Below are 57,671 nucleotides of genomic sequence, written 5' to 3' on the forward strand. Positions count from 1 at the left end.
GTTTTCTTGTCTTGAATCAGGATAACCAGGATTTGAGGATTTACAGGATGTGATTTTTAAGTTTTCGGTTTTGGTTTGGGTTTTCTTGTCTTGAATCAGGATAACCAGGATTTAAGGATTTACAGGATGTGATTTTTAAGTTTTCGGTTTTGGTTTGGGTTTTCTTGTCTTGAATCAGGATAACCAGGATTTGAGGATTTACAGGATGAAACTCAACCCAACAACTACGACTAAATCATTATTTGTCACGGGAAAATCAGGATCAGCTAGTTTATTCGCCAATGATATGCAATAATTAATATTATTCCCTATTCCCTATTCCCTATTCCCCTATGTCAATTATTGTTGCAGAAAATCTGAATAAATCCTATCCAGTAGCAATTAAAAATCCAGGAATAAGAGGAACAATTACCCACTTTTTTCGTCGTAATTATCGTTTAATTAAAGCCGTTCAAGATGTTTCCTTTACTATTGAACCTGGGGAAATTGTCGGTTTTTTAGGTTCCAATGGTGCGGGGAAAACTACGACTTTAAAAATGCTAACAGGATTAATTCATCCTTCTAGTGGTCTAGTTAAGGTCGGTGGTTTTGTTCCCTTTCGTCGTCAGGAAACATTTCTCCAAAAAATCACCTTAGTCATGGGACAAAAACAGCAATTAATCTGGGATTTACCCGCTTTAGATTCTCTGAAAATTAACGCCGCAGTTTATAATATTTCTGATAAAGAATTTCAGCGTCGCGTTGGGGAATTAACAGAAATGTTGGGTTTAGAAGGTAAACTAACTCAACCAGTGCGAAAATTATCATTAGGGGAAAGAATGAAAGCCGAAATATTAGCCGCACTTTTACACCGTCCCCAAATCTTATTTTTAGACGAACCCACTTTAGGGTTAGATGTTAATGCTCAGGTAGGAGTCCGTCACTTTTTAAAGGAATATAATCAACTTTATCAAGCAACTGTATTATTAACCAGTCATTATATGGCTGATATTACAGCTTTGTGTCCACGAGTATTATTAATTCACGAAGGAAAATTAATGTATGATGGTAGTTTAGAGGGATTATTAGAAAGTTTTGCTCCTTATCGAGAAATTTATGTCGAATTAGCTCAAGTATTACCATTAGCACAACTTATGTCCTATGGTGATGTACAAATGGTCGAAGAAAGAGCAGTAAGATTTATTGTTCAACAAGAAGCATTAACTCAGACTGTATCCCGGATTTTAGCTGATTTAGCAGTGGTAGATTTAACAGTTACAGAACCACCAGTAGAAGAGGTAATTGGCCGAGTTTTTCAAAAAGGATTTATTTGATAAAACCCCACCCTAACCCTCCCCTTACCAAAGGGAGGGAACTGTAACCTGTCCCCTCTCCCCTCTCTCCTGTCACCTGTCCCCTGTCCTCTGTCACCTGTCCCCTGTCACCTGTCCCCTATCACCTGTCCCCTGTCACCTGTCCCCTGTTCCCTGTTCCCTGTTCCCTGTTCCCTGTAACCTATCACCTGTCCCCTGTCCCCTGTCACCTGTTCTCTGTCCCCTGTCCCCTGTCACCTATGAAAAAAGCGATTAAAAAAGCCTTAACTTTACTGTCAGTTTACTATGCTTATATGCTGGAATATCGCTCAGAATTAATCCTATGGGTTCTAGCAGGTTCTCTACCAATGATTATGATGGGTGTTTGGGTACAAGCAGCCGAAAGTGGTAAATTTGGTTTTCAACCTGTGGATTTTGCTCGGTATTTCTTCGCTGTTTTCCTGACTAAACAAATTAGTGTAGTTTGGGTAATTTATGACTTTGAAAAAGAAATATTAGAAGGTAAACTTTCTCTAAGATTATTACAGCCTTTAGATCCAATTTGGCATCATATTAGTAATCATTTAGGTGAAAGAGTCGCTCGTATGCCTTTTGTATTACTTTTATCCACATTCTTTTTTGTTCTCTATCCCCAAGCCTTTTGGTTTCCTGATATAGGTAATTTATGCTTATTTATCTTAGCAGCAATTATGGCTTTTGCTTTAAGATTTATCATTCAATATACCGTTGCTATGGTTGCATTTTGGACCGAAAGAGCAGCAGCTTTAGAAAATTTATGGATGTTGTTTTTTCTATTTTTATCGGGTTTAATAGCACCTTTAGATGTCTTTCCCGAAAATATCAGAAACATAGTTATGTTAACACCTTTTCCCTACATGATTAATTTCCCAGCCAGTATTTTGGTGGGACTACCTGTAAATTTAACCAGGGGATTTTTGTCAATTATTGGTTGGTTTCTTGTATTTTTGGGTGCTAATCGTTTTTTATGGCGTAAGGGTTTAAAACGCTATTCTGGTATGGGGGCTTAATACGGTCTTGGTTTATCAAGGTTTGAGGTTTATTGGTTCATATTTATGTTAGTATATATTTAATTATATATAATATATAAGATGGTGCGTTACGAATAAAGCTAACACACCCTACCTGGCTTTTGGTTGATCAGGGTTTGAGGTTTATTCGTTCATATTTCGTTATTATATCTATACTATACAATTAAATATATTATGGTGCGTTACGCTGTCGCTAACACACCCTACTCACTATACAATTAAATATATTATGGTGCGTTACGCTGTCGCTAACACACCCTACTCACCTATCAACTATCACCTATCACCTATCACCTATCACCTATCATCTGTCACCTAAATTACTGGGTATGGTTTTAAATTTATCTGGTGAACCTAGAGAATAATCTTCTAATTTAAAATCAGCAAATGGTTTTTTCTCTAATCTATCTCTTAAGGCTTCATCTAATATTACACCTTCCGCTTGTTTTTTCACCCCAATAATAATAATACTGCGTTGATAGGCTGTTGAGTCTTGGTTAGCTTGACAGTCTTTTCTCTGAAATTGTCCCAAATTTAATAAGCGATAACCTTTAATACTGGGTATATTACTAAATATCTTTTTTACTAATAATTGAATTTGTTGAGAACGTTCTAAGGCGCGACTTTGTTCTGCGATAATATTACCTTCACAGGAGGCTGTTCCCACGGAAATAATCTCGCTGGGATTTTCCATAATTGTCTGGATTCCTTCCTGTTCTAAATTAGATTTTAAGGAATCAATTGTCATAGTTTGATTATTATATTTAATTTGGTAGGTGCTGCCTAATTGCCATTTATATTCTACTGATAAAACCGCAATATTAAACTCGGCAACTCTCCCTTGACTATCTTTCCCTTCTTCATAGGGAAAATAATCAACTTTGCCTTTTTTAACTGGTGCTTGTCCATAGTCAGCAGGTAAGGCTACAAATTTATTGTCTTTAAATCCTAAGGCTACCCACCACAGTAGTAATAAGGAAACTACTAAAGCTGTAAACCAGGACAATAATGGTAATTTTTCCGGTGGTTCTTGTGGGGGAATAAGAGTATTATTAGTAGTTGTTTGATTAATTATGGCTGTTTTTTCTGTTCGGCTAATATTCACGGTTGCAGATGTATTTTGTGAGAGTTGATCCTCAATTTCTGCTAATCTTTGATAAATTTCTTGAGTATTCCTAGGGCGTTGATTTACTTGGGTGGACATTAACCAATCAATCAAATCTAATAATAATGGAGAAATGTGATTTGCATGATGTCGCCATTTTAAAATATCTAAGTTAGGATCATATAATTCTCCAGGTTGATATCCCGTTAATAAAAATACAAATGTCCGTCCTAATGCAAAAAAATCTGATGGGGGTATGGCTTGTCCACGCATTTGTTCTAAAGGGCTATAACCTGATGATGAAATTGCTGTCATTCCCCCACTAGCTAAATAGGTTTTGGTAATTTCTCTAGCTGTACCAAAGTCAATTAATACTAATTGTCCATCAGGACGAATCATGATATTTGATGGTTTAATATCTCTATGGAGATATTGTTGATTATGTACTAACGCTATTATTTCTAATAATTGTTTTAACCAGGCTATGGCTTGAACTTGAGAAATGGGGCGGTTTTGTTGTTGCTTTAACCACTCTTCTAAATTAGGTCCGGCAATTTTTTCCATAATCAGACAATGGAGTATAAGATTATTTCTGGTTTGATAGGGAAAGTAATCTTCTGCTGCGGGAATACCAGGATGATTTAATTGTTTTAATACATTAAATTCTTGTTGAAATAATGAGACTGCTTTAGGATCATTAGTTAATTCTTGTTTGAGGACTTTGAGAATTTTTGGCCTATCTTGTTGATAAGCTTCGTAAATTTTACCAAATCCAGTTTGGTCACTTAATAAACGTAAAACTCGATAACGTCCGATTAATTCTAATTGAGAACCACAACTTTGACAAAAGCGGTTTTCGTCATTATCTGGGTGGTTGGGTTGAGGACAAACTGGATTAATACAAAGACTCATAATAAGTAATTGGTAATTGGTAATTGGTAATGGGTAATGGGTAATTGGTAATGGGTAATGAGACATTGCGAATTATCTGTAATTATCTCATTTTTGTGCTGCTAAAAAACTGGCAACTGTTTGATTAAATTCTGTTGGGTTAGTTAAGAATGGCCAATGATTTCCGGGGACTTGACGAATAAGTAAATTTTTGAGGTTGGTTTTGTAAGGTTGAATTTGCCAATTTTGGCGGTTGACACCTTTTTCTGGTTGTATAAAGAGGGCAGGTGTGTCAACTGGGTGAATAAAACCTGGTACTTCCATGACTGCATCAAAAATGCCATCACGGGCTGCTATAGTAAATTTACTACCCCAAGTACCGTCGGGTTTTTGTGTAATTGCAGATTGAAAAACTTGCTGTTGCAAAGAACTCCAATTTTGATATTGACTGAGTTGTTTAATTGTTTGTTCGGCTGCTTCGTAACTGGTAAAGGGGCCCATGCTTTTGAGGAAGGGTAAAACACGGTATAAAAGGGGAAATATGATTTTCAGAAAACTGGGCATTTTCCAAATAAAAATGGGGTCTACTAATGTGATACTTTTTAATCTGGCTGGGTTTTCTCTAGCCCAAATGGCGGCTAATTTTCCTGTCCAGGAATGGCTGACAATATGAGCCGCAGGCCACCCCAGTTTATCCATTAATGCCTCTAAATCGGAAATTGCACTTTTAAAGGTGTAATCTTTTTCTGGCTTGCTGCTCTCACCATGACCACGCATATCCGGCGCGACTATATGGTAATCTGATTTTAAATAGTCTCCCAAACTTGACCAAACTAAAGCATGATCAGCCATACCATGTAACAATATTAATGGTTCTTGACCTTGATTCCATTCTAGGTAAGAAAGTTGAATATCAGATGTTGAGAGAGTTTTACGTATAGGTATCATTTGCTCAATGTTCTCCAGGACTGGTGGTTAGAAATTTTAGCAGAAAAAATCAATTTTCAGGTTTGAATTTTTAATTGATTTACGGGAAATCATGGAGCTAATAAATGTCAACGTCAATGGTAGGAATACAAGGATATTAAATTACAATTATTTATTATGCCAGAAATACATCAATCCATAGCCCAACATTATCACGAACGGACTAAGTATGATCCCCAAACTCTAGCTGCTAAAAATTATAATTTAGACTGGGCTAAACAACCAGTACCTTTCAAAGAGTACAAAATCGGTGCTGATATTGACCTAAAACCCTATTTACAAGAAAATACAGAAATATTCGCCCATGATCAAGATGCTCAATGGTGGTACAGGCTCTCTCACCTATTATTTCACAGTTATGGACTGACGGCAAAAATGCCTTCTATGGGTAGTGCAGTATATTTACGTGCTGCTCCCAGTGCGGGGGGTTTATATCCGGCTGAAGTATATTTAGTTTCTCGCGGTACACCTTTGTTACCACCAGGACTTTATAATTATCAATGTCGAACTCATTCTTTAATGCACTTCTGGGAAAGTGATGTTTGGCAAAATTTACAAGAGGCTTGTTTTTGGCATTCTTCCCTAGAAACCACTCAATTAGCTATTATTACTACTGCGGTTTTTTATCGTTCTGTTTGGCGTTATGAAGATAGAGCCTACCGCCGAATTTGTCTCGATACTGGGCATCTTTTAGGTAATATTCAATTAGCTTGTAATCTGGCAAATTATCGCTCTTATTTAATAGGCGGTTTTGTGGATAAAGCGGTTAATGATCTACTTTATATTGATCATGAACAAGAAGGAACGACCGCTGTTTTAGCTTTGGCAGATTTGTTAGATATTCGCCAAAATTTACCTAAAGCCAGCACTGCTTTACCTTCTACCACTGAAACTAATTATCCATCTATTCCTGACGGTGAACTACTAAAATATTTTCATTTACGGACAGAAATCACACAGACTACTAGCAGTAATTTAAAGTTATCAACTCTCAAAGAAGAAAGGTCTTTAGAGGATAAATATAATTTTCCTTTCTGTGATAAAATTCCTACTAGGACTGCGCCAATTTTTTGGGGGGAAAATTTATCAGAATTAGCAAATACTATCTATAAACGACGTTCTACTCGTGCTTATACTGGCGATAATTTAAGTTTTGATCAACTAAAAGCTTTACTTGATTTCACTTATCAACCACAAAATTATGTTGACCAAAATTTAGATCCTGACCCTGATTATTTTGACTTGAATTTAATAGAAACTTTTGTGGTGGTTTCTGGAGTTCAAGGCTTAGATCCAGGTTGTTATTATTATGCACCTAAAGCCCAAGAATTACGGCAAATTCGCTTTAAAAATTTCCGTCGGGAGTTACATTTTCTCTGCTTGGGACAGGAATTAGGTAGAGATGCAGGAGCAGTATTATTTCATACTGCCGACCTCAAAAGTGCGATCGCTCAGTATGGTGATCGAGTTTACCGTTATTTACACACAGATGCAGGTATTTTAGGACAAAGATTGAATTTAGCAGCAGTCCGCTTAAACTTAGGTGTCAGTGGTATCGCTGGCTTTTTTGATGACCAGGTTAACGATGTCTTGGGTATTCCTGCTGACGAAGCAGTCATTTACATTACTACACTAGGAAAACCCAGGTAATCAGGTCCTCATGTCCTAAAGTCATAATGTCCTAAGGTCATAGTCATGGAGTATCTAGAGTTTATTTTATTTTGATTATGCCATGGAGCTAAGCGGATTCGAACCGCTGACCCCCTCAATGCCATTGAGGTGCGCTACCAACTGCGCTATAACCCCGAAATCCCAACTTAGTCAGCTTTTGAGCTTTCTAAGCTTTCTATTAGGTGAGTTTTCTTATCATCTCTGTTGAGATTATATCTCACTTGATGTCAATTTTGTCAAGATATTTATGTTAAGAAATATTAAGCAGTGAATGAACATGAAAACTCTAGAACCCCTGTTCCCTGTTACCTGTTCCCTGTTACCTGTTACCTGTAACCTGTTCCCTGTAACCTGTTCCCTGTTCCCTGTTCCCTGTTCCCTGTAACCTGTTCCCTGTTACCTGTTCCCTGTTACCTGTTCCCTGTTACCTGTAACCTGTTACCTGTTCCCTGTTCCCTGTTCCCTGTAACCTGTTCCCTGTTACCTGTTACTTGTTCCCTCCTACTTAATGCTGACAATTATTTATAGAAATCCAAGATGAATCTACTACTCTTGAACCATCTTCTCCAATCTTGTAATAATGTTCCTTTTTCCAAATAGGTGCGTTGTGTTTTAACGTATCAATAGCATATTCACAAGCCGCAAAAGCTTGTCCACGGTGGGGACAACCTATAGCTACAAGTACACTAATTTCCCCAATTGACAATCTGCCAATGCGATGATATATTGCCACCCGACCGATATCAGGCCATTGATGGCGAATATGATCAGCAATTTGATAGAATACCTGTAAAGCCATTGGTTCATAAGCTTGATATTCCAAAGCCACCACAGACTTACCGTCAGTTTGATTACGAACCATACCACTCATGATTACCACTGCACCATGAGCAGGACTATCCACCTGACTATAGATTTCCTCTACAGACAATGGTGCTAGTGTAATTCCAAAACTATCTTCAACCCTGGGTTTAATTGTGATCATTTATCTTATACTCCTAATATCTAACCGCGAAATATCCAGGCAATTCAAAAAACCCCAAAATCAGGTAAAGTAAAGCTAAAGTAGTATATTCATCTATTTACTAAAAACCACGATCATCTCATGCAAGTGCAACTCAGTGGATTTAAAAATCCCCTAACGTATCTACTATTAATCGCTCCTTTTTTCCTTTGGGGTACAGCCATGGTGGCCATGAAAGGTGTAATTCCCCACACTACACCCTTATTTATGGCTGGAGTCAGGTTAATACCTGCGGGGGTACTAATTCTCATGGTAGCAGCATTCATGGGTAAACCTGTACCTAAAAGTTGGTTAGCATGGTTATGGATTATTATATTTGCTTTAGTTGATGGTACTTTATTTCAAGGATTTTTAGCAGAGGGTTTAGTCAGAACCAATGCTGGTTTAGGTTCGGTCATGATAGACTCCCAACCTCTAGCAGTAGCTTTACTGTCCCTCTGGTTATTTCAAGAACATATTGGTTTATGGGGATGGTTGGGGTTAGGTTTGGGAATCACAGGAATTAGTCTCATTGGTTTACCAGAAGAATGGATTTTTCATCTTCTTGATTCAGGAGTGACAATTAACCCAGCTAATTGGCAAGATTTATTTAATAGTGGTGAGTTATTAATGTTACTGGCTGCTTTATCAATGGCTGTGGGAACGGTGTTGATTCGGTTTGTGTGCCGATATGCAGATCCAGTCATGGCTACAGGATGGCACATGATTATCGGAGGCTGGCCCTTGTGGGGAATTTCTTCGGTATTAGAAGCTCAACAATGGCAAAATCTTGTACTATCAGATTGGATAGCCTTAAGTTATGCTACTGTATTTGGTAGTGCGATCGCTTATGGTTTATTTTTCTATTTTGCTTCCAGTGGAAATCTCACCAGTTTAAGTTCTCTGACCTTTTTGACACCGATTTTTGCCTTAATATTCGGTTATATTTTCCTCTCAGAGGTCTTGACAATTATCCAATGGTTAGGTGTTTTTCTCACCTTAATCAGTATTTATTTAATCAACCAACGGGAGAATATTGGAGTCAAAAATCAGACAATTACTATCACAGAAACAAATACCCCAGAGGAATCATTAGTTTTAGAACTATCCTCGAAAAAAGTCCCTTAAACAGAGGTAAATCACCGATAACTACCAAAAATATAACAAAAATATAACTATTACTTACATTTTCTACCGATGTCACTCCTTATCTTACCTCCATATCTCAAACCAGGTGATTTGCTGCGCGTGATTGCTCCTAGTGGTGCATTACGAGAAATGGAAGCGTTTCATCAAAGTGTGGAAATTTGGAAAGCGCGTGGTTATCGGGTTGAAATTTCAGCCAACATAGATAATAAACATGGTTATCTCGCTGGTACAGATATCCACCGTCGTCAGCAACTAGCCACAGCATGGGAAGATCCAGAATGTCGGGGTATCCTCTGCGCGAGAGGTGGTTTTGGCTGTACCCGGATTTTAGAAGATTGGAATTGGCCAGAAAAAAATATCATTCCCCCTAAATGGTTAATCGGCTTTTCTGACATCACAGCCTTGCTGTGGAGTCTCTACAACGCCGATATTGTCAGTGTCCATGGTCCCGTCCTCACCACCCTAGCTAATGAGCCAGAATGGTCAATACAGAGGCTAATGGACATAGTAGAAGGTCGTCCCCTCGTACCTTTAAAGGGTAAAGGTTGGGGTGGTGGTACAAGTACGGGAATCTTGCTTCCTGGTAATTTGACAGTAGCAACCCATCTTTTAGCAACACCGATTTTACCAGACCTTGAGGGTGTAATCTTAGCCTTAGAAGATGTAACAGAAGCACCCTATCGCATAGATAGAATGTTGACTCAATGGCGATTAAGTGGTATTCTGTCTAAAGTTCGCGGTATTGCCTTGGGAGGATTTACAAAGTGTGAAGCCGCAGCCAATGTACCTAGTTTTACTATAGAGGAAGTATTGCGGGATTGTTTGGGTGATTTGGGTATCCCCATAGTTTCTCATCTCCCCTTTGGTCATGATAGCCCCAATGCTGCTTTACCTGTGGGAATGATGGTGACATTAGACGCTGAACAAGGGATACTGTATTTTTTCCCATAGATACAGCAAGTAGTTTTGAGTGAGGTACAATTTATGCGGGCAAGATGCCCGCACCACAAGAGTTTTATCATTAATATCTGTACTTTATAATACCGGGAACTGCTGTAAATTAACTATGAGGTAATCAACTGTATCAAAACTGTCTCATAAAACGGCGATCAATCCAGTCTTTCCAGTACCATAATAATTGATGAGGGGGTAAGGTGAAACTGCCTCTAGTAGCTAATGCCTTTCCGTCTCCCGTACTAATTAAACTCAAATAAGTTTTTTGTGGTTGATAGGGTTTAAGTGACTTTCCCAAAATCATCCTTTTTAAATTCTCATATAAAGGTTTACCTTGACGCACCGCAAACACACCCGCTTTGGGGAGATGATGATTGATCATGGTCGCAATATCACCCGCTGCAAAAATATGGGCATGAGTAACAGATTGCAAATTATTATTCACCAAAATAAAACCTTTTTCATCTGTACCAATTCCCGAATCCTTTACCCACTCTGCTGCTGATGCTTGTGTCACCCAAAAAACTTGATCACATTCAAATTCTAACCCAGATTGACATTTAATCTTTAGCTTTTCCTTCCCTGGAGCAACTTGATTTACCGTTTCTCCCAAATGCAATTTCACACCTTTATTAATTAAAACTTTCTCCATAATTAACCGCACAGATAAATGATAATTTGGCATTATTTCATGACTTTTCTGCCATAAATGTACCTGTAAATCATCTATTCCCAAATTTTGCAACCCTGCTGGCATTGATAAAGCTAATTCCACACCACCAGCACCACCTCCCACAATACCAATATTGAGAGTTTTTTGCGAATTTATAACCACATTTTCCCGTAATTTATGCCAATGTTCTAAAAATTGTGCCACTGGTTTAGCTGCAATTGCATATTCTACTGCACCTGATACAGACAATTTTCCAGGAGTGCTACCAATATCAATAGAAAGAAGATCAAAATCTATCACAGATTGCTGATCACAAAGCAGTTGATTATTTTTTAAATCTAGCCCAATGACTTGCTCAAGATACAATTGTGCGCCAGCAAATCTACATAACTTTTCCCAATCGATATGACATTGAGTATAATTGTAAAATCCGGCAATATATCCCGGTAACATTCCCGAATATGGTGTATATTTATCTGGGGTAATTAAGATTAAGTTTACTCCTAATAGTGGATAAATGGCAAAAAGTTTTAAGACAATAGCATGACTATGACCACCACCAACCAAAACTATATTTTTATTTTTATTTTTATTTTTGATCATAATTTTTTTCACAACCTCAGTTAAAACTTACTATTAATTTACTAACCAACTTATAAATATGAAAAAAGCATAATTTTGTCATGAAATCATCGCTTTTACATTATTTTCATGTCATCAAATATTAATTTATTTTTGTTGTTAAAATTATTCATTAAATATTAGTTTATTCGTAATAAAAACATCTTTTTAGATCACTAACTCATAGTATTAATTAAATAAGGGTAATAACTGACAAGTTTAAATTATTGTATTTGCAGATTTTGACAAAATTACCTTGTCAAATAAAATATTGCTATTCTCAGGGATTAAACACTTATGCCATTTGATATTTTTCAAAAGTTTCTATCTGCAAAAGAAATCCAATATACAGCTATTTCCCAAACTAATGCCTTTGAAAATCCCACTGATAATATTAATAATATTACGGGTTGGGGTAATCATAGTTCTTCTTCCCCAGATCAGTTAAAAACAAATTCCCCTGTTGTCACCAATAGTAATTATAACTCAAACAATGGCTATGGACTAGTAAATGCAGGATTAGCAGTGAGTAAAGCCGCTGGTGTTAGTCCCTATGAAGATGTTCCTAACTTGGGTGGTAATAACTGGGGAGCGGATCTGATCAAAGCTCCCACGGTCTGGAATAATGGACATACAGGACAAGGGATTATTGTAGCGGTTATAGACACTGGCGTAGACTACAACCATGAAGACTTAAAAAATAATATTTGGATCAATACCAAAGAAATAGCAGGTAATGGGATAGATGATGATGGCAACGGCTATATTGACGATGTTCGAGGTTGGAATTTTGATAATAAAAATAACAATGTTTTAGATAATAATGGCCATGGAACTCATGTTTCTGGAACTATAGCCGCAGAAAACAACGGTATTGGCGTTACTGGTATTGCCTATAATTCCCAAATTATGCCCGTCAAAGTTCTAGATGCCAATGGCTCAGGTTCTTACTCAAACATCACCAAAGGCATTTATTATGCAGTTGATAATGGCGCGAAAGTGATTAATCTCAGTCTAGGGGGTGACTCTGCTAATGATACCCTGAAATCAGCCATTGAATATGCCAGCAGCAAAGGTGTAATTGTGGTTATGGCAGCGGGCAATAATGGCGACTCAATACCATCCTATCCTGCCCGCTATGCCTATAATTCAGGAATTGCTGTCGGTGCGGTAGATCAAAATAATAACTTTGCGAACTTTTCTAACCGTTCTGGTTCTCAAGAAATTGCATACGTTACCGCCCCAGGAGTTGATATTTACTCCACAGTACCTAATAATCAATATGACACTTACTCTGGTACTTCTATGGCTGCTCCTCACATTGCCGGTGTTGTTGCCCTCATGCTTAGTGCTAACCCTAACCTAACGGAGAGTCAAGTTCGGCAAATTATTATTAGTACATCTGCAAATAGTACCAGTCCGACTGAGCCAACAACGCCTACACAACCGGGCTTAGAATTCCCATCTTTCTTTCCCCCACTAGACTCTTTTTTTCCTCTGGAATTAACTGATATAGTATCACAATTGCCTTTGAGCTTCCAATCCCCAACCCTAACCTCTATTACCCTTCCTCCCATTTTTCCGTCTCTGGAAACACCACCCGTACAGCCGTCTGATTATTCTCAAGAGAAACAAGCAAATCCCTTCCTGGTGCAAGTGACACTGCACTATTATGAAAGCGAAAGCAATGCAATGGCCAGGTGTAATTCACTAGAGCAGCCAGGGATGCCCCACACCCCCCAATAATTAGACTGATTTAGATTATACAATCTAAATGCTATACAGATGAGATGATGATTTTCTCACAGCGACTTGAGGTAAGACCTGATTTAGTTTACCACTACGATAACCTTCTAAATCCAAGGTTACATAGATAAATCCCCAGTTTTGAAATACAGATACTAGACTTGGTAAATCTGTCGTTGTCACAAAATCTTGAATTTTATCCGGCGATAATTCAATTCTAGCTGTATCACCCTCCGAACGTACCCGTAAATTTTGCCACCCCAGGTTTCGTAAATAAATTTCCGCCCTACCTACCCGCTGCAATTTGGCTATAGTAATTTCTTCACCGTAGGGAAAGCGGGAACTTAAACAAGGTTGAGCGGGTTTATCCCACCAAGGTAAACCTAGTTGTTGGGAAATTTGTCTAACTTCGGCTTTAGTCACTCCAATTTCTGCTAAAGGTGATCTTACACCTCTTTCTTTTGCAGCTTGGATTCCTGGACGATAATCATGTAAATCGTCTGCATTGACCCCATCTACTACATAAGGATAACCTAATTCTAAAGCCAAGGGTTTTAGTGTATCGTGTAATTCACTTTTACAAAAATAACAACGATTTACCGGGTTAGATGTATAATTGGGATTGTCCATTTCTTGAGTTTGGACAATTTTGTGAGCTATGCCGATAGTTGCGGCTTGAATTTTCGCGTCTTCTAATTCTTCTGGTAATAGAGAAGCAGAAACCGCAGTTACAGCCAATGCGCGATCGCCTAAAACATCATAAGCGATCTTAGCCACTAATGTACTATCAACTCCCCCAGAATAGGCTATCAAAGCCTGGTCAATTTCCTGAAATAAAGCTTGTAATTGTTCTAGTTTTTCTGTCCAACTCATCCCCATCAAACCCCATAACGCCTCTATTATTTATATTATCTATTTTCAGGAAAATGCCGAAAACTCTTGAAGGTGCGTCCGGGGAGGACACACCTATACTTTTGAACTTTTAACAGGGAACTCTTAACAGGGAATGGGGAAGAGGAATAATTACCAATCACCCATTATACTTAAACCAAGCTACGTAGGCGAGATCTACAAAAACGTCTTCAGACGTATGCGTAAAATTTCTGCTTGTTTTTCGGCTTCTACTAAAGTAGCCCTAGTGCTTTCTACCACATCTGCGGGGGCTTTATCCACAAATTTAGAATTGCTTAATCTAGCAGTCAAAGATTGGGCTTCGGCTTGGGCTTTTTGCAAAGCTTTCTCCAATTTAGCCCGCACAACTTCAATATCTACAACTCCTTTTAAGGGAATTACTACCTGTACAGTGCCGACAACACCCGCAATGGAATTTTCTTTTTCATTTTCGGTTACTGTTGTTAGAACTTGTGGTTCAGTTGGTGTTTGACTAGCTGGAAAATATTTTGCAAATAACTCTTTTCTTGTTTCAGCATTGAGTAAATAGCGGAAAGCAAACCAACCGGTATAACCCAAACCAATTAGTTCAAAACTAGTGCCAAAAATGGGAATATCTAACGCAGTATTTGCCACAAATAAAGCTACTCGCAAAGCGATAAACCCAAGAATACTTACAGCAACGGTCGTGATTCCACTCCAATATTTACTATCTTCAACTGGTGGAGTTTCTGCGGGAATCACAATAGGATTATTATCAACAATTGTCAATGTTTCAACTTTGGCTAAATCTTGAATATAGGCCTGTCCCGCAGTGAGAATAAACCTTTCATTTTCGCTTTCACTTTGCAAATTTGCAGTAATTTTTACCCCTGGTTTAATATCTGCTTCTGCTCGTAAATTGCGAATTGTGCGAATTGTGTCAATTAATAAATCAAACTGGGTTTCCAATACTGAATCAATCAGTTTATAATCGGGTTCAGGATAGGATTGTAAAGGTAACAGTTGGGGATTTTCCGCTGGTTGTTGGGTGAGAGTTTGCCAGATTTCTTCAGTAATATGAGGCATAAAGGGATGTAATAATTTTAAAATCCCTTCTAAAACATAAGCGATGATTTGTTGGGCAATTTTGCGAGATATAGGGTCTGCATCTTTCTGTAATCTGGATTTTACTAACTCAATATACCAATCACAGAAATCACCCCAAATAAATTCATAAAGTCCTTTTGCTGCTTCTCCTAAACCATAATTATCAATGTCATGATTTGTTTGTTTAACAACTTGGTTAAAACGGGAAAGAATCCACCTATCACTTAATTCTGTGGGAACTGGTTGACCTAATTGGGCTGGAGTTTGTCCGTCCAAATTCATCATCACAAATCGGGCTGCATTCCACAATTTATTGGCAAAATTGCGAGAGGCTTCTACTGAAATCGATTCATCTTTTTTCCGGTCATATTCTAAACGAATATCTTGACCAGCGCCAGCAACTTCCTTAATTAAGGTGTACCGTAAAGCGTCCGTTCCATATTTGGAAATCAACAATAATGGGTCAATGCCATTATTTGCAGATTTTGACATTTTCTTATTATTTTCATCCCGAACTAAACCATGAATATACACAGTTTTAAAGGGCATTTTCCCAGTAAAATGTGTACCCATCATTGTCATTCTTGCTACCCAGAAAAAGATAATATCAAAACCAGTCACTAGGGTAGTAGTCGGGTAATATGTGGCTAGGTCTTCCGTTTCTTCCGGCCAACCTAAAGTTGAAAATGGCCACAGTCCCGAAGAAAACCAAGTGTCTAAAACATCGGGGTCTTGTATTAATTGGACATCTTCCCCAAATTGGATTTTAGCTTTTTCTAAGGCTTCTGCTTGATTGCGGGCGACAAAATAAGGAGTTGTATCCGTAATTTCCCCTTGAGTTTCGCTAATAGCATACCAAGCGGGGATTTGATGCCCCCACCACAATTGGCGAGAAATACACCAATCACGTAGATTTACTAACCAATCACGATAAACTTTAGTCCAACGTTGGGGGACAATTTCCGGGGAATCTTGGGTATCGAGTAAATCTAAGGTTTTATCAGCCAGAGGGCGGATTTTGACAAACCACTGGGTAGAAAGGAGCGGTTCAACAGGGACTTTACCGCGATCGCTATAAGGTACTGTATGTTTATATTCTTCAACTTTGACTAAAACACCTTCAATTTCTAACCTAGCGACCAAGTTTTTACGAGCAACAAAGCGGTCTTGACCTTGAAAATCCCCCGCATTTTCATTCAGTGTACCGTCCTTATTCATAATATTAATGAACGGTAAATCATGACGTTTACCCATTTCAAAATCATTGGGGTCATGGGCTGGAGTCACTTTCACACAACCCGTCCCAAAGGTCGCGTCCACCAATTCATCACCAATAATAGGGATTTCTCGGTTCATAATCGGTAAAGTTACGGTCTTACCAATCAGATGTTTATACCTATCATCATTGGGGTTAACTGCCACTCCTGTATCACCTAACATTGTTTCTGGGCGAGTTGTCGCCACTTCCAGAAAACCAGAACCATCACTGAGGGGATAACGGAAGTACCATAAATTACCATTTACCTCTTTAGGTTCTACTTCCAAATCAGATACAGCCGAACCCGAAGCAGGACACCAATTGACTAAATAGTTACTACGGTGAATTAAACCCTCTTCATGGAGACGAATAAACGCTTCTAAAACAGCCTTTGATAAACCCGCATCTAAAGTAAAGCGTTCCCTAGTCCAGTCTACAGATACCCCTAACCGTTTTAACTGATTAATAATTGTACTACCAGATTCCGCTTTCCATTGCCAAGCCCGTTCTAGGAACTTTTCCCGTCCCAAATCATGACGAGTTTTCCCCTCGGCCTTGAGTTGTTTTTCTAGAATCGTTTGCACTGCTATACTAGCGTGGTCAGTTCCCGGCAACCAGAGGGTATTGCGTCCTTTCATGCGGTGGTAACGCACCAGGGTGTCAATGATAGCCCCTTCAAAGGCGTGACCCATGTGCAAACTACCAGTAACATTAGGTGGGGGGATAACGACACAGTAGGGTTCACCTTTGTGGTTAGGGTCGGCCTTGTAAACCTGGTGATCTTCCCAGAATTTTTGCCATTTGGCTTCTGTGGAGAAGGCTTCGTAAAGACTAGGGAGATTAGGAATAGTTACAGTCATGTTGAGAATAATAGAAGAATAATTGTATGACAACTTTACTAAATTTTGCCACAGGCTTGGAAAACCGTAAGGATTCAGTGTTGATCATCTTGTGTGTAGATGCTTGTATTAAAAGTATAATTGTATATAAATTAATTAGTATATAGCAGTTATCGGTTTAATGAAATACAATAACCCCACTGCCCCCAACCCCCTCACCGTAAGCGAGGAGGGGGCTATAATTTATTTCTAAGAAAGGTTTAAAGTTTAAAATCCTGGTAAGTCTGGTATTATACCGTTAACCGCGTCTAATCTGCCACCTTACCCCAATTATGCTCACAAGTCTCCGCCATAATAGCAAGCCTTCTCGCTTTCTCCTTTATCCTTTGGCATTCATTTTTTCATTTCTTCTCTGCCTACCTTGGGTTAGCGCCAAAGAAACCCCTAAACCTAAACCCCAAGATTGGCAGATTAACGGTATCGTAGCCGCCCTTGATGATGGAAATGACGGAGTTAAGAAACTTGCTTTTGACAAACTCAATGAATATGATCTAAAAAATTGGCCATCAGTAGTTGAGAAACCAGAAAATATTGCTCAAAAAGCTGCCAAAATCCTCAAAGATAAATCCGTTGACTCCGATGTTCGTGGAAGTGCAGCAAAGGCATTGGGGAATCTAGGGGAGGCTGCCAAACCCTACGTTAAAGACATTCTCGACATCTTCAAAGATAAATCCGTTGACTCCGATGTTCGTTATGGTGCAGCTTATGCCTTGGGGAATCTAGGGGAGGCTGCCAAACCCTACGTTAAAGACATTCTCGACATCCTCAAAGATAAATCCGTTGACTACAATGTTCGTGGAAGTGCAGCAAAGGCATTGGGGAATCTAGGGGAGGCTGCCAAACCCTACGTTAAAGACATTCTCGACATCCTCAAAGATAAATCCGTTGACAAATATGTTCGTCAAGGTGCAGCAGAGGCATTGGGGAAGATAGGAAAACTTAGGTTAGATCAAGTTGTGGTAATTCTGGATAGCGTCTATTACGAAGGCCAATCAGAAATTGCCAAATGGCGATTTTTAACCTATTTCCTTGGTGGTGGCACTGATGACGTGAAAACCTTGCTGACATGGGTAGGCGAACCCGAACCAAAAGCAATTCCTGAAAAGCTGACACATGATGAAGGTGAAAAAACACTAAAAGTCCTTCAGGAAGTCTGGAAAGACAGCCAAGATTTAACTAAATTAAAGGCAGATTTAGCAAAGCAAATTGCTGTAGTTGCCAGAAAAGTCTCTTGGCAACCACAAGATATTGTTCTTTTACAAACTCACTACAACAACCTGAAAAATGCTGGATTCAACGAAGCTGATTCCTTACAATCAGTCATAGTTAACCTGCAAAGTGGGCAGTGGTTTTTTAACGCTAGAATTACTATCATTTCTCACGCAGCCTTTTGGTTAGCACTCATCTTTGCCTATCCCAAATTTCCCCAAATCCAGGCCATCTTCTTTTGGAATCCTTGGGTACGTCGCATTCTCGGTGTCGGTTATGTCGGCTTTCTCCTCACCTGGTGTCCTCTCTTTCGCCGCAAATTATTTGAACCATTCCAGCCTTCCCTATTAGCTGATGTAGGCTTAGATAAATTTGATGACCAATCATACTTCCCAGAGTCGAGAGTCAAAATTCCTGGTGCTGAAGAAATTGTCCCTGTCACCGCAGCCCTCCCCAGTATCAAAGGGCAAATTGTCTTAGAAGGCGATTCTGGTTTGGGTAAATCAATGTTTCTGCGTCATCTGGTCAAAAACTCCCAACGCATTCTAGTTTATCTCCCCGCCCAAAAGTGTCATAAAGGCGTAATTGAGGCAATTCAAGACAAATTACACGGACAGGCACAAGATGCCGGCTTCCTCAAAAATCTGATTTACAGTGGTGCAATAGATATTTACATTGATGGACTTAATGAAGTCACTGCGGAAACACGGGCAAAAATCGTCCAGTTTGTAGAAAGCTATTTCCGGGGCAATATTATTATGACCACCCAGCCCTTAGAGTGGACACCACCTTCAACAGCAAAGATATATAAATTGCAGCCCCTTGAACCACAACAAATTCAAGAATTTTTGCTTTCTCGTCAACCGCGACTACCTAAAAATGCCCAAGTTCAAGGCGTTGATTATGACCAAGCTTGCACTAATTATTTAACAGAAGTTCTCAAACCACAACAAGCTAAGGAAGAGTTAGATGCTGCCCAACGCATTCTCTCAAATCCGATGGATTTAACTGTGGTGGCTCTCATGTTATCACAAGGCAAATATCCGAATTTATTTCGCTTGCAAGAACAGCAATACAATTCAATGGCAACAGAATATTTACAAGAGTGGAAACAAGAATTTCCGTTAAAAAAATTCTCAGCTGCTGTTTATGAAATGCGAGTTGAAGACAAACAAGCTTTACCAGCAGATGAATTTGATCAAGTTATCAAGTCTTTGTCCGATGAAAAATACAAAATGGTAGTCAGCCGTCAGTGGCAAGATGAAAAAGGCGAAGCTAAGAAAGAATGGTACTTCCGTCACGACAAAATCATGGATTTCTTTTTGGTGCAAAACTTTATCGGCGAAAATGATGCAGCCGAAAGATTATTAATTGATAGAATGGGCGACCCGCGTTTTCGTGGTGTATATTTTTTGTTAGCAACCCTACTGCCTTTAGATGCAGCTAAAGAACTACGGGAAAAATTGATTCAATATGCTGCTGATACTAAAGACAATACAGTTAGTAATACTTTTGTGCAGTTGTTACGAACTAGGTAAGAAATTTTCACTTAACAATACCTTATATTTTTCATCCTCGCTTGTGATACGTGATATTCTGTCAAAGTATCTGCAAGGATTCAGCCTTTCCATAAAGTATTGTATCCCTAAATCAGCAAAAACCCATGTATCAATTCCAGGTTACTGCATATACACAAGCTGGTGAATCCATTGGTATCGTCGGTTCTACTCCCGAATTGGGATTGTGGGACATTACCAAATGTGTTCATCTGCGTACCAGTGGCGATCGCTATCCTTTATGGTGGACAGATCAAGAAATTGATTTTCAGCCGTCTTTGGCCTTGAATAATTACCAAAGAGTCGAATATAAGTATGTACGCATTGATGCTAAAGGACATGGACAATGGGAAGCTATGGGTACAAACCGCTGGCTACCAATTAACCCTGAAGAAGAGTCCGGTACTATTGTTGTGGATGATGGTGCTTATGGTTATTTACAACCTTATGCCTTTGGCTATTTCAATAATTCTACTGATAATAAAGCCCTAAAAAAAGAGTCGGGCGGTCTGGACAGTTTGAAAATTGTGGTGATTGGCAGTTCTGTGGCTTTGGGACATAAAGCTTGGTTATTCAAAGGCTGGGCTTGGCTGTTGGCACAGGATTTACAGCAAAAATATGGGCATCAAGTCATAAATTTATCAGAGTCAGGCGCAAATGTCAGTAGAACCATCGCCAGATTTGCCTCAGTAGTCACCCCGGAAAAACCAGATGTAGTAATTATTGCCTTATCTTTGGGTAACGAAGGGTTAGCCTATTGTTCTCCTCACGAAAGAAGGGCAGTACAGCGACGGTTTGAAAGTGGTTTGCAGCAGTTGGTAAAAATGACCCGGACACTGGGCGCACGTCCAATTTTAGGGGGAGTCTATCCCCATGGTGATTTTTCCCCGGAACATGATTGGCTGTTGAAGGATACACACAACCGAATGTTAAATTGGGATGTACCGATTTTGGATTGGTTAGCAGCAGTAGATAACGGTCATGGACGTTGGCAAGAGGGGACATCTTTTGACCCGTCTCATCCTAATACCATCGGTCATCGGCTGATGTATGAGGCAATAGACCTGCGCCTGTTCCAAATTGACAAAGACGAATTAACAAAAGAAAAACAACGCTTTTGGCAACCGAACGAAGTCCCTATCTACCTTGACAGTGCAGGTTTCTATGTTTGTGCCTCTCTCGAAGAGAAGAGTCTGCGGATTAGAAATCCATCAAAATATAATTATACTATCGCTCCTTATTGGCAAGAATTACAAACTGGTCTGCAAAATCAGGCGGGATTAATCCCAGGTATCTACATTGCTAAGTTGTTATCCCTAAATGCTGAGAAAGGAATACTGCCTTTCTTTGCTGTGCAAGAGAATGGAACTATTTCCACAACTGTTAATATTCCCCCTGGTGCTGACTTGGAATATCACGCCGCTTTCCATCTCTTTGCTCCGAATAACTCCCAAGTTTTGTTTTATGATGGGCATCTGGGAATTTTACAACAAGATGAATATCACATCTGGATTATCAACGAATCGGATAATGAATACAATATCCAGCCGATGTGGCCGGAGATACGCAAGGCATTAAAAGCTATGCCGTCAGGTGTATACGAAGATCCTTTTTATCCCGATGCACCTTTTCGGACAATGATGATTGGTCAGGATGGCTTGGAAAGTCGGGTAAAAGCACCACCCAAATCAGCGGTATTTTTGCAATATAAATGCAAATTAGCAGAAATTAGTCGGGTGGCGATTCTGCCTTTGGGCGATCGCTGTGCGGTGCGAATGTTATTGTATAAGATGGAATACGACGGTCCGGCTTTTCCTTTTGATTTGACTCGCACTACCAAAATTGCAGATATTGCAGATATCATCGAAAATGGTTTTTATGATATGTGGAATCCTCATTTGCTACATTACAATTCCGAGGAACGCAGAATTTACCACAGTAAGTGGGGGGGATTATCTTTTGCCCATGAAGTCGAAGATACGGAAGACCCTGTTAACGATATGTCTCCTATCCATGAACGGATGCGGGTTCGTTATACGGCACGTTCTGAAAGATTTTGGTACGCACTCCAGCACTGTGACGAGGTGCTTTTTGTCCGTACGGGTATTGCTGACCGAGGTGGAGTAATTGATTTACTTAATAAACTGAAAAAACAATGTCAAAGTAAGCCGTTTCAATTGTTGATTCTTTCTCCGCAATCTTCTGATGAGTTCTCAAATTTGCCTCATGTATTGCATTACAATTTTGAGTTTAATCCTGATCGGATGTATGATGATTTGGGGCATTGGATGTACTGTACAGATGTGATGAAAGGGATTTTAGAATCTTTGGGTGTGTCCAGTAAAAACCTGTTTTGGTGTCCACCAAATCCGCCGAAGAACTAACTAAATATTTGATAAATATTTGATAAATATTTGGCGTTGTATTTTGAAATTTGAGGTGGTGAGTTTTCCCATTCCATATTTGAATGCAGCAACGCCAAATCTATGTTATAATGGCGATTGTATGTGTAACTTGTAAATAACAAAAGGTGAAGTTATGACAGTTATTACTAATTTGCAGCAACTCTATGAAACTGATGATCATTTATGGTTATTAGAAACTATCCAATTATTAAAACAAGGTCGTTTTGATGAGTTAGATTTAGAAAATTTAATTGAGGAGTTAGAATCATTGGCAAAAAGAGATAAGCATCAAGTTAAAATTTTACTAGAACAAATAATTAGACATCTTTTATTGTTGCAGTTTTGGACACAAGAATATGACAGAAATAAAAATCATTGGCGCTCGGAAATTAGAAGTTTTCGAGTTCAGTTGAAAGATAGATTAACATCTAATTTATATAATTATTTGAGTTCTATTTTTATAACCATTTATGAGGATGCTTTAGGTTATGTTCAAGAAAAAACAGGTTTTACTGTAAATTTTCCCAGAGAATGTCCTTATTCTTTTGATGAAGTTCTGGATATTCATTATTTACCTAAGTAGGTTGGCGTTAAAAATTGTCGTTATGACAAGGGAACTCTTAACAGGGAAGAGGTTTTGGGCAACTTTACTTTTCGTTACTTTTGACATCTTTAAACCCATGGTTCATTGTAACACTTTTTGCGGGGATAGCGAAGCACTGCTACAAGCCGATAGCTGACCTTGTAGGGTGCGTTAATTATCGGCTCGTTATTTTACGTTAAATAGTTCAACCACCTGCGGCTTAGTTACTTTCCCCATGGCATTACGTGGTAATTCCTCAACTATGATCATTCGAGTTGGGATTTTATAAACTGCCAATTGCTCCTTTGCCCAAATCCTCAAAGATTCTAATGTTAACTGACGTTGTGGTAATAATACTAAAGCCGCACAAACTCGCTGCCCCCATTCTAAATCAACCACCCCAACCACTGCACATTCTTGAATATCTGGATGATTTCTTAACACTTCTTCAATTTCTAACGCGGAAACTTTATACCCCCCTGTTTTGATGATATCTACGCTCATTCGCCCTAAAATGCGGTAGTTGCCATTCTCAACTATTGCGGTATCTCCAGTACAAAACCAGCCGTCTCTAAATGCCTTTTCCGTTGCTTGGGGGTTTTGCCAATATTCTAAAAACACTCCAGGGCTTTTGACTTGGATTTCCCCTGGTGTTCCTGATGACACTAATTCTCCACTCTCATCTACTAATCTCACCTCCACTTGCGGTAAAGGTTGACCAACGTATCCTGGGTATCTTTGATCATGTAAAGAATTGGATAGTGCCATACCAATTTCCGTCATTCCATAGCGTTCTAGGAGGAAATGACCGCTAATGCTTTGCCATTTTTCTAACACCTGCACTGGTAAAGCCGCTGAACCAGAAACCATCAAACGCATTTTTTTACACCCTGCTCCCATGCTTGTTTGACGTTCTTGAGTAGCATTTTCCCAAGCAGTAATCAATTTTACATAAATTGTCGGTACTGCCATAAATAGGGTTAAGTCCCCGTCACAAATACGATCCCAAACGATTTGGGCATCAAATTTACTGAATATGTGACACTCAGCCCCAGCCCATAAAGCACAGGTGAGGACGTTGATAATACCGTGAATATGATGTAAAGGCAGTATATTTAAAATGCGGTCATTCGATGTCCATTCCCAAGCAGTAATTAGACTGGTAACTTGAGATTGAATATGCTCATGGGTTGTCACTACACCTTTTGGTTTACCCGTTGTCCCACTGGTATAGAGAATTAATGCCCGTCTTTTAATATCTACATTTGGTAAGGTGGTAACATGATTTGGCAGTGTTTGTGAGGTGAGAATCAAGGGTAAATTTTTCTCAGTAGCGATCGCTCGTAGCGTATCCTCAAATTGGGGATGAGCAACAATAATTGATACTCCTGAATTTGTAATCACATACTCCAATTCTGGACGAGGGTGAGAAACACAAAGCGGTACAGCTATTCCTCCAGCCCGCCAAATTCCCCACTGAGTGGCCACATACTCAAACCCTGGGGGGATGAGAAAAGCAACTCTCTGTTCTTGTAAGTCTTCTATCTCCTTCAGCAGACCTGTGGCAATTAGACTAGAAATATCCAGTAAATTACGATAGCTAAATGCTTCTTTATCTGTAACAATTGCTATCTGATTGTTATGTCGTTCAGCACGAGTAATCAAAGGTAGATTCACTTTTATTTACCAATTTTTTACAATTTTCAAATTAGACAGAACTTTCCTGTCAAACAGGAATTCACAAAAGTAATTTCTTACTTAAATTCAAGTATGTTAAAGATTTTAACGTTTTATTGATCACAAAATATTATCAATATTATCAAATAATACAGCCTATTTTAGGTTTATGATGTACACTCCCAAGTGAGGGGCGCGGGATGGGGTATTTTTGTTCCTTACGAAGTTGAAATCTGCTGTAATAAATCGCCAAAGGCTTTAACAATTTGCTAAGATCAAACCCTACTAACATAGAAATAGTATTTAATAGCACTACACTTAATCCAACTTGGACAATAAAACTAGGCAAATTATTCCATCTCACTCCCCAAACCCCCCAAACAGCGATTCCTAGGGAGCGCAACGCTTACGCACCTCCTCAACTTCCCAACATCTTTTTTAACGAACCACGAAGACACAAAGAACACGAAGGAAGAACAGAAGAAAGAGCGATTGCGGGTATTTGACTGTACGCTTCATCTAAAACAGACTTAATAATTTGAAAACAGTTCATAATAATATTCTCACTGTATCTACAGTGAGGATATTATACAATAGAGTTTCAGGAAATTCAATATATAGCAACATTATGAATAATTGACTATGATATCATTGATCATAGATTGACTAAAAAGTTGTAGATAGGAGTTGAAATTATTTCATGTTTAATCAACTTTCGATATGGGATCATGGAAATGAGAAAAGTAAGCATCAGTGCGAAAAGCTACTCATGCCTGATGCTGAAGTAATATTTTATCAAAGTTTCTTTGATATTAACGAAAGTAATCAATTATTTTTTGAATTACATGAAACTACTTCTTGGAGTCAAGAATCAACAATACTTTTCGGTAAGCAAGTAAACTTACCAAGGCTTACAGCTTGGTATGGAGATATAGGTAAATCTTATTGTTACTCAAAAATCACAATGCAACCTCTTTTATGGAATCCTACATTAATTAACATTAAATCTAAAATTGAATCTTTATCTGAAATTAAATTCAATAGTGTGTTAATAAATCTATATCGTAATGGCAAAGATAGCGTAGCTTGGCATAGTGATGATGAACCAGAACTTGGAAAAAATCCTGTAATTGCTTCTGTAAGTTTTGGTGCTAATCGTCGTTTTACGTTTAGACATAAAATACAAAAAGAATTAAAATACGAACTTGAGCTAACTCATGGAAGTTTATTAATAATGAAAGGAACTACACAGCATTTTTGGCAACATCAAATACCTAAAGTAAACAAACTTACACAGCCAAGAATAAATCTTACTTTTAGACAAATTATCTAATTGTTATTTATGTTTGATTAGTATTAATCTCAATTGAGAGTAAATATACCAATAAATTAATACATCAAGAATTAGACAAAGAATTACACAGTAGAAATAACTCAACTCTTTTAATTATCTCGTTTCTCTGCGCCTCTGCGTGAGAAAAAAGGGTATAGTAACAAACTACACCCCTACAATTAACTTAAAGTTGCTTCACCTCACTAACCAACTTAGCCACCATATCCTTAGCGCTACCAAACAACATAGTCGTCTTATCCTTATAAAACAACTCATTATCCACACCAGCAAAACCCGCACTCATACCGCGCTTAATCACAATAGTTTGCTTTGCGCGATCAACCTCCAAAATCGGCATCCCATAAATAGGACTATTCTTATCACTACGCGCCGCTGGATTGACCACATCATTAGCACCAATTACTAACGCTACATCAGCCTGTTCAAACTGGGGATTAATATCCTCCATATCATACAACTGCGTATAAGCCACATTAGCTTCCGCCAATAATACATTCATGTGTCCCGGCATTCTCCCCGCCACCGGATGTATCGCATATTTCACATCCACACCCATGCGCTCTAATTGGTCAGCCAACTCCCGGACGCTATGCTGTGCTTGAGCAACCGCCATACCGTATCCTGGGACAATCACCACAGAACGCGCATAACCCAACATCATCGCCCCTTCTTCAGGATCAATACTGCGGACAGTTTGATTACTAGCACCAGCAGCCGCACCACCAGTAGCAGTAGAGACAGAACCAAAAGCACTAAATAAGACACTGAACAAAGAACGGTTCATGGCCTTACACATAATTTCGGTAAGGATTAAACCAGAAGCTCCTACCAAAGCACCAGCGATGATTAACATATTGTTCATCACCACAAAACCCGCAGCAGCAGCCGCTACACCTGATAAAGAGTTTAACAGCGAAATGACAACGGGCATATCACCGCCACCAATAGGCAGTACAAACATCACACCCAAGACCAAGGAAACAGCCACCACCCCTAAAAATACGGGGAGGCTATCGGGTGTTATGATTAAATAGGCACTTCCCGCCAGATAAGAACCTAAAAGCAACAGGTTAAAAGGTTGCTGTAACGGGAAAGTAATCGGTGTACCGCTAATTAAACCTTGCAATTTCGCAAAAGCGAGAAAACTACCTGTTAATGTCACACCACCGATTAACACATCTAACAACATAGAAATGTTGACATCGAGGGGGATAGGCTGTGAACTATCTAATAACCGCCAAAATTCAGCAACGGCAATTAATGCCGAAGATGCTCCACCTAAACCATTTAGTAAACCCACCATTTGCGGCATTTCCGTCATTTGCACCTTGTAAGCAATAACAGCGCCAATTACCGAACCAATAGCCAAGCCTACCAAAATCATCTCGTAATTTAATACGTGCTGATCTAGTAAAGTGGCGATTATTGCCAATAACATCCCCACCGCAGCGACAAGATTACCGTTTCTAGCAGTTGCAGGAGAACCCAGCTTTTTTAAACCCAGGATAAATAATGATGCAGCGACTAAATAAGTTAGCTGAATACCAGTTGGTATAAAACCGTTCATGCTTTAACTTCCTTCTTTTTAAACATTTGCAACATTCTGTCAGTCACCAAAAAACCGCCGACAACGTTCACCATTGCCAAAATTACGGCAATTAAACCGAGAATTACCGATAAATTGGTGTTTCTCTCCCCCGCAGCCAAAATTGCACCAATTACCGAAATACCAGAAATGGCATTTGAACCGGACATTAAAGGAGTGTGCAGTGTGGGAGGAACTTTGTTAATTACTTCAAAGCCTATAAAAGAGGCTAAAACAAGAACAAATAAAGCCGCTAGTAAAGTTTCTGTCATGTGATTTTTGGAGTTAAGAGGTTTCGCGCAATCTCTCTTAGAGATCCCGCAGGGTAGACGCAAAGGAGCAAAGACGCAAAGAGAAGATTTATAAAACCGCATTTCTCTGCGAACTCTGCGCCTCTGCGGTTAGTTATTCCGTGAATTTTTTAGAAGGGTTTATTGTTCCAAATTTGACGGTCAATTTTCCAAATTCCTGCCTCTTTTTTCATCAACCATAAAGCTCGAAATTTTATCTGTTTGACAGGACTACCATCATGAGGATAAATAGTTGCGATAGAGACACCAACGACATAACCAAAATCACCCATTACTTGAATTTCATCCGCAGTAAAAACCGGATCAATATCTTTGGTATTAATGGTTTGGGCAAATCCTTCTACAATATCTTCAATACCATAGCGATCATCTACATCTGGTGACATCCAAAGTGCTTCTTCGGTATACATCTCACCATAACCAATAAGATTTCTACTTCTCACATTATCGGCATAGGTTTCTTCAAATACTTTTCTAATTTCTTCTTGATCGTCAAAATACATATCTAAACTCCTGAGAATTGTTGTTGAGTTGTGTATAAATGGTTTTAGTGGTTATAAAACCTTAGAGAACTTTACCAAAAAATTATCCAGTAGTAAATGTGAAAATTTCCACAAACCATTTTCAACATCATTCCCGCAAAAGCGGCGATCCAAATTGTCTTATGGAACATAAATAATTTCTGGATTTCCCTGTTCAGGGGAATGACATTAAAATAGGATTAATCATTCTATGGAGTTATTTAAACCACTACCGCTTGCAAAGCATCCTTTACTCGTTGGTTTCTAATTTCTCCACCATGAGTAACACAAGCTGCGTCAACGATATCGTCACCAAAGTTGATTTCTAAGGCTTTGTCTTTAATTAACAATTGCATTAATGAGGTAACGTTCTTTGCGTACAGTTGACTGGCGTGTACTGGCATTGATGAAGGTAAATTAATTGGTCCGATAATTGTTACCCCGTTCCAAATTATATCTTTACCCGCTTCTGTACAGGCACAGTTACCACCCTGTTCTGCGGCTAAGTCTACTATGACTGAACCGGGTTTCATTTGCGCTACCATTTCTTCTGTTACCAGTCTGGGGGCTTGTCTTCCTGGTACTTGGGCGGTGGTAATGACAATATCGGCGTTTTTGACGTGGCTGGCTACTAGTTCTTGGGTGCGCTTTTTGCTGTCCTCTGAAATTTCTTTGGCGTAACCACCTGCTGCAACGGTTTCCTCTTCTAGTTTGACTTCGACGAATTTCGCCCCTAAGCTTTGTACTTCTTCTTTGACTGCTGGACGAATATCAAAGGCTTCTACTACCGCTCCTAGTCTTCTGGCCGTCGCTATGGCTTGCAGTCCTGCCACTCCTGCCCCCATAATAAATACTTTGGCGGGGGCTATTGTCCCCGCAGCGGTGGTTAACATGGGGAAATATTTCGGTAATGCCGCCGCTGCAATCAGTACCGCTTTATACCCTGCTAGGGAAGCTTGGGAAGATAGGGCATCCATGCTTTGCGCTCTGGTGCTACGAGGGATCAATTCCATGCTCAAAGCGGTAATTTGCCGATTTGCTAATTGTTGCGCTATGACCGGATTTCCCAGGGGATTGAGGAAGCTAATTAATACGGATTCTGGTTTGAGTAACTCAATTTCTGTCCGACCATCTTCTCTGGTTTGCGGTGGGCTAACTTTGAGTAATATGTCCGCTTCACTCCATAATTGGGCAGAATCGCTGATAATTTTAGCCCCTGCTGTTTCATAGTCGGCATCACTGAAAAATGCTTTCTCTCCCGCTCCCGCTTCTACAAAAACCTCTAACCCTTGTTTGACTAATTTGGCTACGGTTTCGGGAATTAATGCTACACGACGTTCACAAATTTCTATTTCTTTGGCAACTGCTATTTTCATGAAATCTCCTGGATATAAATACTTAACATCATCGTTAACTATTATTACTTTCTATCTCAATTTAGTATCATCAAGCTGGTGGGGATGATCAACTATGAGTTACCCTTGTCTGTAGATAGAATTTTCAACTTCTGCGATCTTCTTTCTCTAGTCACAACCTCAATTTGATAGGATACAGATATCAGCCTTGCAAAATAGCTATAAGTAAAATTAGATATTGCACATCCTATACCGATCCCCATATTTTGGATATTATTCTTTAGATTATTTTATATTCTCAAACCCTCGCTCTTAATTTTTTCTTAACTATTTACCTGTTATTGACTTTTACCAGTGGCACTTTTGCTTCTCAATTCCGTCTATTTTCTAGCATCTAGTAGTAAAGTTTAATTACAAATACTAACGGTTACACACACTTCCCTAAGGAAATCTGATTTATGAAGCGTCTACTTTCTGCTTTGGCTATTACTAGCTGTTTATTTACAGGTTTACCAGTTCTAACTTGGGCCCAAAGCTTACCTGGGTTGACACTTTTTAGCGGCGTTGAAAACAAAAATCAATTACCCTACCGCTTAGATTTTGGTGGACAAACTAATAACACAGATCGTTATATACTCAGATTACCTGCTAAAAAAATGAAGTTAGCAGTGGCTCAGTTCGCCATTAGCTATCCTGATTATTATCAAGGAACTTTTGATACCAAAAATATTGAAGTCAGAGTTAAGGACAAAAGTGTTCCTCTGTCTGAAGTAAAATGGGACGAGAAAGGTGGGGTGATTCAAATATTTCCTAAAGACCCAGTTCCAGCCGGTCAAAAAGTAGAGTTAGTATTATCCAATGTTCAAAATCCCTCTTTTGGCGGGGTTTACTATTTCAACTGTCGAGTTCTTTCTCCGGGTGATGTGCCATTGTTGCGTTATATTGGCACATGGATTATCAGTATTAATTAACAAGGGAACAGGGAACAGGTTACAGGTTACAGGTTACAGGTTACAGGTTACAGGTTACAGGTTACAGGGAACAGGTTACAGGTTACAGGTTACAGGTTACAGGTTACAGGGAACAGGTTACAGGTTACAGGTTACAGGGAACAGGGAACAGGTTACAGGGAACAGGTTACAGGGAACAGGGAACAGGGAACAGGTTACAGGGAACAGGTTACAGGGAACAGGTTACAGGGAACAGGTTACAGGGAACAGGTTACAGGGAACAGGTTACAGGGAACAGGTTACAGGGAACAGGTTACAGGGAACAGGTTACAGGGAACAGGTTACAGGGAACAGGTTACAGGGAACAGGTTACAGGGAACAGGGAACAGGGAACGGGAAAGATTAATCAACCTTTGCCTTTTCCCACTGACAACTAACAACTGATAACCGACAACTCCATCCAGAAATATATTTTTATTGCCTGTAAAGTGGTAAAATACCAGATTGTGACTTTTTATGAAAATCCGGTAAAAGGAGAAAGATATGCAAAGGACATTGGGAGGCACTTGCCGCAAGAGAAAAAGAACCTCTGGGTTTAGGGCAAGAATGCGGACACCAGACGGCAGAAATGTGATTAGTGCCAGAAGAAGAAAAGGAAGGCACCGGTTGAGCGTGTAAGGTAAATTCAGCAATAATAACCGCTGTGGCTTTACCTAAAGCATATCGTCTCAAATCCCGTCAGGATTTTCAGGCGGTTTTCCGGGAAGGAATTCGGCGACATAGTTCTCATTTTACACTGAGGGCTCTAAAACCTTCTTGGGATACTGCCCCTCCTGCCACGAAAATTGGTATTGCCATTAGTACAAAAGTTAGTAAACGCGCCGTTGTTCGCAACAAAATCAAAAGACAAATTACAGCAGCATTATATGAATTGTTGCCGAAATTAGTCCCAGGATGGCGGTTAGTATTAATTGTCAAACCAATAACAGCAGAATCTGAGCACCAAACCCATAAATTTCTGCGAGAATTAGAAGAGTTATTGGCACAAACTGAGGTACTAAATGGGCATTCGTGAAGAAGTTTATTATGAAGGTGGTCCCCACATTGGGGATTTGATTCTTAACCTACTCATTGGGCTGACAGTGGTGGGTATTCCTTTGGCTGTGGGGGCAATAGTCAGGGCTATATGGTTACGGTTTCGCATTACAGACCGTAGGATTTGTGTAACTGGTGGTTGGATGGGACGCGATCGCTCTGATGTTATTTACTCAGAAATTGTTAAAGTTGTCAAAGTTCCCCGTGCTATCGGCCTATGGGGAGATATGGCAATTACCCTCAAGAATGGTACTCTAATCGAAATGCGGGCTATTCCTAACTTCCGGGAAGTATATGACTACGTTAACGAAAAAGTTGCAGCTAAAAATCCCCAATATAGCAGCGGTAAATAAGTCATTCGTGCTAAGTTTCACCTCTTTGTATACTTAGCACGACTTCTACAAAATGATTTTATAATGTACGGCTATCCCTAGCTTTTCCAGAGCGGAATAGTCGCAGCAATGCTTAACAAAAACCTCTACAATATAGAGCAAAAGCTTGGGAGAAAACCGCCTCCATTTAACTCTATTTAGAGGATAGGCTTAACCAAGCATCCCACTCCCGCGCGGGGTGGGAGTGTCAAAGTACCGCAGGTTTAATTCAGAATAATGGATTTTGGTATCGGGTTTCTCTCGAACAACGTGATGTTGCCCATCATAGACCTTTTCTATGGTGTTTTCCCTAGTTATGGCTTGGCAATAGTAGCCTTAACATTGATTATCCGCTTTGCACTCTATCCCCTGAGTGCCGGTTCCATCCGCAGTATGCGACGAATGCGAGTTGTGCAGCCTGTGATGCAAAAGCGTATGGCAGAAATCAAAGAACGCTATAAAGATGATCAGCAAAAGCAACAAGAGGAAATGCTCAAAGTCCAAAGTGAATTTGGTAATCCCTTAGCAGGATGTTTACCTCTATTGTTGCAGATGCCAGTATTATTAGCATTGTTTGCCACTTTGCGAGGTTCACCTTTTTCTGGTGTTAACTACTCCGTTAACCTGCAAATCTTCCCTCAAGAACAAATTGAGCGCATTCAACCCCAAGCATTTGCTACTCCCCCACAAAATATCTACATTGCTGATGGTGAACATATTCCCATTTCCGCTATCTTACCGGGGGGTGATAAGTTAACAGTGGGAGAAAAAACTAAGATTCAGTATCAAACCGTAGAAGGTAAACCATTTGATTTACTCTTAAAGGAACATCCAGAATCTCAGTTGACACCTACCTGGAAAGTCACCAAAGGCGCGGAAAGGGTGAAAATTGATGCCGAAGGCAATATAGAGGCTCTAGAACCCGGAGACGTGACCATTCAAGCCACAATTCCCGGACTAGCAGCAGAAAAAGGATTTCTCTTTATTGATGCTTTAGGTAGAGTGGGCGCTATTGATCCCGATAATACAGTTCATTGGGATATTGTGGCCATGATTGTCTTCTTTGGTATCAGTCTTTATGTCAGCCAAATGCTCTCTGGACAAAATTCCAGCGGTGGCAACCCTCAACAAGATACAGTCAATAAAATTACTCCTGTGCTCTTTTCTGGAATGTTCTTATTTTTTCCCCTACCGGCTGGGGTACTTATGTATATGGTAATTGGTAATGTTTTCCAAACTATCCAAACCTATATCCTCTCCCGTGAACCTTTACCAGAAGAAATCCAAAAAATCGTAGACTTACAGGCAAAAGAAGCACAAACCATTGAAGTAAAAGCGTTGCCATTTGAACCCAAAAGTTCTAAGAAAAAGGCTAATGGTTGATTATGAGCGACATTTCTATGCAAAATAGTGAAGAATGGTTACAAAATTTGCTACTTCTCATGGGTTTATCTACTCAAGTACGGGCTAATTTAGAAACTAACCCATCTTCTGAGCAAGATACACCCACAGGAGAAAGCTACTGGTTAACAATAGATCAAACCAATTTAACATCAGAACAAATTCGGATTTTAATTGGTGCTGGTGGTTCGGTGCTAGATAGCATTCAGTATCTCGCAAATTCCATTCTTAATTTGAACCAACCAGAAGACAATCATACCGCTTACACCGTGGAATTAAATGGTTATCGTGTGAGACGAGAAGCCGAAATCCGCACTTTAGCAGAAACGGCTGCCGCAGAAGTCCGCTTTTCAGGAAGAGAAGTAGAACTTCAATCTCTCAGCGCTACTGAACGAAGACAAATTCACACATTATTGCAGGATTGTCCTGATTTAGAAACCTTCAGCCGTGGTAAAGAACCTCACCGTCATTTAGTTGTTCGTCAAGCAGTTACACCATAATTAGGTAGTAGGGAACTCTTAACTGGGAACAGACAAGAATATTACCCATTACCCATACTCAATTTTCAGGGTATTTCACAAATCCTATGGACGCTATTTTTATTCCGCAGCTATCTAAAGCCCCGGAGCGGACAGAGGAAATTCAAGTTCAAGAGTTTCTGCCTGGATTGGAAACATTAACACCCGTGCGGGGAATTATCCAAGTTAAACACCAGGGTAATTATTTAGAAGTTTCATCTCAGGCAGAAACAATTATTACTTGTACCTGCAACCGCTGTTTGCAGCAGTATAACCATCGTCTGGTTCTTGATACTCAGGAAGTCATTTGGTTAGATGAAACCGCTAATCAAACGGAAGATTTTCCTTTAGAAATGGAAGTTGCTGTAGAGGATTTACTGGAAACTTTAGCACCTGATGGTCACTTTGATCCCGGTGAATGGCTATATCAACAGATGTGTTTAGCATTACCTCAGCGTCAATTATGTGACCTTAATTGTCCGGGTATTTTGAATACTGCTGTTTCTGAACCACCCATTGATAGCCGTTGGGCTTCATTAAATGCTTTGAAAAAACAACTTCCAGATAATTAGTAAATTTACTGTTTGGTGCGTTATGGCTTAATTCTTTATGGCTCGGTAAAATCCGTGAACACTCTCTCAAACTCCTCAAGGATTTTTTATCTTTGTGGAGTTTTTAATTACGGAAAAATGAACCACGAAGAAGCGAAGAGCGCGAAGGGAAGAGGGTTTTAGAGAGATTTTGCATAAGCCTTAATAAGGGCTTGACAACTTACTCTCATTTTGCGAGAATAAAGTAGGTGGCAAGCATAAACAAGGCATAAACAAGGCATAAACAAGGCATAAACAAGGCATAAACAAGGAGTAAAGCTATGTACACCAATCACTATTATTTCAAATCCAAAGTATATTATGCACCTAATTTCAATTCGCACCCTCCGCGAAGAAGCAGCAAAGTACCCTGATATCAAAAAACAAATTGAGAGTTGGTATATAACTTTTAAAAAAGCAGAATGGCAAAGTTTAAATGATGTTCAAAAAGTTTATCGAGATGCTGAAGCAGTTGGTAATTTTACTGTTTTTAATATCAAAGGTAATGACTATCGTTTAATTGTAGGGATTAATTATAAAACAAAAAAAGTTCACTACAAATACTTGCTAACTCACGCGGAATACAATAAAGATAAATGGAAAAATGACCATTACTTTTGACGATAAAACTTATAGTCAATTACTAGCAGAAATCGCTCCTCAAGTAATTGAAACAGAGGAAGAGTATGAGCGTCTTTTAAAAGTTGCAGAATTTCTAACTTTTAAAAAGAATCTTACTCCAGAGGAGCGAGCTTTAGATAAATTGATTGTCAGACTAATTGAAGATTATGAGGAAGAAAATTATCCAATGGATGAATCTACACCTCATGAAATATTGCTACATATCATGGAATCTAGCGGCATTCGTCAAGCTGACTTAGTACGTATTCTAGGTTCTAGCAGCGGTGTAGTTTCAGAGGTTGTCAACGGTAAACGTTCAATTAGTAAAGCACAAGCAAAAGCCTTGGGAGAATATTTTAAAGTTTCTCCTAGTTTATTTATTTAGAATTGGATTTTTAAGGATTTACAGGATTTTTTGTCTGATAACGCCACGCTACGCTATCAGACAGAAAATTCGTTTATGCGTCGCCAAACACTTTCCAATAAATCAGAATTATTCATATCAAAATATTCAAGATTAGGAGATTGTCTAAACCAAGTCCGTTGACGTTTGGCAAATTGTCTGGTATGTAAAATAATTAATTCTTTGGCTGCATCTAAAGAAATTTCACCAGCTAAATATTGTTTGATTTCTTGATATCCTAAAGTATTTAATAAGGATAAATAAATACCATATTTTTGAGACAAGTATTCAACTTCATCAACTAAACCATCTGTTATCATTTGTTCAGTTCGTTTGCGAATCCTGACATCTAAATGTTCTGCATCAGCATCTAAACAAATTTGTAAAATTGGATAATCTGGTGGATTTTCTCCTTGTTGTTCAGAAATAGGAATACCAGTGGTATAATAAACCTCCAAAGCTCTTAAAGTCCGCACCAAATCGTTAGCGTGAATTTTTTGGGCGGCAACGGGGTCAACTTGTTGTAACATAGGGTAAAGTTGGATTTGACCAAGGGGTTCTAATTGCGATCGCAATTCCGGCTGTGGTGCAACTCTGGGAATTTTCATTCCTTGAACAATGGAACGAATATATAAACCTGTTCCACCCACTAACAGCAGTGTTTCAACTCCCAAACTAGCAATTAAAGCCTGTGCTTGTTGTTGATAATCTGCTAATGTCATGATTTCAGTTGGTTCACAAATGTCTATTAAATAATGGGGAACTAATTTTTTTTCAGCTAGATTTGGTTTCGCTGTCCCAATATCAAACTCACGATATACTTGACGAGAATCAGCACTGAGAATTACAGAATTTAATCTTTGTGCTAAACTCAAGGCTAAACTAGATTTACCCGTGGCCGTAGCCCCACAAATTACAATTAATTTAGTCATTAGTCATTAGTTAGGTGTTCGTTGTCACTGGTCAGTGGGAAGAAAAACGTAAAATAGGGAATTTTCTCCCCAATTCTCATCAGGGTTACAACCCTTATGTAAACTTCTCATAAAATTGCGCTACAGACGGCAGGAAGGCTTTTATGTTATAATGTTGGGGTGATTTGACTTTTTTCGCATTTTAGCAATTTTAACCCCAAGCATCAGGAGAATTTTCATGACGAGCAGTTACAGCGCCGATCAGATTCAGGTTCTGGAAGGTCTGGAAGCCGTCCGCAAACGACCAGGGATGTACATCGGTACTACAGGTCCGCGAGGACTTCACCATTTAGTTTACGAGGTAGTTGACAACTCTGTTGATGAAGCTTTGGCGGGTTACTGTACCCATGTTGAGGTGGATATCAATGCTGATGGTTCTGTGACGGTGACAGATGATGGTCGGGGTATTCCTACGGATATTCACCCAAAAACAGGGAAATCAGCTTTAGAAACTGTGTTAACTGTTCTCCACGCAGGTGGTAAGTTCGGTGGTGGTGGATATAAGGTATCCGGCGGTTTACACGGTGTGGGAATCTCTGTGGTAAACGCTTTATCTGAGTTTGTAGAAGTCACGGTTTGGCGTGATCACAAGATACATACCCAACGATATGAACGCAGTTTCCCTGTTACTGAATTGGTAGCAAAGCCCTACAAAGAAGATCGAACGGGGACTTCTATTACCTTTAAGCCAGATACACAAATTTTTACTACTAGCATAGAATTTGATTACATTACTTTATCTGGACGCTTACGTGAGTTGGCGTATCTTAATGCAGGTGTAAAAATTACTTTTACAGATCATCGCTTAGAAATTATTAAAAGCGATATCCCTAAAATAGAAACTTACGAGTACAAAGGTGGTATTAAGGAATATATCGCCTACATGAATCGTGATAAGCAGCCTCTCCATGAAGAAATTATCTATGTTCAAGGGGAACGCAACAATGTCCAGGTAGAAGTGTCTTTACAATGGTGTACTGATGCTTATACGGATAATGTCCTGGGTTTTGCTAATAATATTCGCACTATTGATGGTGGTACGCACTTAGAAGGTTTAAAAGCAGTTTTAACTCGGACATTAAATGCTACCGCTCGCAAACGCAATAAAATTAAAGAGAATGAATCTAATCTCAGTGGTGAACACGTCCGCGAAGGTTTAACTGCTGTCATTTCTGTGAAAGTCCCTGATCCTGAATTTGAAGGACAAACTAAAACTAAACTGGGAAATACAGAAGTTCGCGGTATTGTTGATTCTTTTGTCGGTGAAGTTCTCACGGAGTATCTAGATTTTCATCCTGCTATAGCTGATGCTATTTTAGATAAAGCTATCCAAGCGTTTAAAGCTGCTGAAGCTGCTCGACACGCACGGGAATTAGTCCGTCGGAAATCAGTATTAGAATCTTCGCCTCTACCTGGTAAGTTAGCAGATTGTAGCTCTCGTGATCCGGCTGAATCTGAAATATATATCGTAGAAGGTGATTCAGCCGGTGGAAGTGCGAAGCAAGGACGCGATCGCCGCACCCAAGCAATTCTCCCTTTGCGTGGTAAAATCCTCAATATCGAAAAAACTGATGATGCCAAAATCTATAAAAATAATGAAATTCAAGCCTTAATTACCGCACTGGGTTTAGGAGTTAAAGGTGAAGAATTTAACCCCTCACAATTACGATATCATCATATAGTATTAATGACTGATGCTGACGTAGATGGGGCGCACATCCGCACCTTGTTGTTAACTTTCTTTTATCGTTATCAACGGGCGTTAATTGAACAAGGTTTCATTTATATTGCTTGTCCGCCATTGTACAAAGTAGAGCGCGGCAAAAATTACCAGTATTGTTACAGTGAACGGGAATTACAACAGCATCTAGATACTCTTCCTAGTAATGCTAATTATACCATTCAGCGGTTTAAAGGGTTGGGGGAAATGATGCCTGAACAACTGTGGACAACCACCATGAACCCAGAAACCCGCACTCTCAAACGAGTGGAAATTGAAGACGCAGCCGAAGCAGATCGAATTTTTACCATTTTAATGGGCGATCGAGTCGCGCCTAGACGGGAATTTATTGAAACTTATGGATCTAAACTGAATATGACAGATTTAGACATTTAAGGAATGGAAACAGGGGTAATTACTCATTACCCCTGTTCTCCAAAATTTTTCTCGAAAAATTATAAATTTTCCCCACAAAGGCATAAAGCATTTGCTATGCTTAGATAGCTTGACTAGATATTATCTACAAAGCAAAAATTGATAAGTATACACAAGACTTTTCCGTTCAGAGATGACAGCCACTTTCTTAAAACCAGAAGTATTCACAAGGATAATTAACATACCTGAAATTACCTAAAAATATCATTAGGCAACTTTAGTAACAATATTATGTATCATCTGATTAAAATATCGTTGTATACAATAAGAACAGTTTGTCAAGTTGCACAGGGTAGAAATCTCAACTCTGCGCTAATGTGTGAATAAGGCTGAATTGAGTCAAATCTCGGTTCATCTCTCACAGTCCTAAAATACCCGATAATCTTAACTCCTTAGTTTAGATTTTTAGTATAGCATATACAGGGGTTAGCACCTGGAAACAAACAACAGTCATTAACAGACGGTGGTACAATTAGTTTAAGTAAAACTAGTACCTGTAAACAAGTGCCCGCCATCGGGTTTAGTTGAAACAGGACATAAACACAAATTGTCTACATCAGAACAATTTGTACAGGTTTTATAGAGCAGCAATTGTTCCTAACTTTTAATTTAATGACAATCCCACTGTCAAACCAACAAGTTTTCGATAAGATTAATGGTGTTACCACCATTTTTAATGTCTTTTTGATAAAGGTAGCTTGATCTGACTTTCAGGAGTTCATAAATAATGCACAAAAAAAGCGCATTTTTTGTGAAACAGGCTACAATCAAAACGGTATTTACAGTTAAATCTGCCAAAGGTCATACAATTGTGTCCGCATCAGGAAGCTTTTTGAAGAAAGATGAACCTAGTTTGATAGATTCAGTTAATCGAAAGTGATATCTAGCGTCGTCATGTATGACCATGGGGAAAGTGAGCAAGTCACATTACAAATGACATTGCCACTGCACAATCCTGATTAAAACAGGGAAAACAACAAACACCGAAAATATTTGAGGGTGAACAGCCAAAACCCAATTTTCGGTTCAGAGATTACTTGATGCCAAAAGTAATCAAAATGTCTTGAGTAACTGATTCTGCAAGGAGCATGAGGAACGCGGCATGAACCAGGCTAACAACGTACTCGATAATATTTATCAGCCTGACCTAGAAATGATAAATCCGCCTGAGATCGAATTACAAGAACTCTTAATAGAAGAAGAGGACTTATTGCTGGCTGATGATGGCGAAATTGATGATTTTTTAGATCCTCAGTCTGATGAGGACGACACCAAGTCTGGAAAAGCCGCTAAATCGCGTCCTCGGGCACAAACCAAGAAAAAGCAATACACCGAAGATTCCATTCGTCTGTACTTGCAAGAGATTGGGAGGATTCGTCTATTACGCGCAGATGAAGAAATTGAACTAGCGCGCAAAATAGCTGAACTACTGGTGCTAGAAGATGCTTACAAGAGTTTGTATGAAAAACTAGAACGGATACCAGAACCAGAAGAATGGGCAGGAGAAGTAAAATTATCATTACCAGCCCTACGCTCTAGACTCCACATAGGAAGAAGGGCTAAGGAGAAAATGGTACAATCGAACCTGCGGCTGGTGGTTTCCATTGCCAAGAAATACATGAACCGTGGCTTGTCCTTCCAAGACTTGATTCAAGAAGGTAGTTTGGGGTTGATTCGTGCGGCTGAAAAGTTTGATCACGAAAAAGGCTATAAGTTTTCTACCTACGCTACATGGTGGATACGTCAAGCAATTACAAGGGCGATCGCCGACCAGTCTCGCACTATCCGTCTACCGGTTCATCTCTACGAAACAATTTCCCGGATTAAGAAAACTACCAAACTCCTGTCCCAAGAAATGGGGCGCAAACCCACGGAGGAAGAAATTGCCACTCGCATGGAAATGACCATCGAAAAACTGCGGTTTATTGCCAAATCTGCCCAGTTACCAATTTCTCTGGAAACACCCATAGGTAAAGAAGAAGACTCCCGTTTAGGTGATTTTATTGAGTCAGAAGGTGAAACCCCAGAAGACCAAGTTTCTAAAAACTTGCTGCGGGAAGACCTAGAAAAAGTCCTAGATAGTCTCGGACCTCGTGAACGGGACGTTCTCAGATTACGCTATGGTTTAGACGATGGCCGCATGAAAACCCTAGAAGAAATCGGCCAGATTTTTAACGTCACCCGCGAACGTATTCGCCAAATCGAAGCCAAAGCACTCCGTAAATTACGTCACCCTAATCGTAACAGCGTACTAAAAGAGTATATTCGTTAAGTGAGTAGGGGAGGGTTTAACTGATTAACTTTTTAAACCTTCCCCTACTATTAACTACATCTTACCTTGCTGCATCACCTCTTGGAGATGCTGGCGAATTTCGTGTGCTTGTTCAATTTCTGACTGGCGTAATTTTTGGAATAGTTCTACACAAGGTGTAGAATTAGCCTCTTTTGCGTCTTTGATATAATTTTCATAAGCTTGAACGGCTACTGCTTTATTATGCAGTACGCTGATAAAATCATACTCTAAGTTACTAATGGGTTCTTGAGTTTTGGTTTTACTCATTTTTTTACTCCGTTAGTTGTTTAATTAATTTCTACTTATTCCTCCATAATTATTCATCTGTCTAAAAGCTGAGTTAGTCCTATAACTTTTTGGTGTAAATCCTACCTTACCTACTTAAATTTTGGGCTTTCTCTAATAACTCCTCGGAACTTTTCACCCACTGTAAATTACCCTGAATATTATATAAGTCTCTAGCATATTGCAAGACTTGGACAGCTTCTTTGTACTGCTTTAACCCCATAAAAACCAACCCCGCACCATAATAAGCATTAGCATAACTAAAGTTCCCCGCAGCGGATTTTCTAAAGGCTGCTAAAGCTTCATTTAATTTACCCTGATTAAATAAAATTGTTCCCATACTATAATGGGCTTCTGCATATTTAGGATTGATTTTAATTGCTTCACTAAAAGCTGCCTTCGCTTGCTCAATTTTCCCCTGTTGCAGATAACAGACACCTAAATGATAAGCTGGTTCAGGCGCGTTTTGACTAATTAATTTGGCTTTTGCAAAAGAAGCGATCGCACTTTCCCAATTTTTCTCCTCTTCCCTAATTAATCCCATATTATAATGGGCAAAACCCAAATTTGGATTTAATTCTAAAGCCCTACTTAAATAGTCTTTGGCCAATTTTAAATTATTTCCTTCTAATAAAGCCCCACCTAAATTCGCAAAAGCTAAAGCAAATTGAGGGTCAGCTTGAGTAGCTTGATAAAAAGCATCTGCTGCAGGTTGTAACTTTCCTGATTGTCGTAGTGCTAAACCTAAGTTATAGTGCGCTGCTGCTAATTTAGGATCTAGTTTAATAGCTTCACGAAAAGCCGTAATTGCATCTTCTAATTTTCCCGACTGAATCGCTTGTAATCCTTGATTTAAAGCCTCTGTAGCTGCTTTAGTATTTGTGTTTTGTGCCAGTATTAAAGTAGGGTAAGAACTGGAAAATACGGGTTGAATATTAATACTTAATAATAAGAAATTGATTATCCCAAAAATAGGATATTTAATTAATGGTAATTGCATGGATTTAGTTTTATTTCGTGTAATCTCTCTAAAATATAATTCACATAAACTTATAAGTAATACACAATATAATCATACTATTTATATTTAGCCCATTCACCATTACTCAAATTCCTCAATGAAGGTAAATCTTGAGTAGCTCTTATAAACATCTCCGTTTCTCCAAACACATCTTCAAGGCTTAATAAATGAATCTTTAGCTGTGTATTAATCTGCTTACTTTGAATAGCTTTATTTAAACGAGAACGAAATCCGTCTGTATAACCAACACCAGCTAACATTATGCCAATATTAGCTTCATGAATTATTATATTACCAATTAATTCTGCTGAATAAGAAGCATCTAAGATATTTTGGGATAATTTAGACTGAAAATAAATCATATCATTATTTAGTTCGGCATAATCATCTATTCCTCCATCACTTCCAGATTTTCCTGGTGTTAATCCCAGATAGGCAGCAAAACGTCTACCTAAATCTTGTTTTGCTGTTTCGCTAGAATAAATAATCCCTGTTACTAACGCATCAATTTCTAAGAAATCCATTTTTATTTTTCCTGATTAACAGTTTTAAATTCTGCAACTAAGTTTTTATAAAGTAAATTGATACCAACAAACAAACATTCATTTATTCTGTCTTTCATGTCCAACTGTTCTATTTTGTTTGATGTTTCAGGTGATAGCCTAATTTTTCGTGAAAATCTATCACGGTCTTTGTTAGACATTTTCTCTATTGGAGTAATTTGTTTTAACTCGGCTTGATAATTTTCTGATTCTTCATCAATTATTTTTTGGATACTTTCTTTATGCTCAGAGAAAAGAAAATGTACGTAACTAATTACTGATTCTAGAAATAGTTCTTTTTCTAATCTGAGGATTGCAGTTAGCTTTCCTATCTTTTTTAACTCAGAGTCAGTATATCTTAATTCTATATCTAAATCTAAGTTTTGATTTTCTTGTTTTTCTTCCTCTACTTTTTTTATGCCGTTTTGGATGGCATTATCGGTCAAAAAATCTTTACTTGGAGTGGTTTGTTTATCTTCTATAGACATAATTCATCTCCTAACATTATCCATCTAATAAATCAACAAAGTAATCGTATAAATGTTCTAAACCTTCATAGTCCCAAATATATTTTCTATCTTGATAGATAGCAAATTGCATCTGCTCTTGACAATCAGGCATTTCATCCGCAACTCTGTATCTTTGAGGTTTCAAATCGTCTTCTAATCTCTCAACGATCTGATATATAGAGGATTGTGATATTCCTAAAGGTACAATTACTACCTGTGGAGCATAGCCTGCTTTTGTTTCCAATTGAGCAATAACTTTTAGAGTTCTGGGAAGATTACGCAATGCTTTGATTTCCTGAGATTTATTAACTGGTACTAAAATCAAATCCGGGTCATTCCCTACTATTGTTTGTACAATATTTTTTAGAGGACTGTCAATATCTAAAACAATATGGTCATATTGCCCTTTTGGTAGCTCTTTCGGGATTGCTTCACGCCTTCCATTATACATTACTGTACTATTTTCTAGCCATTCCCAATCTTTTGATTTTTCTGGATTGCGATCAATGTAAAACTGCCAAAAATCTGCCTGATCATCACAATCAATTAGAAGTGTACTATCTTGTCTGTTAAGAAGAACACCAGCAATATGAACAGCAAGGGTAGTTTTTCCCACACCACCATCATTATGAGTACATAGGATAATCAATGGAAACAGCCTCCCTAAAATCTAAGTATTAAGACAGCAATAGCACAAGAGAGCGATCTTAGCCAAAAGACACACAAGGACTATCAATTTCTACCGCTGGAGTAAATGAACTACAAAAATTTACGGTAGCACAATCAACATCTAACTCATCAGGGTGAGTACACTGTAATTTAACATAAAAAGCACAGTCTTGACAAATAGTTTTATATAACATTGGCTGCAAGTCAATGACGGGACTCCATGGTGAATAATCCTCAAGTTGAGATAAAACCCACTACCTTGTATATTCTGTAGTGGGCAATAGCAGTAATAAACAATGTCGTTCTTATTATCTGTTATTTTCGTAACAAAATTGATTCCTGAATGCAATTATTGCATTATTATCTTGCATTTATTGTCATTTGACTACAAATCAGCAGTTAAAAACCCAGACCTTACTAACTTATGTTGTCTTTATTAGTTTATTGATTTAAGCTATTTTTAGTACGTAAAATAAATAGCCTACATAAATAATTGGCTTTTATCCCATACCTGACATTAAATAAGCGTGAGTGCAAAACGTCTGCCAGAAACTACTGCCCATGTTAGAATTATCCGCCAATCTTGGCAACAGGGCTTTCTTGAAGGTGAAGTCAGCGCTGGTAATTTTCAATGGCATTTCCAGTGGCATTTTCGTCGGGGGGAACTTTCTGTAAAGCCTTCCCAAGGTCGTGCTTTAATTAAAGAACCTCTAGGACGGTTTTTAGAACAACAAGATTATCAATTAGAACCTGGGGGAGATTATGCTTTTACAATTCGGGCTGAACTCTAAATTATTTGTTAGTTAGTCGGTTCAGGTATCTTTCAATTAGAAGGACTGCCACAATATCATCTATTGCCCTGGGAGGTTGACGCATTCCTTTGGGTAATAGTTTAATTATACCCTGGGGTGGATACATCTGCCAATAGCGATCGCGTGCTTCTAAGGTAGAATAACGTTCATCAACTAAAATAATATTTGTCGGTTTACTTAATTCTTGATTAAGTTGCTGTTTCCACTTTTTAGCTGTTGTTTGATCTCCCATCACTATTAATGATACAGGAAACTTTTGCAATTGTACTTCAATGTTAGCGATCGCCTCTTCTGCTAATATCACTTTATGATAATACAGTTGTCTATCTAATCCCATTACCGCAATACCACATTTATCACGACCAGGATCAAATCCTAAAACTACAGGTTGTGTATTAGTCATTGGTTATTAGTCATTAGTTCTTTGTTGTTATCAATTTTTACTGTAAGTCAATCATTTGTTATTGTAAGTCAATCATTTATAATTGTAAATTCGTCATTTGTTATTGTAAATTAATTATTTGTTATTGTAAATTAATTCAGTAATTGTGTAAAGTTTTGCTTTGTTATTAGTTTATATTAAATTGATTTTTGATTGTTCACGTAGTGAAAAGAATTTGTCCATTTAATAAAGCCACTAATTTTATTCTTAATGGACCAATAGTATAAGTATCCTCTGCGGCTACGGCTTTAACTTCTATCTCTTGCTCTGTTTGCTGTAATTGAGTAACAAAGCGAACAAAAGTCCCTTCTACTTCTACAGCTTCAACAATTCCCGCATTTCGAGCGCGAAATTGAGAAGCAGAAACTAGCAAATCTAGACGTTGACGCAGTTGGTCAGATGTCATATTAATTAAATCGGCTGTAGTTGTAGCCAGTACCTCACCTGATGAAAACACTAGTTGATTTCGGGCTGCATCTGCAAAAAATTCGATTTGCTTTTCACCTCTAACGTAATTACCTGCTGAAAAGATTCGTACTACATATTCTCGACCATCTTTAATTTGTGCAATTAATTGATCAACTTGATTTTTAGTCACACGCAGTATTTCTGTATTTGTAGATTTAGCGCCAGGTTCAGTTAATTGAATATTGGCATTACGATTAGCTTCTTGTAAAATTTGGATAATTGCCTGAGTTGCCATAATAGGTTTATCAACAGTAATTAACCCTGCCACTATCACTTGACCCCTAACTAAACCTAATTTACCCAACCGGAGATCACGGTAAGACTGATAATATTTTTCTAATCTAGCTACTTCTTGTTCTAAAAATTTTTGTTGTTTTTCCAATTCTTGTAAACGAGATTCTCTTGTCAGAATAATTTCTTCTCGTTGTTTAATTTGTAGATTGCGGTTTTGAATCAGCTTATCTAATTTAGTAATTTTGCGATCGCGTTTTTCAATAGCCGTCTTTGCCTCATCAATAGCTTGCTTACTTTGAGCATACAATCTTTCTCGTTCTGACTTTAATTCTTGCACTGCACTTTGTAATGTCAGGCGCTGATTGTAAAGAGTTTGTAATTCAGTTTTAGCTTGTTGATATTGAACCACAATTCCACCGAGACGACGTTGAGTTTCATAAAGTCGTACTTGAGTTTTAGCCTGTTGGTTAAGAGTACGATTCAATTGAGATTGTGTAGCTTTTTGTTTAGTATTTGCCGCTCGCAAATATTTATTGATAGTTTGTAATTCCTGTTGTACCTGACTTCGTTCTTGTCTGCTTTGATTTAACTCACGTTCTACCTGACCTTTTTGAGTTTCTGCGGTTTTCAGTTGTTCCCGCTTTTGTCCCAAGTCCCTTTGAATATCCTCCAACTCAAATAAACCCTTTCGCAATCCTTCATCAGCAGCAAATAGAATTGCTAAAGTGGTTGCAGAAATCAGACCACCCGTAAAAATAGTCACAATTACAGCGGTTTTTTTCGGACGCAAGTTGAAGAGTGAGAGACGTGCTTTACCAACTCGTGTGCCGATGCGATCGCCCACGGTGGCAATCACGCCTCCCAGGATGAGAATTGCTGCAATTAGGATGTAACCAGTGGTCATTGTTAGCTACGGAAATGCTGACCAGTCTAGCCTACTACGTTCAACCATTGTCTGTGGATAAATAATCAATGGAGTGGGGGTAATTTTGGAATTGGTTGCCCCTAATATCTAAAAATTCGTACCAATTCCATTACCTGACCAAAAAATTTTAGATTTTAGATTTTAGATTGGGAATTTTCGGTACAACCCTCGCCCCTTCAGGGCAGAACTAATCCAAAATCGCTAATTTAAAATCCCCAAGCTCCACACTTTAGGGTGGAGTCAATCCAAAATCCAAAATCGTAAATCCAAAATCTATTGACCTTACCCCATAAATTATAAATTTTAAGTAAATTGCTTACTTAAAGCGACAGGTTTATGCACAGTAATCTTCTTTTTATGAATGGAAATCATTTTTTTCTCGCGTAAATCTCCCAGGAGTCTAGTCACAGTAACGCGAGTCGAGCCAATTGCTTCAGCGATCGCCTGATGTGATAACTTCAGATCAATGGTAATGCCATCAGCAGAAGGAACGCCAAAATCACGACAAAGAATCAGTAAAAAACTAATTAACCGTGAACCCATGTCGCGGTGAGCCAGAGTTTCAATCATCATCTCCGTCTGGAGAATCCGCGAAGACAGCCCTCGCAGCATTAACATTGATAATTCTGGATTTTCCTTTAGTGACTGCTCCACTTGTTCAATTGGCGCTGAAAGCAATTCTACAGTGGTAAATGCCACTGCATGATAAAATCGATCAGACTTATTACCTGTCAATAGAGACAGCACGCCAAAAACGCTATTTTCCCTCAGCAGAGCCACCGTTATTTCTTCTCCTGCTTCATACACCCTCGACAGTTTCACCGCACCCTTGAGAAGAAAATAAACTCGTTCAGCAGGATCTCCCGGAAAAAAGATCGTCTTATTGCGTTCAAACGTCTCGACAACCGGGGGAAAAGCCCCGGTGGCCATCTGACGAAAAACATTTGCTAGGGCTTTGTCTTGTGTCACGATCATCTCCCTTCCCCTACCCAATGCCAGAAAAACAAAAACTAATTACCTAAGAATACACCTGAAAAATCAATAAAGCACCGTTATTTTTTTTGTTTTTCCTATACCCAAATTCATATTTCCTAACCCTTCGTTGATTATGATACATAATTTTGGTTCAGGTTAGCTAGTAATTATTGATAAGTAGTTCTGCTAGTTATCGTCTCCAGGTTTTGCCCCAAAGCTGGGAAATTTCTTGAGAATCTTTACAAATATGGTTATGATTTGCCGGGTACTTCCTGCCTACTCTTTGCGGATTTTAGAAAATTTCTAGACTCACAAAGTTAAACTAGGGTCAGATTCTAGTATGCTCCTAATGATGAATTATATTAGCAAAGTTTATGCTGAATCTGTCTGGAAAAAATGCCCTAGTTACAGGTATTGCCAATAACCGTTCTATCGCTTGGGGAATTGCCCAGCAACTGCACAAAGCGGGGGCTAATTTGGGTATTACCTACTTGCCAGATGACAAGGGTAAAATGGAAAAAAAAGTGGCTGAATTGGTAGAACCGCTCAACCCTAGTTTGTTTCTGCCCTGCAATGTTGAAAATGACGAGCAAATTCAATCTACTTTTGAAACTATCCGGCAAGAATGGGGGAGATTAGATATTCTAGTCCATTGTTTGGCTTTTGCTAAAAAGGAAGATTTGACCGGAGGTTTTAGCCAAACTTCCCGTTCTGGTTTCAATACAGCTTTAGAAGTTAGCACTTATTCTCTTGTACAGTTAAGCGGTGCTGCTAAACCTTTGATGACTCAAGGCGGAAGTATTATTACTCTTACATATTTGGGAGCAGTTAGAGCAATTCCTAATTATAATGTTATGGGTGTGGCTAAAGCAGGTCTAGAAGCCAGTGTTCGTTATTTAGCAGCCGAATTTGGTCCTGAAAATATTCGTGTTAATGGCATTTCGGCTGGTCCTATTCGCACTTTAGCTTCTTCTGCCGTCGGTGGTATCCTAGATATGATTCATCATGTTGAAAAAGTAGCCCCGCTCCGTCGCACTGTCACTCAATTAGAAGTAGGTAATACAGCCGCTTTTTTGTGTAGTGATTTGGCAAGCGGTATTACTGGACAAATCCTGTATGTAGATGCGGGATATGAAATCATGGGGATGTAAGAAGAGGCCGGGAGCAGGGGGCAGGGAGAATATTTATTGCCCCTATTACCCATTACCCATTACCCATTACCCATTACCTATTGCAACTGACAAATGACAACGGACAACAAACAAACACCTCGCATAGTCTCAGTTCACCGTACTACTGGTGAAACAAATATTTATGTCACTATCAACCTTGATGGTACAGGTATATGTAAAGTATCTACTGGTATTCCCTTTTTAGATCACATGCTTCATCAAATCGCTTCCCATGGGTTATTTGACCTGGATATTCAAGCTCAAGGTGATTGGGAAATTGATGATCATCACACTAATGAAGATGTGGGAATTACCTTGGGACAGGCATTATTTCAAGCTTTGGGAAATAAAAAAGGAATTGTCCGTTTCGGTAATTTTACTGCTCCTTTAGATGAAGCCTTGGTACAAGTGTCCTTAGATTTCTCCGGTAGACCTCATCTAAGTTATGGTTTGGTAATTCCTACTCAACGGGTGGGGACTTATGATACACAATTGGTGCGGGAGTTTTTTGTGGCCTTGGTAAATCATAGCCAAATGACGTTACATATTCGTCAATTAGATGGTATTAATTCCCATCATATTATTGAAGCTGCTTTTAAAGCCTTTGCTAGAGCTATGCGAGTAGCAGCGGAAATTGATCCACGTCGAGCAGAAACCATTCCTAGTTCCAAAGGTGTATTATAAAAATTCCCGACAGCGGTTAATATGTAGATAGTTCTCAATAGTCAGTAGTTGATAATTTCACGTCCATGAATTCTGTTGCAGACAACTCCAATGCTCGACAAAATCCCCTAGACAAACAACCTGTAGTCCTGACTTGTGAACTACGAAAAGTCTATCGCACCGGATTTTGGCTCAATCAAAAAGTTGTATCCCTGAAAAACTGTTCTTTACAAGTGTATCCAGGAGAAACCTTTGGCTTGCTCGGTCCCAATGGTGCGGGTAAAACCACTTTGTTAAAATTGTTGTTGGGAATTATCCGCCCCACATCTGGAAGGGGATTATTATTAGGTCAACCCATAGGTGACGTTAAAGTTAAACAACATATTGACTACCTCCCGGAAAATCCCTATTTATACGACTATCTCAGTGGTTGGGAATTTTTAGAGTTAGCAGCGGGTTTATTTCAAATTCCCCAAAAATTACAACCTCAACGTATTCCCCAATTAATGGATAGCTAGTTTAGAATTTGGTGCTGATGGTTGTTGGCAAGGTATACTCGAAGAAAATGACTATGATTTTCTATCTAGTCTGGGTTTGATGGGTGGAAAAATCATTACCATGAATCTATCACGTCAATCTCTAGAAGAGTTTTTTATTCAGCAAATTCAAACCAGAAATCATACCCTGTCTGAATTGATTTAATCAGATAGCAAACGAAATCAGAAAGTAGCACTTTATCGTTTTTGCTTGATGGTAAATGGCTGTCCAGGGTATCAGCTATGGCGAATAGATTGGTGATTAAGATAACTACCATTGGTAAATTTTCATGGATAAATCAGCCATAAGTAGTAATTTTATTTTTCACAAGACTGCTATATTTACAGCTTAATCTGTAGTACCACAGTAGATTTCAGAGGTGTTTAAAAGGTCTAAATTCATATTTGTCGAAAACTTTAAAATATGCTCTTAGATAAAAGTCAAACAAGGTAAAAATGGAAAGCGTGTAGAGATATCTAAAAAATAAAATTATGAATCTGATATTTTAGAAAAAAATCTCTGAGGAGAAGTGGAAAATATAGAATCAAAAATTGTTATCAAAATTGAGAATTAAATTGTCTAAATAAATTTAGAGGTGAATTAACTTCATGGAAAATATAAAATCCATATCCCAAAGCAATAAATTACAATTACTTATGTCCGGAAAATTAAAGATTTATGAGAAAATAAAATTGTTGAGCCACTGCGATGTTTAGGTGTAATCAACGTTAAAATGTTTCAGAATAACTGCAAATATCGTTATCTCCAAGTCTCAGGTAAGTATGCTTAATAAAAATTTGTGTAAATTCCTCACCCATTCAACCATGAGTTTAGCATTGCTAACAACCGTCAACATCGCTTTACCATCTGCGAGTATGGCACAGAGGCAGTCAGTAAAATCAACATCTAGTATAGTTACAGATTACTTATTAGGAGGCGGTGATCTCATCCGTGTAAATGTATTTGAAGTTCCAGAATATACAGGTGAATATCAAATTCCTCCTGGTGGTGCAATTAATATGCCTTTAATTGGTAGTGTACCCGTTTCTGGCTTAACAACTGAACAGGCCTCTGATACCATTGCGAAAAGATATTCTCGTTTTCTCAAACGTCCTCTGATTTCTGTTAACTTGTTATCACCTCGTCCCATAAATGTGTTTGTAGCTGGAGAGGTAACCAGGCCTGGAGCTTACACCCTCAGCTTACAAGGGGGAGCAGGGAATAACCCCGGTGTGCAATACCCAACGGTATTAGCTGCCCTAACTATAGCCCAAGGTGTGACATTAGCAGCAGACGTGACTCAAGTGCAATTACGGCGCAAAGTAGGGCGTTCTGGAGAGCAGACGGTTTCCCTAAATTTAAAGGAATTGACTCAAACAGGGCGAATTTCCCAGGAAATTACCTTACGAGATGGAGATACCATTATTGTTCCCACTGCTACTAGCCTAAATGTGGCTGAAGCTCGGAATCTCTTTGCAGCTAACTTTGCTGCTAGTCAAACTTCACCCCGCACAGTGGTGGTAATTGGTCAAGTTTACCGTCCCGGTTCTTATCTTGTCACCGCTGGAAATGCGGGTGGAGGAGAGGGTGGTGGTGCTGGTGGTGGTTTACCCACTGTGATGCGGAGTTTACAACTAGCTGGGGGAATTACGTCCCTTGCAGATGTACGGAAGATTAAATTACGCCGTCCTACTCGAACTGGTACGGAACAAACTATAGATATCAACCTTTGGCAATTACTACAAAGTGGTGATATCAATCAAGACATTGTGGTGCAAGATGGAGATACAATCGTCATTCCTACAGCTACAGACATTAGTGCGGCTGAAGCTACGCAATTGGCTACCACTACTTTATCGCCAAATACTATTGAAGTGGGTGTAGTGGGTGAAGTCAAAAGACCGGGAGCGGTAAGATTACAACCCAATAGCTCTTTAAATCAGGCATTATTAGCTGCTGGTGGTTTCAATGATAGTAGAGCCAGTAAAGGAAGTATAGAACTCATCCGCCTCAATGCCAATGGTACAGTTACTAAACGTCCAATTAAAGTGGATTTATCTAAAGGAATTAATGAAGAAACTAATCCGATCCTGCGTAATAATGATGTTGTCGTAGTTGATCGCAACGTTTTAGCTAAAACAGGTGACAGAGTTAATACTGTAGCTGGTCCTTTAGGGACTATCTTGGGGATTATCAGACTATTCACTACTGGATTTTAGGTTATTTAGGAAAGGTAAAGTAATGGTTTTCTAGATTTCCCACCAAAAAATCTAGGACTAAAATATGGTTATAATATGACTTAGTTACTTAGTCAGCAATTAATAATTAAATTAATAATTATAGTAATTATAAGTATAGCAATAATCGCCTATAATATCAAGGCAGGTTAATTATTAACAATTCTCATTCAAAAACTACACATTTAACCCATTTAAAATTACAGTTAGTTAATACACGGTATAACCATCACCCTGAAATCAATTCTGCCCAAAGCTGAAAGAGGAGAAGATCATGGACCCAATAATTTTGATTATATTTTTAGCTCTGGTAGGTTACGCCTTGGCCTCTGCAAAGATGGTAAATCAAGGGAATGTCGCTTTAGTTGAACGATTGGGGCGATATCATCGTAAACTTAACCCTGGACTGAGTTTCATCGTTCCCATCATTGATCAGATTGTGATGGAAAACACAACCAGAGAGCAGCTTTTAGATATTAAACCGCAAAATGTAATTACTAAAGATGGTATCTATTTAGAAGTAGATGCAATTGTTTATTGGCGCATTCAGGACATTGAAAAAAGCTTTTATGCCATTGATGATCTAGAACAGTCTCTAGCAAACATAGCCACAACTACCCTCCGGGAAAATATCGCCCAAAATTCCTTGGAGGATACTAATATGTCTAGAGATCAGATAGACAAAACTATATTAAGCGTATTAAATTCAATTACATCCACCTGGGGAGTTGAAATTACGCGATTAGATATTCAGAGTATCACCCCACCTGAGACTGTACGCAAGTCAATGGAAGAGCAACAGAACGCACAAATTAAAAAACGAGCCGCGATTTTAGCCGCCGAAGGGGAAGAAGAAGCGGCCGTTAAGAGGGCAAAAGGAACTAAAACATCTATAGAGATCATTTCTGAAGCCTTGCGTTCTCATCCTGAAAGTAAGGATATTTTACGGTATCTTGTTGCCCAAGATTACGTAGACGCTAGTGAGAAACTGGGTGCAAGCAATAATGCCAAAATTGTGTTTGTAGATCCTGCCAACTCAACGGAAATGTTTCAGGAGTTGATTTCTGATTCGGTACAAGAAAATCATAGTAAAAACCCTGGTAACGGTAACGGTAATGGTAATGGAGCTAATTAATACAGCGTATTTCATCTAGGTTAGGTACACTTTGAGCGGGCAAGATGCCCGCACCACGAGATTTTTATGATTAATACCTGTACCTCATCACATCGGAAACTGGTGTAATTAGTAGGAATAACGAAAAATGGCATCTGTCACCAGAGTTACCTCTTGCATTTCTTGAACATCGTGAACTCGCAGGATATCTGCACCATTAAAAATAGCTGCACAACAGGCTGCGGCTGTTCCCCAAATCCGTAATGTTGGATCTGGTTGCTTGAGGATATTACCGATAAAACTTTTGCGAGATGCCCCTACTAAAATCGGAGCATTAAGTGTTTTTAGCGATCGCAAACGCCGGAAAATTTCTAAATTCTGCTCATGATTTTTAGCAAAACCAATACCAGGATCAATAATGATTTTATTTTGGTCAATTCCCGCCAGGATAGCATCAGTAATTCTCTGAGATAAAAAGCTGTAAATATCACCTATTAAGTTTTGATAATCTGTGAGATTGACCATGGTTTGAGGGTTTCCACGGATGTGCATTAAGATAATTGGCACGTTTAAACTGGCTACGGTTGGCAGCATTTCGGGGTCATAAGTACCAGCAGAAATGTCATTTACTAAATCTGCTCCCGCGTTGATAGCTGCTTTAGCTACCTCAGCCCTCGTTGTATCTACAGAAAGAGGGACATCAACTACTGGGCGTAGCTCCTCCAAAACAGATATAACCCGATCAAGTTCCGCATCTACTGATATTTGCTTCGCCCCCGGACGAGTTGATTGTCCACCAATATCAATGATATCAGCGCCAGCGGCAACCATTGCTTGTGCTTGGGTTAAAGCGGCGGAGATAGTATTAAATTTACCACCATCACTAAAACTATCAGGAGTGACATTTAAAATCCCCATGATATAAGTCCGCCTTCCCCAGACAAAACAGTGATTTCCGATAGTTAATTGGTCAAGCATTATACATAATCCAAATTGATAATTACCCCAATCCCCAATCCCCATTATTGATAATTGACAATTCTGGCAAAACTATCAGCTTCTAGACTAGCTCCACCAACGAGAGCGCCGTCAATTTCTGGTTGTGCCATAATTTCATCAATATTATTCGGTTTAACTGAACCGCCATACTGAATAGGAACTAGGGGATTAGTCAATTGACCACGAATTAAGCCAATTACCCGATTTGCTTCCTTCGATTCACAGGTATCACCAGTACCAATAGCCCAAATTGGTTCATAGGCAATAATCAAGTTGTTTTGATCAATATCTACCAAGTCCTTTTCTAACTGGGTGCTAATTATTGATTCTGTTTCCCCCGCGTCTCGTTGTTGTTTAGTTTCCCCAACACAGAGAATGGGAGTGAGTCCATGTTTTTGAGCGGCCTTGAGACGGAGATTGACAGTTACGTCTGTTTCCCCAAAGAATTGCCGTCTTTCACTGTGTCCAATAATGACATAACGCACACCGATTTCTGTGAGCATAGGGGCAGCGATTTCCCCCGTATATGCTCCATTTTCTTCCCAGTGGACGTTTTGCGCTCCCAAATTTACACGGCTACCATGCAAAAATCTGGACAGCAGGCTTAAATCGGTGAAAGGAGGACATAATACCACTTCTCGTACTGAGGGGGTTTCCTCCAGGTGAGGCAAAAATCCGCTTAAAAAGGCTGCGGATTCTGCCTGGGTTTTAAACATTTTCCAGTTACCAGCAATAACGATTTTCCGCACAGGTGATTTAATCAAAATTTTAATGCTACTAGATGCACTTTTTAATTTACTACTTTTTTAGGACTATTCACGAAGCAGAATTACAACAGAGAACAGGAAACACATTATTTAATGTATTAAATATCGCTTGTGTAAAATAGAAAAATACTTACCCATCCCTAATAGAGAAATTCTAGAACATATATATTTACTACGTTTATTTATCTGTAATCAAGGCATTAATATTTTCATTACAGCCTGTTTTTTTAATTCTTAGCACTGCATTGTACTTACTTTTAAATGATTTTGTCTTAACTTGAATTTGTGTTGATGTTATAGGGCATCTAGTTGTGATGACATAGCAATATTTGGGAACATTTTTATAACCTTGGGATATAACTTTAATTGTATTTTCAATTTGTGCAAATGCGTGTTCTACATCAGAACCTTTTAACTCTATATAAATTTCAATATAAGGTTCATTAATAATTAGTAACCAATCACATTTAACTCCTTGAATATCTAAACAACCATCTACTTTAACTTTAGTCACTTCTATTAATTTTTCATTCGTAAAAATTATTTTACTACTTTTCTTTTCTTCTATTAATATATTTTTATGGCTGATTTTTTCGGAACATTTATCTAAATCCACAGATGTTATTCTCCCAATTCAAGTTCTATTAATTTTTCAAACACTTGACTAAATTCGTTGGATACTTCATCAATGATATTTGCGTCAATCAAGTTATTGTCTTCATTGATCAAACTTTCAATCATACCATTTTTGATGGTGTAAGCAGCAACATCATTAATATCTAATATTTGACTTTCTGGAACTATTTTAAATAAATCTTTTAGTAAATCATTTTGTTCAGGTTTCTCTCTTAATGCTTTTAGAGTATTACCTGCTTGAATTAGGTTATTAAAAGCAGTTAGTATATAAGGACTGTGAGTAGTTATAATAAATTTATGCTTTTTTTCGGTTGCATTAAAAACTTGACTGATTAAACTTATAACGTGTTTTTGTGATGTAGGAAATAAATGTGCTTCTGGTTCTTCTATAATGAAAAGTGTTGTTGAACTAATAAAAGGCAAAATAGCTAATATAAGTGTCATAGGTAGGGCTTCCTGTTGTCCAGAAGATGAATGTGATAAATTAGTTCTTCTATTTTTGTTTGTTTCGTTAGTGTATAATATCCAGTCCTGATCTTTTTCGTATGAATAATTACCCACTATTATCTGATTAATTAATTCATCAATTGAATCATTTAGCTTAAACGCATGAATCAATTTTCTAAGATGATAAAAATTTTTTACTCTTTCATAAGCCGAACCAAATTCTTTCAGAAAATAATCTATGACTATATTTTCGGACAAAAAGGAAAAAATATTATTTTGTAAATTAGCAAAAAACGACCTCCCCGCAGGGATAAAAGTTACCAATTCAAGACTATTAAAATGATTATCTCTCAGAATATATTCAGTGAAAATTGTATTGTAATATTCTTCTATTTTCTCAGGGTTATTTTCTGCATATTCAGTGGTTTTCTTATTATAGTCGCTTAATATTTTTCTGCGAACTTTAACTAAATGTTCAGAATATATCAAAGATAATTTAGACTTCTTATCATCTGATTTTTGGTTATTCAAAGCTATGGAATAACTATCAAATTCATATAAAATTTGAAACTCCTGATTTTTCCAAGAATATTCCGGGAATATAATTTTAAACGTTGTAATTATACTTCTATCAAATTCTGCTTTTTTTTGCTTATTCTGGATTGAAGAACGATATTTAATGAAAAAATCTTTAAAGAAATAAACTAATTTAGCAATTACACTTTTACCACTAGCTTGCTGTCCGATAATAATATTTATCTTGGATAAATTAAATTCAATATCTTTGATATTTAAAAAGTTTTTTACTGTCAGTTTTTCCATAAGTGCAATATATTATCAGTAATACAAGTGTATTACTAGGAAAATAAGTCATTGATGAATTGTACACGATATTTTAGAAATTTAAAATCAGAATAAATACGATTTTTTGAGGTATTGTAAAAATTATAATTCTCTAATGTATAAAAACTGGTGCGTTACGCTGCACTAACGC

General features: G+C 38.5%; 52 protein-coding genes, 1 tRNA gene and 1 pseudogene. 29 read left to right on the forward strand and 25 right to left on the reverse strand.

Annotated features, from left to right (window positions below):
• Nucleotides 1-332: 332 nt before the first annotated feature.
• Nucleotides 333-1,313, forward strand: coding sequence for an ATP-binding cassette domain-containing protein (locus H6F39_RS09000; RefSeq protein ID WP_190396574.1), 981 nt, complete (start codon nt 333-335; stop codon nt 1,311-1,313).
• A gap of 239 nt (nt 1,314-1,552) precedes the next feature.
• The gene (locus tag H6F39_RS09005; RefSeq protein WP_137909635.1) at nt 1,553-2,341 is read left to right on the forward strand and encodes an ABC-2 family transporter protein; all 789 of its coding nucleotides are present in this window, start codon (nt 1,553-1,555) and stop codon (nt 2,339-2,341) included.
• A 325-nt stretch (nt 2,342-2,666) separates the two neighbouring features.
• On the opposite strand, the gene H6F39_RS09010 is transcribed toward H6F39_RS09005, so the two are convergent.
• Both H6F39_RS09010 and H6F39_RS09015 read right to left on the reverse strand, forming a co-directional pair.
• On the reverse strand, nt 2,667-4,379 hold the full coding sequence (locus H6F39_RS09010) for a serine/threonine-protein kinase (RefSeq protein ID WP_190396603.1): 1,713 nt from the start codon (nt 4,377-4,379) through the stop codon (nt 2,667-2,669).
• A gap of 87 nt (nt 4,380-4,466) precedes the next feature.
• Complete coding sequence (locus H6F39_RS09015) at nt 4,467-5,306, reverse strand: alpha/beta fold hydrolase (protein ID WP_190396575.1); 840 nt, start codon at nt 5,304-5,306, stop codon at nt 4,467-4,469.
• 156 nt (nt 5,307-5,462) lie between these two features.
• Between H6F39_RS09015 and H6F39_RS09020 the strand changes: the two genes are divergently transcribed.
• On the forward strand, nt 5,463-6,995 hold the full coding sequence (locus tag H6F39_RS09020; protein WP_190396576.1) for a SagB/ThcOx family dehydrogenase: 1,533 nt from the start codon (nt 5,463-5,465) through the stop codon (nt 6,993-6,995).
• An 83-nt stretch (nt 6,996-7,078) separates the two neighbouring features.
• Here the strand turns inward: H6F39_RS09020 and H6F39_RS09025 are convergent.
• Together H6F39_RS09025 and H6F39_RS09030 are read right to left on the reverse strand one after the other, a co-directional pair.
• Nucleotides 7,079-7,151 (reverse strand) — tRNA-Ala (locus H6F39_RS09025).
• Nucleotides 7,152-7,521: 370 nt separating this feature from the next.
• Nucleotides 7,522-8,001: a molybdenum cofactor biosynthesis protein MoaE gene (locus tag H6F39_RS09030; protein ID WP_137909633.1), complete on the reverse strand. Its 480-nt coding sequence runs from the start codon at nt 7,999-8,001 to the stop codon at nt 7,522-7,524.
• 120 nt (nt 8,002-8,121) lie between these two features.
• Here H6F39_RS09030 and H6F39_RS09035 point away from each other — a divergent pair, with 120 nt between their 5' ends.
• Together H6F39_RS09035 and H6F39_RS09040 are read left to right on the forward strand one after the other, a co-directional pair.
• Entirely contained in the window at nt 8,122-9,147 is a 1,026-nt protein-coding gene (locus tag H6F39_RS09035; protein WP_190396577.1) for a DMT family transporter, read from the forward strand.
• Between the two features lie 69 nt (nt 9,148-9,216).
• Nucleotides 9,217-10,119, forward strand: coding sequence for an LD-carboxypeptidase (locus H6F39_RS09040; RefSeq protein WP_190396578.1), 903 nt, complete (start codon nt 9,217-9,219; stop codon nt 10,117-10,119).
• A 133-nt stretch (nt 10,120-10,252) separates the two neighbouring features.
• On the opposite strand, the gene H6F39_RS09045 is transcribed toward H6F39_RS09040, so the two are convergent.
• Nucleotides 10,253-11,398: an FAD-dependent oxidoreductase gene (locus H6F39_RS09045; protein WP_190396579.1), complete on the reverse strand. Its 1,146-nt coding sequence runs from the start codon at nt 11,396-11,398 to the stop codon at nt 10,253-10,255.
• Between the two features lie 315 nt (nt 11,399-11,713).
• On the opposite strand from H6F39_RS09045, the gene H6F39_RS09050 reads away from it, so the two are divergent.
• The gene (locus tag H6F39_RS09050; RefSeq protein ID WP_190396580.1) at nt 11,714-13,162 is read left to right on the forward strand and encodes a S8 family peptidase; all 1,449 of its coding nucleotides are present in this window, start codon (nt 11,714-11,716) and stop codon (nt 13,160-13,162) included.
• A gap of 24 nt (nt 13,163-13,186) precedes the next feature.
• Here H6F39_RS09050 and larE read toward each other — a convergent pair whose 3' ends face one another.
• Both larE and H6F39_RS09060 read right to left on the reverse strand, forming a co-directional pair.
• Complete coding sequence (gene larE / locus H6F39_RS09055) at nt 13,187-14,035, reverse strand: ATP-dependent sacrificial sulfur transferase LarE (RefSeq protein WP_190396581.1); 849 nt, start codon at nt 14,033-14,035, stop codon at nt 13,187-13,189.
• A gap of 195 nt (nt 14,036-14,230) precedes the next feature.
• Complete coding sequence (locus tag H6F39_RS09060; RefSeq protein WP_190396604.1) at nt 14,231-17,260, reverse strand: valine--tRNA ligase; 3,030 nt, start codon at nt 17,258-17,260, stop codon at nt 14,231-14,233.
• Nucleotides 17,261-17,571: 311 nt separating this feature from the next.
• On the opposite strand from H6F39_RS09060, the gene H6F39_RS09065 reads away from it, so the two are divergent.
• The 3 genes from H6F39_RS09065 (at nt 17,572) to H6F39_RS09075 (ending at nt 23,052) form a co-directional block, all read left to right on the forward strand.
• On the forward strand, nt 17,572-20,046 hold the full coding sequence (locus H6F39_RS09065; RefSeq protein WP_190396582.1) for a HEAT repeat domain-containing protein: 2,475 nt from the start codon (nt 17,572-17,574) through the stop codon (nt 20,044-20,046).
• 125 nt (nt 20,047-20,171) lie between these two features.
• On the forward strand, nt 20,172-22,448 hold the full coding sequence (locus H6F39_RS09070) for a DUF1796 family putative cysteine peptidase (RefSeq protein ID WP_190396583.1): 2,277 nt from the start codon (nt 20,172-20,174) through the stop codon (nt 22,446-22,448).
• A gap of 154 nt (nt 22,449-22,602) precedes the next feature.
• On the forward strand, nt 22,603-23,052 hold the full coding sequence (locus H6F39_RS09075; RefSeq protein WP_190396584.1) for a DUF29 domain-containing protein: 450 nt from the start codon (nt 22,603-22,605) through the stop codon (nt 23,050-23,052).
• A gap of 186 nt (nt 23,053-23,238) precedes the next feature.
• Here H6F39_RS09075 and H6F39_RS09080 read toward each other — a convergent pair whose 3' ends face one another.
• Nucleotides 23,239-24,729 (reverse strand): acyl-CoA synthetase, encoded by a 1,491-nt coding sequence (locus H6F39_RS09080; RefSeq protein ID WP_137907914.1) that lies wholly within the window; start codon nt 24,727-24,729, stop codon nt 23,239-23,241.
• 266 nt (nt 24,730-24,995) lie between these two features.
• Between H6F39_RS09080 and H6F39_RS09085 the strand changes: the two genes are divergently transcribed.
• Together H6F39_RS09085 and H6F39_RS09090 are read left to right on the forward strand one after the other, a co-directional pair.
• Nucleotides 24,996-25,235: a hypothetical protein gene (locus H6F39_RS09085; protein ID WP_190396585.1), complete on the forward strand. Its 240-nt coding sequence runs from the start codon at nt 24,996-24,998 to the stop codon at nt 25,233-25,235.
• Between the two features lie 194 nt (nt 25,236-25,429).
• A complete protein-coding gene (locus H6F39_RS09090) occupies nt 25,430-26,062 on the forward strand; it encodes an alpha-ketoglutarate-dependent dioxygenase AlkB (RefSeq protein WP_137907913.1) in 633 nt (210 codons plus the stop codon).
• A 184-nt stretch (nt 26,063-26,246) separates the two neighbouring features.
• Here H6F39_RS09090 and H6F39_RS09095 read toward each other — a convergent pair whose 3' ends face one another.
• From H6F39_RS09095 to H6F39_RS09110, 4 genes are all read right to left on the reverse strand, one after another.
• The gene (locus tag H6F39_RS09095; RefSeq protein WP_190371836.1) at nt 26,247-27,650 is read right to left on the reverse strand and encodes an NAD(P)(+) transhydrogenase (Re/Si-specific) subunit beta; all 1,404 of its coding nucleotides are present in this window, start codon (nt 27,648-27,650) and stop codon (nt 26,247-26,249) included.
• Nucleotides 27,647-27,940: an NAD(P) transhydrogenase subunit alpha gene (locus H6F39_RS09100; RefSeq protein WP_104388799.1), complete on the reverse strand. Its 294-nt coding sequence runs from the start codon at nt 27,938-27,940 to the stop codon at nt 27,647-27,649. The genes H6F39_RS09095 and H6F39_RS09100 overlap by 4 nt, the downstream gene beginning before the upstream one ends.
• A 149-nt stretch (nt 27,941-28,089) precedes the next feature.
• On the reverse strand, nt 28,090-28,482 hold the full coding sequence (locus H6F39_RS09105; RefSeq protein ID WP_190371837.1) for a DUF4440 domain-containing protein: 393 nt from the start codon (nt 28,480-28,482) through the stop codon (nt 28,090-28,092).
• Between the two features lie 239 nt (nt 28,483-28,721).
• Nucleotides 28,722-29,876, reverse strand: coding sequence for a Re/Si-specific NAD(P)(+) transhydrogenase subunit alpha (locus tag H6F39_RS09110; RefSeq protein ID WP_190396586.1), 1,155 nt, complete (start codon nt 29,874-29,876; stop codon nt 28,722-28,724).
• 437 nt (nt 29,877-30,313) lie between these two features.
• Between H6F39_RS09110 and H6F39_RS09115 the strand changes: the two genes are divergently transcribed.
• From H6F39_RS09115 to H6F39_RS09160, 10 genes are all read left to right on the forward strand, one after another.
• Complete coding sequence (locus H6F39_RS09115) at nt 30,314-30,826, forward strand: DUF2808 domain-containing protein (protein ID WP_137907909.1); 513 nt, start codon at nt 30,314-30,316, stop codon at nt 30,824-30,826.
• Nucleotides 30,798-31,211 (forward strand): hypothetical protein, encoded by a 414-nt coding sequence (locus H6F39_RS09120; protein ID WP_190396587.1) that lies wholly within the window; start codon nt 30,798-30,800, stop codon nt 31,209-31,211. Before H6F39_RS09115 ends, H6F39_RS09120 begins: the two co-directional genes overlap by 29 nt.
• Before the next feature lie 137 nt (nt 31,212-31,348).
• On the forward strand, nt 31,349-31,483 hold the full coding sequence (gene rpmH / locus H6F39_RS09125; protein ID WP_015209090.1) for a 50S ribosomal protein L34: 135 nt from the start codon (nt 31,349-31,351) through the stop codon (nt 31,481-31,483).
• Between the two features lie 25 nt (nt 31,484-31,508).
• Nucleotides 31,509-31,880 (forward strand): ribonuclease P protein component, encoded by a 372-nt coding sequence (rnpA, locus tag H6F39_RS09130; RefSeq protein ID WP_137907908.1) that lies wholly within the window; start codon nt 31,509-31,511, stop codon nt 31,878-31,880.
• Nucleotides 31,867-32,253, forward strand: a complete 387-nt coding sequence (locus H6F39_RS09135) for a PH domain-containing protein (RefSeq protein ID WP_028084490.1) — start codon at nt 31,867-31,869, stop codon at nt 32,251-32,253. Before rnpA ends, H6F39_RS09135 begins: the two co-directional genes overlap by 14 nt.
• 255 nt (nt 32,254-32,508) lie before the next feature.
• A complete protein-coding gene (yidC, locus tag H6F39_RS09140; RefSeq protein ID WP_190396588.1) occupies nt 32,509-33,654 on the forward strand; it encodes a membrane protein insertase YidC in 1,146 nt (381 codons plus the stop codon).
• 2 nt (nt 33,655-33,656) lie between these two features.
• Nucleotides 33,657-34,172: a R3H domain-containing nucleic acid-binding protein gene (locus tag H6F39_RS09145; RefSeq protein WP_190396589.1), complete on the forward strand. Its 516-nt coding sequence runs from the start codon at nt 33,657-33,659 to the stop codon at nt 34,170-34,172.
• Between the two features lie 86 nt (nt 34,173-34,258).
• Nucleotides 34,259-34,762: a DUF177 domain-containing protein gene (locus tag H6F39_RS09150; RefSeq protein WP_137907905.1), complete on the forward strand. Its 504-nt coding sequence runs from the start codon at nt 34,259-34,261 to the stop codon at nt 34,760-34,762.
• A gap of 339 nt (nt 34,763-35,101) precedes the next feature.
• Nucleotides 35,102-35,401, forward strand: a complete 300-nt coding sequence (locus H6F39_RS09155) for a type II toxin-antitoxin system HigB family toxin (RefSeq protein WP_190396590.1) — start codon at nt 35,102-35,104, stop codon at nt 35,399-35,401.
• The gene (locus H6F39_RS09160) at nt 35,385-35,786 is read left to right on the forward strand and encodes a type II toxin-antitoxin system HigA family antitoxin (protein WP_190396591.1); all 402 of its coding nucleotides are present in this window, start codon (nt 35,385-35,387) and stop codon (nt 35,784-35,786) included. Before H6F39_RS09155 ends, H6F39_RS09160 begins: the two co-directional genes overlap by 17 nt.
• Before the next feature lie 56 nt (nt 35,787-35,842).
• Here H6F39_RS09160 and miaA read toward each other — a convergent pair whose 3' ends face one another.
• Entirely contained in the window at nt 35,843-36,736 is an 894-nt protein-coding gene (gene miaA, locus H6F39_RS09165) for a tRNA (adenosine(37)-N6)-dimethylallyltransferase MiaA (protein WP_190371841.1), read from the reverse strand.
• Between the two features lie 217 nt (nt 36,737-36,953).
• On the opposite strand from miaA, the gene gyrB reads away from it, so the two are divergent.
• On the forward strand, nt 36,954-38,891 hold the full coding sequence (gene gyrB / locus H6F39_RS09170) for a DNA topoisomerase (ATP-hydrolyzing) subunit B (protein ID WP_137907901.1): 1,938 nt from the start codon (nt 36,954-36,956) through the stop codon (nt 38,889-38,891).
• A 1,141-nt stretch (nt 38,892-40,032) separates the two neighbouring features.
• Nucleotides 40,033-41,202 (forward strand): RNA polymerase sigma factor RpoD, encoded by a 1,170-nt coding sequence (gene rpoD, locus H6F39_RS09175; protein ID WP_028084497.1) that lies wholly within the window; start codon nt 40,033-40,035, stop codon nt 41,200-41,202.
• Nucleotides 41,203-41,256: 54 nt separating this feature from the next.
• Here rpoD and H6F39_RS09180 read toward each other — a convergent pair whose 3' ends face one another.
• The 5 genes from H6F39_RS09180 to H6F39_RS09200 all read right to left on the reverse strand — a co-directional run bounded on the left by H6F39_RS09180 (nt 41,257) and on the right by H6F39_RS09200 (nt 44,229).
• Nucleotides 41,257-41,490 (reverse strand): hypothetical protein, encoded by a 234-nt coding sequence (locus H6F39_RS09180; protein ID WP_028084498.1) that lies wholly within the window; start codon nt 41,488-41,490, stop codon nt 41,257-41,259.
• A 106-nt stretch (nt 41,491-41,596) separates the two neighbouring features.
• A complete protein-coding gene (locus tag H6F39_RS09185; protein WP_190396592.1) occupies nt 41,597-42,508 on the reverse strand; it encodes a lipopolysaccharide assembly protein LapB in 912 nt (303 codons plus the stop codon).
• Between the two features lie 77 nt (nt 42,509-42,585).
• Nucleotides 42,586-43,053, reverse strand: coding sequence for a restriction endonuclease (locus H6F39_RS09190; protein ID WP_137907898.1), 468 nt, complete (start codon nt 43,051-43,053; stop codon nt 42,586-42,588).
• 2 nt (nt 43,054-43,055) lie between these two features.
• Entirely contained in the window at nt 43,056-43,559 is a 504-nt protein-coding gene (locus tag H6F39_RS09195; RefSeq protein ID WP_137907897.1) for a hypothetical protein, read from the reverse strand.
• A 16-nt stretch (nt 43,560-43,575) separates the two neighbouring features.
• Nucleotides 43,576-44,229 carry a ParA family protein gene (locus tag H6F39_RS09200; protein WP_137907896.1) on the reverse strand — a complete coding sequence of 218 codons (654 nt, stop codon included), beginning with the start codon at nt 44,227-44,229 and terminating at the stop codon, nt 43,576-43,578.
• A 547-nt stretch (nt 44,230-44,776) separates the two neighbouring features.
• Here H6F39_RS09200 and H6F39_RS09205 point away from each other — a divergent pair.
• Nucleotides 44,777-45,040, forward strand: a complete 264-nt coding sequence (locus H6F39_RS09205; protein WP_028084500.1) for a DUF3146 family protein — start codon at nt 44,777-44,779, stop codon at nt 45,038-45,040.
• 1 nt (nt 45,041) lies between these two features.
• Here H6F39_RS09205 and H6F39_RS09210 read toward each other — a convergent pair whose 3' ends face one another.
• From H6F39_RS09210 to ntcA, 3 genes are all read right to left on the reverse strand, one after another.
• Nucleotides 45,042-45,464 carry a pre-16S rRNA-processing nuclease YqgF gene (locus H6F39_RS09210; RefSeq protein WP_137907895.1) on the reverse strand — a complete coding sequence of 141 codons (423 nt, stop codon included), beginning with the start codon at nt 45,462-45,464 and terminating at the stop codon, nt 45,042-45,044.
• 196 nt (nt 45,465-45,660) lie between these two features.
• Entirely contained in the window at nt 45,661-47,109 is a 1,449-nt protein-coding gene (locus tag H6F39_RS09215; RefSeq protein WP_137907894.1) for a DUF3084 domain-containing protein, read from the reverse strand.
• Nucleotides 47,110-47,433: 324 nt separating this feature from the next.
• Nucleotides 47,434-48,105, reverse strand: coding sequence for a global nitrogen regulator NtcA (ntcA, locus tag H6F39_RS09220; protein WP_028084503.1), 672 nt, complete (start codon nt 48,103-48,105; stop codon nt 47,434-47,436).
• Nucleotides 48,106-48,479: 374 nt separating this feature from the next.
• On the opposite strand from ntcA, the gene fabI reads away from it, so the two are divergent.
• From fabI to H6F39_RS09245, 5 genes and pseudogenes are all read left to right on the forward strand, one after another.
• Nucleotides 48,480-49,256 (forward strand): enoyl-ACP reductase FabI, encoded by a 777-nt coding sequence (fabI, locus tag H6F39_RS09225; protein WP_137907893.1) that lies wholly within the window; start codon nt 48,480-48,482, stop codon nt 49,254-49,256.
• A gap of 93 nt (nt 49,257-49,349) precedes the next feature.
• On the forward strand, nt 49,350-49,961 hold the full coding sequence (gene hisB, locus H6F39_RS09230; RefSeq protein ID WP_137907892.1) for an imidazoleglycerol-phosphate dehydratase HisB: 612 nt from the start codon (nt 49,350-49,352) through the stop codon (nt 49,959-49,961).
• A gap of 65 nt (nt 49,962-50,026) precedes the next feature.
• A pseudogene (locus tag H6F39_RS09235) lies at nt 50,027-50,642 on the forward strand (ATP-binding cassette domain-containing protein).
• Between the two features lie 617 nt (nt 50,643-51,259).
• Nucleotides 51,260-52,696 carry a polysaccharide biosynthesis/export family protein gene (locus H6F39_RS09240; protein ID WP_137907891.1) on the forward strand — a complete coding sequence of 479 codons (1,437 nt, stop codon included), beginning with the start codon at nt 51,260-51,262 and terminating at the stop codon, nt 52,694-52,696.
• Nucleotides 52,697-52,988: 292 nt separating this feature from the next.
• A complete protein-coding gene (locus H6F39_RS09245) occupies nt 52,989-53,849 on the forward strand; it encodes an SPFH domain-containing protein (RefSeq protein ID WP_137907890.1) in 861 nt (286 codons plus the stop codon).
• Nucleotides 53,850-53,957: 108 nt separating this feature from the next.
• Here H6F39_RS09245 and folP read toward each other — a convergent pair whose 3' ends face one another.
• The 4 genes from folP to H6F39_RS09265 all read right to left on the reverse strand — a co-directional run bounded on the left by folP (nt 53,958) and on the right by H6F39_RS09265 (nt 57,499).
• A complete protein-coding gene (gene folP / locus H6F39_RS09250) occupies nt 53,958-54,806 on the reverse strand; it encodes a dihydropteroate synthase (protein ID WP_137907889.1) in 849 nt (282 codons plus the stop codon).
• A 44-nt stretch (nt 54,807-54,850) separates the two neighbouring features.
• Complete coding sequence (gene tpiA / locus H6F39_RS09255; protein ID WP_190371851.1) at nt 54,851-55,576, reverse strand: triose-phosphate isomerase; 726 nt, start codon at nt 55,574-55,576, stop codon at nt 54,851-54,853.
• Nucleotides 55,577-55,772: 196 nt separating this feature from the next.
• Nucleotides 55,773-56,210 carry a hypothetical protein gene (locus H6F39_RS09260; protein ID WP_137907888.1) on the reverse strand — a complete coding sequence of 146 codons (438 nt, stop codon included), beginning with the start codon at nt 56,208-56,210 and terminating at the stop codon, nt 55,773-55,775.
• A 5-nt stretch (nt 56,211-56,215) separates the two neighbouring features.
• Complete coding sequence (locus H6F39_RS09265) at nt 56,216-57,499, reverse strand: AAA family ATPase (protein ID WP_190396593.1); 1,284 nt, start codon at nt 57,497-57,499, stop codon at nt 56,216-56,218.
• Nucleotides 57,500-57,671: the final 172 nt, after the last annotated feature.

Source organism: Dolichospermum sp. FACHB-1250, from assembly GCF_014696335.1.
GTDB lineage: Bacteria > Cyanobacteriota > Cyanobacteriia > Cyanobacteriales > Nostocaceae > Dolichospermum > Dolichospermum planctonicum.

Coding starts and splice junctions, on each gene's coding strand:
- H6F39_RS09000 (WP_190396574.1), top strand. CDS start 333: ATGTCAATTATTGTTGCAGAAAATCTGAATAAATCCTATCCAGTAGCA.
- H6F39_RS09005 (WP_137909635.1), top strand. CDS start 1,553: ATGAAAAAAGCGATTAAAAAAGCCTTAACTTTACTGTCAGTTTACTAT.
- H6F39_RS09010 (WP_190396603.1), bottom strand. CDS start 4,379: ATGAGTCTTTGTATTAATCCAGTTTGTCCTCAACCCAACCACCCAGAT.
- H6F39_RS09015 (WP_190396575.1), bottom strand. CDS start 5,306: ATGATACCTATACGTAAAACTCTCTCAACATCTGATATTCAACTTTCT.
- H6F39_RS09020 (WP_190396576.1), top strand. CDS start 5,463: ATGCCAGAAATACATCAATCCATAGCCCAACATTATCACGAACGGACT.
- H6F39_RS09030 (WP_137909633.1), bottom strand. CDS start 8,001: ATGATCACAATTAAACCCAGGGTTGAAGATAGTTTTGGAATTACACTA.
- H6F39_RS09035 (WP_190396577.1), top strand. CDS start 8,122: ATGCAAGTGCAACTCAGTGGATTTAAAAATCCCCTAACGTATCTACTA.
- H6F39_RS09040 (WP_190396578.1), top strand. CDS start 9,217: ATGTCACTCCTTATCTTACCTCCATATCTCAAACCAGGTGATTTGCTG.
- H6F39_RS09045 (WP_190396579.1), bottom strand. CDS start 11,398: ATGATCAAAAATAAAAATAAAAATAAAAATATAGTTTTGGTTGGTGGT.
- H6F39_RS09050 (WP_190396580.1), top strand. CDS start 11,714: ATGCCATTTGATATTTTTCAAAAGTTTCTATCTGCAAAAGAAATCCAA.
- larE (WP_190396581.1), bottom strand. CDS start 14,035: ATGAGTTGGACAGAAAAACTAGAACAATTACAAGCTTTATTTCAGGAA.
- H6F39_RS09060 (WP_190396604.1), bottom strand. CDS start 17,260: ATGACTGTAACTATTCCTAATCTCCCTAGTCTTTACGAAGCCTTCTCC.
- H6F39_RS09065 (WP_190396582.1), top strand. CDS start 17,572: ATGCTCACAAGTCTCCGCCATAATAGCAAGCCTTCTCGCTTTCTCCTT.
- H6F39_RS09070 (WP_190396583.1), top strand. CDS start 20,172: ATGTATCAATTCCAGGTTACTGCATATACACAAGCTGGTGAATCCATT.
- H6F39_RS09075 (WP_190396584.1), top strand. CDS start 22,603: ATGACAGTTATTACTAATTTGCAGCAACTCTATGAAACTGATGATCAT.
- H6F39_RS09090 (WP_137907913.1), top strand. CDS start 25,430: ATGTTTAATCAACTTTCGATATGGGATCATGGAAATGAGAAAAGTAAG.
- H6F39_RS09095 (WP_190371836.1), bottom strand. CDS start 27,650: ATGAACGGTTTTATACCAACTGGTATTCAGCTAACTTATTTAGTCGCT.
- H6F39_RS09100 (WP_104388799.1), bottom strand. CDS start 27,940: ATGACAGAAACTTTACTAGCGGCTTTATTTGTTCTTGTTTTAGCCTCT.
- H6F39_RS09105 (WP_190371837.1), bottom strand. CDS start 28,482: ATGTATTTTGACGATCAAGAAGAAATTAGAAAAGTATTTGAAGAAACC.
- H6F39_RS09110 (WP_190396586.1), bottom strand. CDS start 29,876: ATGAAAATAGCAGTTGCCAAAGAAATAGAAATTTGTGAACGTCGTGTA.
- H6F39_RS09115 (WP_137907909.1), top strand. CDS start 30,314: ATGAAGCGTCTACTTTCTGCTTTGGCTATTACTAGCTGTTTATTTACA.
- rpmH (WP_015209090.1), top strand. CDS start 31,349: ATGCAAAGGACATTGGGAGGCACTTGCCGCAAGAGAAAAAGAACCTCT.
- H6F39_RS09135 (WP_028084490.1), top strand. CDS start 31,867: ATGGGCATTCGTGAAGAAGTTTATTATGAAGGTGGTCCCCACATTGGG.
- yidC (WP_190396588.1), top strand. CDS start 32,509: ATGGATTTTGGTATCGGGTTTCTCTCGAACAACGTGATGTTGCCCATC.
- H6F39_RS09145 (WP_190396589.1), top strand. CDS start 33,657: ATGAGCGACATTTCTATGCAAAATAGTGAAGAATGGTTACAAAATTTG.
- H6F39_RS09150 (WP_137907905.1), top strand. CDS start 34,259: ATGGACGCTATTTTTATTCCGCAGCTATCTAAAGCCCCGGAGCGGACA.
- H6F39_RS09155 (WP_190396590.1), top strand. CDS start 35,102: ATGCACCTAATTTCAATTCGCACCCTCCGCGAAGAAGCAGCAAAGTAC.
- H6F39_RS09160 (WP_190396591.1), top strand. CDS start 35,385: ATGACCATTACTTTTGACGATAAAACTTATAGTCAATTACTAGCAGAA.
- miaA (WP_190371841.1), bottom strand. CDS start 36,736: ATGACTAAATTAATTGTAATTTGTGGGGCTACGGCCACGGGTAAATCT.
- gyrB (WP_137907901.1), top strand. CDS start 36,954: ATGACGAGCAGTTACAGCGCCGATCAGATTCAGGTTCTGGAAGGTCTG.
- rpoD (WP_028084497.1), top strand. CDS start 40,033: ATGAACCAGGCTAACAACGTACTCGATAATATTTATCAGCCTGACCTA.
- H6F39_RS09180 (WP_028084498.1), bottom strand. CDS start 41,490: ATGAGTAAAACCAAAACTCAAGAACCCATTAGTAACTTAGAGTATGAT.
- H6F39_RS09185 (WP_190396592.1), bottom strand. CDS start 42,508: ATGCAATTACCATTAATTAAATATCCTATTTTTGGGATAATCAATTTC.
- H6F39_RS09190 (WP_137907898.1), bottom strand. CDS start 43,053: ATGGATTTCTTAGAAATTGATGCGTTAGTAACAGGGATTATTTATTCT.
- H6F39_RS09195 (WP_137907897.1), bottom strand. CDS start 43,559: ATGTCTATAGAAGATAAACAAACCACTCCAAGTAAAGATTTTTTGACC.
- H6F39_RS09210 (WP_137907895.1), bottom strand. CDS start 45,464: ATGACTAATACACAACCTGTAGTTTTAGGATTTGATCCTGGTCGTGAT.
- H6F39_RS09215 (WP_137907894.1), bottom strand. CDS start 47,109: ATGACCACTGGTTACATCCTAATTGCAGCAATTCTCATCCTGGGAGGC.
- ntcA (WP_028084503.1), bottom strand. CDS start 48,105: ATGATCGTGACACAAGACAAAGCCCTAGCAAATGTTTTTCGTCAGATG.
- fabI (WP_137907893.1), top strand. CDS start 48,480: ATGCTGAATCTGTCTGGAAAAAATGCCCTAGTTACAGGTATTGCCAAT.
- hisB (WP_137907892.1), top strand. CDS start 49,350: ATGACAACGGACAACAAACAAACACCTCGCATAGTCTCAGTTCACCGT.
- H6F39_RS09240 (WP_137907891.1), top strand. CDS start 51,260: ATGCTTAATAAAAATTTGTGTAAATTCCTCACCCATTCAACCATGAGT.
- H6F39_RS09245 (WP_137907890.1), top strand. CDS start 52,989: ATGGACCCAATAATTTTGATTATATTTTTAGCTCTGGTAGGTTACGCC.
- folP (WP_137907889.1), bottom strand. CDS start 54,806: ATGCTTGACCAATTAACTATCGGAAATCACTGTTTTGTCTGGGGAAGG.
- H6F39_RS09265 (WP_190396593.1), bottom strand. CDS start 57,499: ATGGAAAAACTGACAGTAAAAAACTTTTTAAATATCAAAGATATTGAA.